Source organism: Actinoplanes sp. NPDC049548 (assembly GCF_040676695.1).
Taxonomy (GTDB): Bacteria; Actinomycetota; Actinomycetes; order Mycobacteriales; family Micromonosporaceae; genus Actinoplanes.
The window spans coordinates 56,317-112,873 of sequence record NZ_JBFAPM010000024.1; the positions used below are offsets into that span (position 1 = coordinate 56,317).

The 56,557-nt window shown below is 71.3% G+C and carries 51 protein-coding genes and 2 tRNA genes (2 of these 53 running past the window's edge); 22 read left to right on the forward strand and 31 right to left on the reverse strand.

Going from position 1 to position 56,557, the window contains the following annotated elements:
• The 3 genes from AB0J80_RS33325 to AB0J80_RS33335 all read right to left on the reverse strand — a co-directional run.
• Window positions 1–124: the 5' end (the start) of a hypothetical protein gene (locus AB0J80_RS33325; RefSeq protein ID WP_364713114.1), read on the reverse strand. 470 nt of this gene lie to the left of the window's left edge; 124 of the gene's 594 nt are visible here — the first part of the coding sequence; it begins with the start codon at window positions 122–124; the stop codon falls past the left edge of the window.
• A 60-nt stretch (window positions 125–184) separates the two neighbouring features.
• Window positions 185–784 carry a hypothetical protein gene (locus AB0J80_RS33330; protein WP_364713116.1) on the reverse strand — a complete coding sequence of 200 codons (600 nt, stop codon included), beginning with the start codon at window positions 782–784 and terminating at the stop codon, window positions 185–187.
• A gap of 96 nt (window positions 785–880) precedes the next feature.
• Window positions 881–3,817 (reverse strand): glycine--tRNA ligase, encoded by a 2,937-nt coding sequence (locus AB0J80_RS33335; RefSeq protein ID WP_364713119.1) that lies wholly within the window; start codon window positions 3,815–3,817, stop codon window positions 881–883.
• 45 nt (window positions 3,818–3,862) lie between these two features.
• On the opposite strand from AB0J80_RS33335, the gene AB0J80_RS33340 reads away from it, so the two are divergent.
• Together AB0J80_RS33340 and AB0J80_RS33345 are read left to right on the forward strand one after the other, a co-directional pair.
• A complete protein-coding gene (locus AB0J80_RS33340) occupies window positions 3,863–5,014 on the forward strand; it encodes an acyl-CoA dehydrogenase family protein (RefSeq protein WP_364713121.1) in 1,152 nt (383 codons plus the stop codon).
• Window positions 5,015–5,152: 138 nt separating this feature from the next.
• Complete coding sequence (locus tag AB0J80_RS33345) at window positions 5,153–5,563, forward strand: SSI family serine proteinase inhibitor (RefSeq protein ID WP_364713123.1); 411 nt, start codon at window positions 5,153–5,155, stop codon at window positions 5,561–5,563.
• A gap of 51 nt (window positions 5,564–5,614) precedes the next feature.
• On the opposite strand, the gene AB0J80_RS33350 is transcribed toward AB0J80_RS33345, so the two are convergent.
• Complete coding sequence (locus AB0J80_RS33350; RefSeq protein WP_364713125.1) at window positions 5,615–6,454, reverse strand: formate/nitrite transporter family protein; 840 nt, start codon at window positions 6,452–6,454, stop codon at window positions 5,615–5,617.
• A gap of 186 nt (window positions 6,455–6,640) precedes the next feature.
• On the opposite strand from AB0J80_RS33350, the gene AB0J80_RS33355 reads away from it, so the two are divergent.
• Window positions 6,641–7,513, forward strand: coding sequence for a hypothetical protein (locus AB0J80_RS33355; protein ID WP_364713128.1), 873 nt, complete (start codon window positions 6,641–6,643; stop codon window positions 7,511–7,513).
• 3 nt (window positions 7,514–7,516) lie between these two features.
• Here the strand turns inward: AB0J80_RS33355 and glpK (AB0J80_RS33360) are convergent, their stop codons facing one another.
• Both glpK (AB0J80_RS33360) and AB0J80_RS33365 read right to left on the reverse strand, forming a co-directional pair.
• Entirely contained in the window at window positions 7,517–9,010 is a 1,494-nt protein-coding gene (gene glpK / locus AB0J80_RS33360; RefSeq protein WP_364713130.1) for a glycerol kinase GlpK, read from the reverse strand.
• Between the two features lie 19 nt (window positions 9,011–9,029).
• Window positions 9,030–9,785, reverse strand: a complete 756-nt coding sequence (locus AB0J80_RS33365; RefSeq protein WP_364713133.1) for an IclR family transcriptional regulator — start codon at window positions 9,783–9,785, stop codon at window positions 9,030–9,032.
• 138 nt (window positions 9,786–9,923) lie between these two features.
• Here AB0J80_RS33365 and AB0J80_RS33370 point away from each other — a divergent pair, with 138 nt between their 5' ends.
• The 4 genes from AB0J80_RS33370 to AB0J80_RS33385 all read left to right on the forward strand — a co-directional run bounded on the left by AB0J80_RS33370 (window position 9,924) and on the right by AB0J80_RS33385 (window position 15,162).
• Window positions 9,924–10,766: an MIP/aquaporin family protein gene (locus AB0J80_RS33370; protein ID WP_364713136.1), complete on the forward strand. Its 843-nt coding sequence runs from the start codon at window positions 9,924–9,926 to the stop codon at window positions 10,764–10,766.
• The gene (glpK, locus tag AB0J80_RS33375; protein WP_364713139.1) at window positions 10,759–12,276 is read left to right on the forward strand and encodes a glycerol kinase GlpK; all 1,518 of its coding nucleotides are present in this window, start codon (window positions 10,759–10,761) and stop codon (window positions 12,274–12,276) included. The genes AB0J80_RS33370 and glpK (AB0J80_RS33375) overlap by 8 nt, the downstream gene beginning before the upstream one ends.
• Before the next feature lie 46 nt (window positions 12,277–12,322).
• Window positions 12,323–13,978, forward strand: a complete 1,656-nt coding sequence (locus AB0J80_RS33380; protein WP_364713254.1) for a glycerol-3-phosphate dehydrogenase/oxidase — start codon at window positions 12,323–12,325, stop codon at window positions 13,976–13,978.
• Window positions 13,979–14,625: 647 nt separating this feature from the next.
• Window positions 14,626–15,162 (forward strand): potassium channel family protein, encoded by a 537-nt coding sequence (locus AB0J80_RS33385; RefSeq protein WP_364713142.1) that lies wholly within the window; start codon window positions 14,626–14,628, stop codon window positions 15,160–15,162.
• A 201-nt stretch (window positions 15,163–15,363) separates the two neighbouring features.
• Here the strand turns inward: AB0J80_RS33385 and AB0J80_RS33390 are convergent, their stop codons facing one another.
• Entirely contained in the window at window positions 15,364–15,621 is a 258-nt protein-coding gene (locus tag AB0J80_RS33390) for a hypothetical protein (RefSeq protein ID WP_364713145.1), read from the reverse strand.
• A 34-nt stretch (window positions 15,622–15,655) separates the two neighbouring features.
• On the reverse strand, window positions 15,656–16,435 hold the full coding sequence (locus AB0J80_RS33395; RefSeq protein WP_364713148.1) for a Sir2 family NAD-dependent protein deacetylase: 780 nt from the start codon (window positions 16,433–16,435) through the stop codon (window positions 15,656–15,658).
• A gap of 91 nt (window positions 16,436–16,526) precedes the next feature.
• On the opposite strand from AB0J80_RS33395, the gene AB0J80_RS33400 reads away from it, so the two are divergent.
• From AB0J80_RS33400 to AB0J80_RS33415, 4 genes are all read left to right on the forward strand, one after another.
• Window positions 16,527–16,599: transfer RNA gene (locus tag AB0J80_RS33400), tRNA-Glu, on the forward strand.
• 12 nt (window positions 16,600–16,611) lie between these two features.
• Window positions 16,612–16,684: transfer RNA gene (locus AB0J80_RS33405), tRNA-Cys, on the forward strand.
• 25 nt (window positions 16,685–16,709) lie between these two features.
• A complete protein-coding gene (locus AB0J80_RS33410) occupies window positions 16,710–18,050 on the forward strand; it encodes an SDR family NAD(P)-dependent oxidoreductase (RefSeq protein WP_364713150.1) in 1,341 nt (446 codons plus the stop codon).
• Entirely contained in the window at window positions 18,044–18,583 is a 540-nt protein-coding gene (locus AB0J80_RS33415; RefSeq protein ID WP_364713152.1) for a Uma2 family endonuclease, read from the forward strand. Before AB0J80_RS33410 ends, AB0J80_RS33415 begins: the two co-directional genes overlap by 7 nt.
• Before the next feature lie 37 nt (window positions 18,584–18,620).
• Here AB0J80_RS33415 and AB0J80_RS33420 read toward each other — a convergent pair whose 3' ends face one another.
• The 3 genes from AB0J80_RS33420 to AB0J80_RS33430 all read right to left on the reverse strand — a co-directional run bounded on the left by AB0J80_RS33420 (window position 18,621) and on the right by AB0J80_RS33430 (window position 21,039).
• Window positions 18,621–19,382, reverse strand: a complete 762-nt coding sequence (locus AB0J80_RS33420) for a hypothetical protein (protein ID WP_364713154.1) — start codon at window positions 19,380–19,382, stop codon at window positions 18,621–18,623.
• A 64-nt stretch (window positions 19,383–19,446) separates the two neighbouring features.
• A complete protein-coding gene (locus AB0J80_RS33425) occupies window positions 19,447–19,866 on the reverse strand; it encodes a DUF1801 domain-containing protein (protein WP_364713157.1) in 420 nt (139 codons plus the stop codon).
• 3 nt (window positions 19,867–19,869) lie between these two features.
• Entirely contained in the window at window positions 19,870–21,039 is a 1,170-nt protein-coding gene (locus AB0J80_RS33430; RefSeq protein ID WP_364713160.1) for a hypothetical protein, read from the reverse strand.
• A gap of 106 nt (window positions 21,040–21,145) precedes the next feature.
• Between AB0J80_RS33430 and AB0J80_RS33435 the strand changes: the two genes are divergently transcribed.
• Window positions 21,146–22,921 (forward strand): NAD(P)/FAD-dependent oxidoreductase, encoded by a 1,776-nt coding sequence (locus AB0J80_RS33435; RefSeq protein WP_364713163.1) that lies wholly within the window; start codon window positions 21,146–21,148, stop codon window positions 22,919–22,921.
• 9 nt (window positions 22,922–22,930) lie between these two features.
• Here AB0J80_RS33435 and AB0J80_RS33440 read toward each other — a convergent pair whose 3' ends face one another.
• From AB0J80_RS33440 to AB0J80_RS33460, 5 genes are all read right to left on the reverse strand, one after another.
• Window positions 22,931–23,248 carry a DUF3349 domain-containing protein gene (locus AB0J80_RS33440; protein WP_364713166.1) on the reverse strand — a complete coding sequence of 106 codons (318 nt, stop codon included), beginning with the start codon at window positions 23,246–23,248 and terminating at the stop codon, window positions 22,931–22,933.
• Window positions 23,245–23,529, reverse strand: a complete 285-nt coding sequence (locus AB0J80_RS33445; protein WP_364713168.1) for a hypothetical protein — start codon at window positions 23,527–23,529, stop codon at window positions 23,245–23,247. Before AB0J80_RS33445 ends, AB0J80_RS33440 begins: the two co-directional genes overlap by 4 nt.
• A gap of 12 nt (window positions 23,530–23,541) precedes the next feature.
• Window positions 23,542–24,765, reverse strand: coding sequence for an inorganic phosphate transporter (locus AB0J80_RS33450; protein ID WP_364713171.1), 1,224 nt, complete (start codon window positions 24,763–24,765; stop codon window positions 23,542–23,544).
• A gap of 304 nt (window positions 24,766–25,069) precedes the next feature.
• Window positions 25,070–26,371, reverse strand: a complete 1,302-nt coding sequence (locus AB0J80_RS33455) for an aspartate aminotransferase family protein (protein WP_364713174.1) — start codon at window positions 26,369–26,371, stop codon at window positions 25,070–25,072.
• Window positions 26,372–26,385: 14 nt separating this feature from the next.
• Entirely contained in the window at window positions 26,386–27,795 is a 1,410-nt protein-coding gene (locus AB0J80_RS33460; protein ID WP_364713176.1) for an aminotransferase class I/II-fold pyridoxal phosphate-dependent enzyme, read from the reverse strand.
• 148 nt (window positions 27,796–27,943) lie between these two features.
• On the opposite strand from AB0J80_RS33460, the gene AB0J80_RS33465 reads away from it, so the two are divergent.
• Genes AB0J80_RS33465 through AB0J80_RS33500 form a run of 8 tightly spaced genes read left to right on the forward strand, consistent with a single transcriptional unit; the run spans window position 27,944 to window position 36,167 of the window.
• The gene (locus tag AB0J80_RS33465) at window positions 27,944–28,783 is read left to right on the forward strand and encodes a nitrilase-related carbon-nitrogen hydrolase (RefSeq protein ID WP_364713177.1); all 840 of its coding nucleotides are present in this window, start codon (window positions 27,944–27,946) and stop codon (window positions 28,781–28,783) included.
• Complete coding sequence (hydA, locus tag AB0J80_RS33470) at window positions 28,780–30,180, forward strand: dihydropyrimidinase (protein WP_364713180.1); 1,401 nt, start codon at window positions 28,780–28,782, stop codon at window positions 30,178–30,180. Before AB0J80_RS33465 ends, hydA begins: the two co-directional genes overlap by 4 nt.
• A gap of 8 nt (window positions 30,181–30,188) precedes the next feature.
• Window positions 30,189–31,673, forward strand: coding sequence for a CoA-acylating methylmalonate-semialdehyde dehydrogenase (locus tag AB0J80_RS33475; RefSeq protein ID WP_364713183.1), 1,485 nt, complete (start codon window positions 30,189–30,191; stop codon window positions 31,671–31,673).
• Window positions 31,674–31,679: 6 nt separating this feature from the next.
• Complete coding sequence (locus AB0J80_RS33480; RefSeq protein ID WP_364713185.1) at window positions 31,680–32,675, forward strand: TIGR03842 family LLM class F420-dependent oxidoreductase; 996 nt, start codon at window positions 31,680–31,682, stop codon at window positions 32,673–32,675.
• On the forward strand, window positions 32,672–33,532 hold the full coding sequence (locus AB0J80_RS33485; RefSeq protein WP_364713188.1) for an ABC transporter permease subunit: 861 nt from the start codon (window positions 32,672–32,674) through the stop codon (window positions 33,530–33,532). Before AB0J80_RS33480 ends, AB0J80_RS33485 begins: the two co-directional genes overlap by 4 nt.
• A complete protein-coding gene (locus tag AB0J80_RS33490; protein ID WP_364713190.1) occupies window positions 33,529–34,293 on the forward strand; it encodes an ABC transporter ATP-binding protein in 765 nt (254 codons plus the stop codon). The genes AB0J80_RS33485 and AB0J80_RS33490 overlap by 4 nt, the downstream gene beginning before the upstream one ends.
• Complete coding sequence (locus tag AB0J80_RS33495) at window positions 34,290–35,039, forward strand: ABC transporter permease (protein ID WP_364713193.1); 750 nt, start codon at window positions 34,290–34,292, stop codon at window positions 35,037–35,039. Before AB0J80_RS33490 ends, AB0J80_RS33495 begins: the two co-directional genes overlap by 4 nt.
• A gap of 9 nt (window positions 35,040–35,048) precedes the next feature.
• Window positions 35,049–36,167 carry an ABC transporter substrate-binding protein gene (locus AB0J80_RS33500; RefSeq protein ID WP_364713196.1) on the forward strand — a complete coding sequence of 373 codons (1,119 nt, stop codon included), beginning with the start codon at window positions 35,049–35,051 and terminating at the stop codon, window positions 36,165–36,167.
• 7 nt (window positions 36,168–36,174) lie between these two features.
• On the opposite strand, the gene AB0J80_RS33505 is transcribed toward AB0J80_RS33500, so the two are convergent.
• The 6 genes from AB0J80_RS33505 to AB0J80_RS33530 all read right to left on the reverse strand — a co-directional run bounded on the left by AB0J80_RS33505 (window position 36,175) and on the right by AB0J80_RS33530 (window position 44,354).
• Window positions 36,175–37,152, reverse strand: coding sequence for an AraC family transcriptional regulator (locus AB0J80_RS33505; protein WP_364713199.1), 978 nt, complete (start codon window positions 37,150–37,152; stop codon window positions 36,175–36,177).
• Between the two features lie 69 nt (window positions 37,153–37,221).
• Complete coding sequence (locus AB0J80_RS33510) at window positions 37,222–37,791, reverse strand: GAF domain-containing protein (protein WP_364713201.1); 570 nt, start codon at window positions 37,789–37,791, stop codon at window positions 37,222–37,224.
• Between the two features lie 118 nt (window positions 37,792–37,909).
• Window positions 37,910–38,677 (reverse strand): hypothetical protein, encoded by a 768-nt coding sequence (locus tag AB0J80_RS33515; protein WP_364713203.1) that lies wholly within the window; start codon window positions 38,675–38,677, stop codon window positions 37,910–37,912.
• A 101-nt stretch (window positions 38,678–38,778) separates the two neighbouring features.
• Window positions 38,779–40,860 carry a PQQ-dependent sugar dehydrogenase gene (locus tag AB0J80_RS33520; protein WP_364713204.1) on the reverse strand — a complete coding sequence of 694 codons (2,082 nt, stop codon included), beginning with the start codon at window positions 40,858–40,860 and terminating at the stop codon, window positions 38,779–38,781.
• 10 nt (window positions 40,861–40,870) lie between these two features.
• On the reverse strand, window positions 40,871–41,794 hold the full coding sequence (locus tag AB0J80_RS33525) for a sugar phosphate isomerase/epimerase (protein WP_364713206.1): 924 nt from the start codon (window positions 41,792–41,794) through the stop codon (window positions 40,871–40,873).
• Window positions 41,795–42,050: 256 nt separating this feature from the next.
• Window positions 42,051–44,354 carry an EAL domain-containing protein gene (locus tag AB0J80_RS33530; protein ID WP_364713208.1) on the reverse strand — a complete coding sequence of 768 codons (2,304 nt, stop codon included), beginning with the start codon at window positions 44,352–44,354 and terminating at the stop codon, window positions 42,051–42,053.
• Window positions 44,355–44,529: 175 nt separating this feature from the next.
• On the opposite strand from AB0J80_RS33530, the gene AB0J80_RS33535 reads away from it, so the two are divergent.
• A complete protein-coding gene (locus tag AB0J80_RS33535; protein WP_364713211.1) occupies window positions 44,530–45,156 on the forward strand; it encodes a hypothetical protein in 627 nt (208 codons plus the stop codon).
• Here the strand turns inward: AB0J80_RS33535 and AB0J80_RS33540 are convergent.
• The 9 genes from AB0J80_RS33540 to AB0J80_RS33580 all read right to left on the reverse strand — a co-directional run bounded on the left by AB0J80_RS33540 (window position 45,122) and on the right by AB0J80_RS33580 (window position 55,298).
• Window positions 45,122–45,529 carry a hypothetical protein gene (locus AB0J80_RS33540; protein WP_364713214.1) on the reverse strand — a complete coding sequence of 136 codons (408 nt, stop codon included), beginning with the start codon at window positions 45,527–45,529 and terminating at the stop codon, window positions 45,122–45,124. The two genes, AB0J80_RS33535 and AB0J80_RS33540, sit on opposite strands and share 35 nt — an antisense overlap.
• Before the next feature lie 50 nt (window positions 45,530–45,579).
• Window positions 45,580–46,806: an ROK family transcriptional regulator gene (locus AB0J80_RS33545; RefSeq protein ID WP_364713215.1), complete on the reverse strand. Its 1,227-nt coding sequence runs from the start codon at window positions 46,804–46,806 to the stop codon at window positions 45,580–45,582.
• Between the two features lie 80 nt (window positions 46,807–46,886).
• Window positions 46,887–47,993, reverse strand: a complete 1,107-nt coding sequence (locus AB0J80_RS33550) for a sugar-binding protein (protein ID WP_364713218.1) — start codon at window positions 47,991–47,993, stop codon at window positions 46,887–46,889.
• Window positions 47,994–48,052: 59 nt separating this feature from the next.
• Window positions 48,053–49,378 (reverse strand): multiple monosaccharide ABC transporter permease, encoded by a 1,326-nt coding sequence (mmsB, locus tag AB0J80_RS33555; protein WP_364713221.1) that lies wholly within the window; start codon window positions 49,376–49,378, stop codon window positions 48,053–48,055.
• Window positions 49,375–50,925 carry a multiple monosaccharide ABC transporter ATP-binding protein gene (gene mmsA / locus AB0J80_RS33560; RefSeq protein ID WP_364713223.1) on the reverse strand — a complete coding sequence of 517 codons (1,551 nt, stop codon included), beginning with the start codon at window positions 50,923–50,925 and terminating at the stop codon, window positions 49,375–49,377. The genes mmsB and mmsA overlap by 4 nt, the downstream gene beginning before the upstream one ends.
• Window positions 50,926–51,110: 185 nt before the next feature.
• The gene (locus AB0J80_RS33565; RefSeq protein ID WP_364713226.1) at window positions 51,111–53,285 is read right to left on the reverse strand and encodes an MMPL family transporter; all 2,175 of its coding nucleotides are present in this window, start codon (window positions 53,283–53,285) and stop codon (window positions 51,111–51,113) included.
• 1 nt (window position 53,286) lies between these two features.
• A complete protein-coding gene (locus tag AB0J80_RS33570) occupies window positions 53,287–53,835 on the reverse strand; it encodes a helix-turn-helix domain-containing protein (RefSeq protein ID WP_364713228.1) in 549 nt (182 codons plus the stop codon).
• A gap of 74 nt (window positions 53,836–53,909) precedes the next feature.
• Window positions 53,910–54,734 carry a phosphatase PAP2 family protein gene (locus tag AB0J80_RS33575; protein ID WP_364713231.1) on the reverse strand — a complete coding sequence of 275 codons (825 nt, stop codon included), beginning with the start codon at window positions 54,732–54,734 and terminating at the stop codon, window positions 53,910–53,912.
• A 156-nt stretch (window positions 54,735–54,890) separates the two neighbouring features.
• A complete protein-coding gene (locus tag AB0J80_RS33580; RefSeq protein WP_364713234.1) occupies window positions 54,891–55,298 on the reverse strand; it encodes a MarR family transcriptional regulator in 408 nt (135 codons plus the stop codon).
• A gap of 77 nt (window positions 55,299–55,375) precedes the next feature.
• On the opposite strand from AB0J80_RS33580, the gene AB0J80_RS33585 reads away from it, so the two are divergent.
• Window positions 55,376–56,557: the 5' portion of an ABC transporter ATP-binding protein gene (locus AB0J80_RS33585; protein WP_364713236.1), read on the forward strand. It continues 570 nt past the right edge of the window; the window shows 1,182 of its 1,752 coding nt (coding positions 1–1,182); the start codon lies at window positions 55,376–55,378; the stop codon falls past the right edge of the window.

Here is a 56,557-nt window from a genome sequence, read left to right on the forward strand (position 1 = left end):
CGAGCAGGTAGTCGTGCCTCGCCTCCATGGTGTTGGACTGTTCGAGCATGTCCTCGATGTAGCGCAGCTGCTCCTGGACCTTGGGCAGAGCCCGCTCGGTTCGTTGGACGTCGTACCCCGTCATGGCCTCGGAGTCGGCGAGGCTCAGCAGGTAGACGAAGACCGAATAGATCGACCTGACCAGTTAGGACCGTCGTCGAGCTCGGCACCGCAGCGCCTGGAGATAGATCCGCTTGCAGTCCCAGATCGCCGCTTCAAGGGCCGGATCGGTGGTGCGAGCGGCTTCCGGCAGGTACGAGAGGTCGATCTGGTCCAGATACCGCCCTTGGAAGGTGATCAACGATGCGAGCCTGGCGTACAGACCCGGCCGACGCACGATCTTGATGGCGACACCGGCCGGTATGTATCGACAGAGATAGTTGTCGAGCACGTAGCCGGAACCGTACCGCCCATATTCGAGCTGCAGATTCTGCAGGGCCTCGGCCAACCGCTGGTAAGCCTCATCCGAGATGTCGGTGCTATGAGCCTGGAGCTTGTAACGCGTCGCGACGATCTGGTCGAGTGTCACCGCGCCGATGTAGACCACGTCGAGGTCGGCAGGGCCACGGAAAGCCTTGCGCTTTCCGGGCGGCCGGTCATCGTGGCCGGCACGCTTCTCGTCGGCCTGCAGTTCCTCGATCTTGCCCTCGATCAGGCTCTGCATGTGTTCCGTCGCGACCGAGGCCTCCGCCGGAGTGTGCCCGTCGGCTGAGTCCCTGAGGTCCCGCCCGTCCTTGTCGGTCATGATGTCCCTCGCCATCGGCCCGCTGCGGCGCCATGGGCAAAGACCTAGCGTGCCAGCCGGCGAGGGCTTCCACTGTCTCGGAGCCGACGCACATCCTCAGAGCCGCAGCTCGCGCCAGTCGAGCAGCCCCTCCCCCAGGTCGCGCACCGTGGCCAGCAACCCGAGCCGTGCCGCCCGCAGCTCCGCATCGTCCGCCATCACGAACACCTCGTCGAAGAAGCGGCCCACAGGCGCCGTCAGTGGCGCCGCCGCAGCGGTGAAGCGTCCCAGATCCGCCGTGCCGTCGTAGGCGTCGCGTACCGACGTCACCGCCTCGTGCAGCGCCACCTCCGCCGGTTCCTTGAGCTGCGCCGGGTCGTAGTCCGCCGCCGTACCCGGAGGAACGATCCGGCGGGCCCTCTGCATGACCGCGGCCAGGGAGCGGAAGTTCTCCTCCGCCACCAGCCGGCCGAGCTGAGCCAGCAGCCGGTCCACCAGCGCCGGCCGCCCGGCGTGCGGGAGCGCGGCCCGGACCCGGTCGACCGGGTGTCCTTCCTCGGTGAGGACCTGCTCGAGACGCCGGGTGAGGAACTCGCGCGCGTCGGCGAGCACCACCTCGTCCACCGCGACCGGTTGCAGCGACGCCGCCCAGCCCAGCGCGGTGAACAGGTCGATGCCCGACAGGTCCGGGTGCTCGCGGTGCACCGCGAGGAGACCCAGGACGGCTCGGCGGATTGCGAACGGGTCGCTGCTGCCGGTGGGCAGGCCGACCGTCGCGGCCAGGCCCGCGAGCAGGTCCAGGCGGTCGGCCAGCGACAGCAGCGCGCCGGGTACGGATGCCGGCAGCTCGTCGCCGGTGTGCCGGGGCAGTTCCGCCTCGTACACGGCCTGGGCCACGGCCGGCGGCTCGCCCGCGTGCAGGGCGTAGTCGCGGGCCATGGTGCCGGCGAGGCTGGTCATCTCGGTGACGAGCTGGGAGCCGAGGTCGAGCTTGACGAGCTCGGCGGCGCGGTCGGCGACCTCCTCGTCGTCCGGGGTGACGCCGGCCGCCGGGGCGAGCAGGGCGGTGAGGGCGTCGATGCGGCCCGCGCGGTCGGCCATGCTGCCGAGCTTGTCGGTGAAAGTGAGACGGTGGAGCCGTTCGCGCATCTCGGGGAGCGGCGTCGAACGGTCGGCGCGGTAGAAGAACGCCGCGTCCTCGTAGCGGGCGCGCAGGACCGCCTCGTTGCCGGCCCGGACGAGGTCGACGTCGACCGGGCCGTTGGCGACGGTGACGAACATCGGGAGCAGGGCACCGTCGTCGTCGCGTACGGGAAGGTAGCGCTGGTGTCGGCGCATCACCGTGGTCAGCACCGGGTCCGGCAGGTCCAGGTAGCGTTCGTCGAAGCGGCCGAGCAGCGGGGTGGGTTGTTCGACGAGGTGGACGAGCTGGTCGACGAGGGAGCCGAAGTCCACGCGGCCCTCGCCGTACACCAGGTCCTGGGCGCCGGTGACGATCAGCTCGCGCCGGTCGTCGGGGTCGGCGAGGATGCCGTTGACCGAGATGGTCTCCATGAAGGTCTCGGCCGACGCGATCCGCAGCACCGGCGTCTGTGCGGTCCGCAGCAGCCGGGTCTCGCGGCCCGCCTCGAGCGCGCCGACGGTGACCGGCACGACGGTGTCGCCCCAGAGGGCCAGCAGCCAGCGGATCGGGCGGGTGAACGCGAGGCGGGGGTCGTTCCAGCGCATGTTCTTCGCCGAGCGCAGGCCGGCGACGACCTTCGCGAGCACGCCGGTCAGCACGGCGGGTGCCGCGCCGCCCGCCACGTGCCGGCGGACCACATAGTTCAGGTCCGTGGTTTCCAGCGCTTCCACGGGTACGCCCTGAGCACGCGCGAAGCCTTCCCGAGCCTGCACGGGCGCGGTGGTGCGCGGTCCCTTGACCGTCAGCGTGTGGTCGTCCTCGCGCGCGGCCACGTCGCCGACGACCGCGATCAGGCGGCGCGGGGTGGCGTACACGCGGATGTCGCCGTGGGCGAGGCGGGTCTGGGCGAGGTGGTCGGTGAGGGTGCGCCGCAGCTGGTCGCGGGCGGCGTACGCCTCGGCCGGCGGCATCTCTTCGGTGCCGATCTCGAACACCAGGGTCCGGGGCTCGTCGCCGTGCGCGGCGGCCGCGACCGGGACGGCGATCTCCGGCAGCGGGCCGGCCACGCCGAGCGGGTGCCCGAGCTCCTCGCGGCGGGCCACCCAGAGCCGGGCGACGTCGCCGGCGAGGCGGCGCATGCGGGCGAACTCGGCCGCCCGGTCCGCGGTGGAGACGGCGCCGCGGGCGTCGAGCACGTTGAACGCCTGGGAGCACTTGAGGACGAACGTGTGGGCGGGGACCGGCAGGCCCTCGTCGACGAGCCGCTGCGCCTCGGTCGCGTACAGGTCGAGCAGCTGCCGGGTCGCGGCCACGTCGGCGTCGTCGAGGTAGTAGCGCGACATCTCGTACTCGGCCTGGCCGAAGACCTCGCCGTAGCTGACGCCCGGGGCGTACTCGATGTCCTTGAAGTGGGTGACGCCCTGCAGGGCCATGATGATGCGCTCGAGACCGTACGTGATCTCCACGGAGACCGGGTCGAGGTCGAGGCCGCCGGCCTGCTGGAAGTAGGTGAACTGGGTGATCTCGAGCCCGTCGAGCCAGACCTCCCAGCCCAGCCCCCACGCGCCGAGGGCGGGCGACGCCCAGTTGTCCTCGACGAACCGCACGTCGTGCGCGGCGACGTCGATGCCGAGCGCGGTGAGGCTGCCCAGGTACAGCTCCTGCGGGTTGCCCGGGTCGGGCTTGAGGATCACCTGGAGCTGGGTGTGGGTCTGCAGCCGGTTGGGGTTCTCGCCGTAGCGCGCGTCGTCCGGCCGCACCGACGGCTCGGGATACACGACCCGCCACGGCTCCGGCCCCAGCACCCGCAGGAAGGTGGCGGGGTTGAGGGTGCCCGCACCCACCTCGGTGTTCATCGGCTGGACGACCAGACACCCCTGGTCACTCCAGTACGCGGTGAGCCGGGCGAGCGCCTCCTGCATGGTGAGCATGACCTCGAAGTCTAGTGAGCATGTCATCTGGGTATGTGGCCCCGCATGTCGGAGCTGCTCACGGGTGACCTCTACCGTTTCCAGGACCTGCTGACGCCCGAGGACGCGGAGATCGTCAGCCGGGTCCGGGCCTTCCTCGAGGCGGAGGTGGTGCCGATCGCCAACGATCACTGGGCCCGGGCGGAGTTCCCTTTCCCGCTCGTCAAGGGCTTCGCCGGCCTGGGCATCGCGGGCGCGAAGCACTCGAACCTGCTGTCCGGCTGGCTGGCGCTGGAGATGGCACACGCGGACGCCTCGATGGCCACGTTCTTCGGCGTCCACTCGGGCCTGGCGATGGGGAGCATCGAGACGTGCGGCTCGCCCGAGCAGCAGGAGCGCTGGCTGCCGGCGATGCGGGACTTCGACGCGATCGGCGCCTTCGCGCTGACCGAACCGACCGGAGGCTCCGATGTGGCGGCCGGCCTGCGGACCACCGCCCGCCGCGACGGTGACCGGTGGGTCCTCAACGGGCAGAAGCGCTGGATCGGCAACGCCACCTTCGCCGATCTGATCGTGGTCTGGGCCCGGGACCTCGAGGACGACCAGGTCAAGGGTTTTGTGGTGACGAAGGACAACCCGGGGTTCGCGGCCACGAAGATCGAGAACAAGATCGCGCTGCGGATCGTGCAGAACGCCGACATCACGCTGACCGACTGCGTGGTCCCGGAGGCCGACCGGCTGCAGAACGCCCGCTCCTTCAAGGACACCGCGAAGATCCTGCGCCAGACCCGCAGCGGCGTGGCGTGGGAGGCGGTGGGGGTGATGCTGGCGGCGTATGAGATCGCCCTGGCGTACGCGAAGGAGCGCGAGCAGTTCGGTCGCCCGATCGGCAAGTTCCAGCTGGTCCAGGACCTGCTGGTGCGGATGCTGGGCAACGTGACCGGGTCGCTGGGGCTGTGTGTGCGCCTGGCGCAGCTGCAGGACGCGGGCGAGTTCCGCGACGAGCACTCCGCGCTGGCGAAGGCGTACACGACGACCCGCATGCGCGAGGTGGTCGGGTGGGCCCGGGAGCTGCTCGCCGGCAACGGCATCGTGCTCGACTACGACATCGGCCGCTTCGTGGCGGACGCCGAGGCGCTGTACTCGTACGAGGGCACCCGGGAGATCAACACGATGATCGTGGGGCGTGCGGTGACCGGCCTCAGCGCCTTCGTGTGAGCCTTTTCTCACCGCTCCCGAATGCAACAAGCTGTTTTAGAGGAAGACCAATTCTCTCCTTAGGCTCACCGTTGGCCCGGCCACACGACGGCCGGACGACGACGACCCGCACAACGGGTCGGAGCCCCTGGAGGAAATATGACGTCAGTGAAGCGCGCCGCCGTCAGCCTGTTCGCTTTCTGCGCCGCCGGTGCCGGCATTCTCGCCGCGGCCACCCCCGCTGCCGCAACGACCGCCGACACGTCCCGCTCCACCCTGGCGCTGATGGTGCAGGGCCCGAACTCCCAGCAGGCGAGGATCACCCTGCTCACCTGCGGACCGGCCGCCGGGACCCACCCCCGGTCGGCCGACGCCTGCGCCACGGTCGCGACCGTCGACGGCGACCTCGCAGCGCTCGACGTGCAGCCCGACGGCTTCTGCACCCGCGAATACCAGCCGGTGACGGCCACCGCGACCGGCTTCTGGCAGGGCCGGCCGGTGCTGTACGGCGAGACCTTCCCGAACCGCTGCGAGATGCTCCGCGAGACGGGCGCCCTCTTCGACTTCTGATCCGCCGGGGACCGCGAAGGTGGTGTCCGGACACCACCTTCGCCCGGTCGCTCAGGTCAGCTCGCGCGGTTTCTCCTTCGACGGCTCGTCGCGCAGATACATGTACCAATAGGACGTGGCCACGAACACCACCGCGCCCACGAGATTTCCCAGGAATGCGAACACCCAATTGCGCAGGGTGTCGTCCCAGCCGATGTCGGGCACCCCGGCGAAAATGGCGGCCGGCAGGAAGAACATGTTCGCGATGACGTGGTCGAACCCCATCGCGACGAATGCCATGATGGGGAAGAAGATCGCCAGGATCTTGCCCGAGACGGAATCGGCCGCGAGCGACAACCAGACCGCCAGGCAGACCAGCCAGTTGCAGCCGACCGCGCGCAGGAAGATCTGCCATTCGGTCTCGTGCAGCCCCTTGGCGCCCGCGATCGCGGCGAGCCGGTCGTACGTCATCGCGCCCGACGTCCCGGCGTCGCTGCCGACGTGCCCGATGACACCGGTCTGGACCGCGAGGAAGAACGCGACGAACAGGGCGCCGGCGAGGTTGCCGACGAGCACCAGGGTGAAGTTCTTCAGCACGTCGCCCCAGCCGAGCCGGCCCTGCATGGCCCCGATCGGCACCAGCAGCATGTTGCCGGTCAGCAGGTGCGACCCGGCTATCAGCACCAGCACGAGTCCGAGGGTGAAGGCCGCACCCGTGAACAGGGTGGGCAGGCTCCCCCACGTGCGCGGGTCGAGCCCGGACGACACGGTGATGGCGACCAGCCCCCCGAAGGCGATGTACGCCCCGGCAAGGAACGACCCCACCAGGGTTTTGTCCCATCGCAGCTCGGCCTTCTTGACGCCCGTCGCCACCGCCGCGTGAGCGATCTCCGCCGGTTCCTTGGTCGCCACCGCACGCCCTCCCGCCTGCCGTACGGCCCCGGGCCGTAGCGTCCCTGCGGAGATACCCGTAAATGCGCCGCCTACTCGGAGACCAGTCCCTGCGGCAATCCTCCGGCCGTGGTCGCCCGACCGTCCCACCTGTACTCCATAAACCGGCCGCGCCATCGCAGCCCCCTACCATCGGCGACTGCGTCGATGGCAAAGGAGCTGATGGTGCAGCGGCAGGGTTCCTCCGGGTTCGGGTGCTTCGCGTTCCTCTTCGTGTTCCCGATCGTGGCGGGGTTCGCGATCGGGATCCCCGGCTTCATCCTCGCCTCCCCGGCGATCGTGGCGTACCTGCTGGTGGAGAACCCGGGTCAGGTGGCCGCGTACCCGTCGTGGTGGATCGGCGTGGCGCTGGCGCCGGTGGTGGCCTACCTGCTGGTCCGGCACGCCGGACGCGGCAAGGAGCCCCGGCCGCAGAAGCTGCACCTGGTCCGGGCCGGCACCGTGGCCGCCCTGTGTGCCGTCGCAGCGCTGACGGCGATGATCGCCGACCGGCACTACCTCGGTGGCGCGGCGACCGAAACGGGCGGGCGCCTGCGGGAGACGGCGTTCGCGCTGCCCATGGTCGCCCCGTTGATCGCCGTCGTCACCGCGCTGGTCTGCTATGCCGTCATCCGGTTCCTGGATCGCAAGCTCCCGAACCGCATCGTCCGCCGCCCGAGCACCGCCGGGTCGTACACCCCGCCCGACCCGCAGCCGGGGGAGATCTGGTGGGGCGAGGTCGAGTTCCGCGAGGGCGACGGGGCCAAGGACCGCCCGTTCGTCATCCTCCGGGCGCTGCCGGAGCACCTGGAGATCCTCCAGATCACCTCCCAGGACAAGTCGCACCGCGACGACCACATGCGCTTCTGGACCGACAGCGACGACCCGTACGCCGTCACCGGCGGGTACCTCGAGCTCCGCGTACGGCAGCTGCACCGGTACGACCTGCGCCGTCAGGACTCCGCGGTCTGCCCTGACGCCATCTGGAACCGGGTGCACTCCCTGCAGGCCGCCCAGCCCCGGCGCCGACGGGCCGCGTAGGCGTCAGGCCGGCTGGATCCAGTCGAAGGTGCGCTCCACCGCCCGCCGCCAGTTCTGGTACTCGGAGTCGCGGCGGCCCGGGTCCATCGCCGGGAGCCACTGGGCCGCCCGGTGCCAGTTGTGGCGCAGGTCCTCCAGGTCCGGCCAGTAACCCACCGCCAGCCCGGCGCCGTACGCCGCACCCAGCGAGACCGTCTCCGCGGCGAGCGGCCGCACCACCGGCACGTCCAGGACGTCGGCGATGTACTGCATGAGCAGGTTGTCCGCGGTCATCCCGCCGTCGACCTTCAGCGTCTTCAGGGTCAGCCCCGAGTCGGCGTTCATCGCGTCGACCACCTCGCGGGTCTGCCACGCCGTCGCCTCGAGGACCGCGCGCGCCAGGTGACCCTTGGTGATGTACGACGTCAGCCCCACGATCACGCCGCGGGCCTCGGAACGCCAGTGCGGCGCGTACAGGCCGGAGAAGGCCGGGACGATGTAGCAGCCGCCGTTGTCGGCCACCGTGCGGGCCAGCGTCTCGATCTCCGGGGCGCTGGTGATGAGCTCGAGCTGGTCGCGGAACCACTGGACCAGCGAGCCGGTGATCGCGATCGAGCCCTCCAGCGCGTAGTGGGCCGGGGCGTCACCGATCTGGTACGCGACCGTGCTGAGCAGCCCGTTGTCCGAGCGGACGAGCTCCGTGCCGGTGTTCAGCAGCAGGAAGCTGCCCGTACCGTAGGTGCACTTCGCCTCGCCGGGGGTGAAGCACGTCTGGCCGAACAGGGCCGCCTGCTGGTCGCCGAGCGCGGCTCCGATGCGTACCCCCGGAAAAGCCGCCGCCGCGGTCCCGAAGACCGCCACCGACGGTCTGACCTCGGGCAGCATGGCGCGGGGGATGCCGAAGAACTCGAGCGACTCCGACGACCAGTCGAGGGTGTGCACGTCGAGCAGGTTGGTGCGGCTGGCGTTGGTCACGTCGGTGACGTGCAGGCCGCCGGTGAGGTTCCAGATCAGCCAGGTCTCCATCGTGCCGAAGAGCACCTCGCCGCGTTCGGCGCGCTGCTGCAGGCCCGGGGTGTGGTCGAGCATCCAGCGCAGCCGCGGCCCGGAGAAGTACGTGGCCAGCGGCAGGGCCGAACGCTGCTGGACCCCGTCGGCGCCCGGCTCGGTCAGCAGGCGGTTCACCAGCGAGTCGGTGCGGGTGTCCTGCCACACCAGGGCGCGGCCGACCGGCACCCCCGTACGCCGGTCCCAGACCACCGTGGTCTCCCGCTGGTTGGCGATGCCGACCGCGGCGACCTGGTCCAGGGTGATCCCGGCCCGGCGCAGCGCATGCGGGGCGAGCCGCTCGACGTTGCGCCAGATCTCCGCGGCGTCGTGCTCGACCCAGCCCGGCTTGGGAAAGTACTGCTTGTGTTCCTGCTGGGCGAGGGACACGAGCTGGCCGCGCCGGTCGAACACGATGCACCGCGTCGACGTGGTTCCCTGGTCGATCGCGACCACGTAGCGCTCGGTCATGAGGTCCCTCCCCTGCGTTTCAGTGCCGGGCGGCTCCCAGGTCGCGGGAGACCGCGCGGGCGGCGTCGCGGACGTAGCCGACCAGCCGCGGGTGCGGACGGTACCGGCTGTCGCAGATGCGCTCCACGAGGCCGGAGACGCCGATCGCCCCGACGACGAGGCCGCCGTAGCCGCGGATGGGTGCCGCGACGGCCGCCTGGCCGACGGTGTACTCCTCGATCTCGGCGCCCCACCCGACCTCACGGACCTTCTCGAGGTCCGCCGCGATGTCCTTCGCCGCGACGAGCGTGCGGTGCGTGAAGCGGTCCAGCGGCGCCGCCGGGCGGGCGGCCCGGTACGCCAGCAGCACCTTGCCGAGCGCGGTGGCGTGCAGCGGCAGGAGCGTACCGATGTCGAGGGTCTGGAAGGTGTCGTCGGGACGGAAGACGTGGTGCACGACCAGCACGCGCCCTTCGAGGACCGTGCCGATCCGGACGGCCTCGCCGGAGCGCGCCGCCAGCGGGTCCGCCCAGTTGATCGAGCGGGACCGCAGCTCGTTGATGTCGAGGTAGCTCGTGCCCAGGTGCAGCAGGGCGGCGCCCAGCTGGTACTGCCCCGATGCCCGGTCCTGCTCCACGAAGCCGACGTGCTGCAGCGTCCGCAGGATCCCGTGCACCGTCGGCTTCGCCAGGTCGAGCGAGCGAGCTATCTCGGCGAGCCCGAGCCGCCCCGAGCCGCCGGCCAGCATCCGCAGGATCGCGGCGGCTCGCTCGATCGACTGGACCGTTCCGGGCACGCTTCGGACTCTATGCCACGACGAGACCCCGGCCCATCGTTCGGCGTTCGACAATGTCGAACGGGACCCGCGGGATTCGTTCGGCAATGTCGAACGGCGTTCATTGCCCGCGTGTGACGCCGTTCATAGCTTCGGCACATGGCAGCACGATTGAAGATTCCGGGACTCGCCGGCGAGCTCGCCGCTGAGTTCGCCGGAACGATGATCCTCATCCTCTTCGGGGTCGGTGTCGTCGCCCAGGTGGTCGGCGGCGGCATCGGCGACCACGACAGCATCGCCTGGGCCTGGGGCCTGGGCGTGATGCTCGGCGTCTACGTCGCCGGCCGCATCAGCGGAGCCCATCTCAACCCCGCCGTCACCATCGCGCTCGCGGCCTTCAAGGGCTTCGAGTGGCGCAAGGTGGCTCCCTACTGCGGCGCCCAGTTCCTCGGCGCGTTTGTCGCCGCGCTGCTGGTGCGCTGGAACTACACCGAGGTCCTGCACCACGCGGACCCCAACCTCACCATCAAGACCCAGGGCGTTTTTTCCACTCTGCCGGGGAACGGGACACTTCCCGTCGGTGAGTGGGGCGCCTTCCGCGACCAGATCATCGGTACGGCCATCCTGCTCTTCCTCATCCTGGCCATCACCGACGCCGCGGGTACTCCCCCGGGGGCCAACCTCGCCCCGTTCATCATCGGCCTGCTCGTCGTCGGCATCGGCATGGCCTGGGGCACCGACGCCGGCTACGCCATCAACCCGGCCCGTGACTTCGGTCCCCGCCTGGCGAGCTACTTCACCGGCTACGGCGGGGCGTTCCGCGACCAGACCGGATACCTGTATTTCTGGATACCGATCGTGGCACCGATCCTCGGCGGCCTCCTCGGCGCCGGGCTGTACCAGGTCCTGGTCGGGCGCTTCCTGCCGTCGGCGGAACCGCCGGAACCGGGCCGCCTTCCCACCCCAGAGACCCCCGAGACCGTGGAGGCACGACGTGGCTGACTTCGTCGGCGCAGTGGATCAGGGCACCACCAGCACCCGTTTCATGATCTTCGATCACGGCGGCAACGAGGTGGCCCGCCACCAGCTCGAGCACGAGCAGATCCTGCCGCAGGCCGGCTGGGTCGAGCACAACCCGATCGAGATCTGGGAACGCACCATCTCGGTCGTGCGCACCGCGATGCAGAAGGCGAACCTGCAGGCGAGCGACCTGGCGGCACTGGGCGTCACGAACCAGCGCGAGACCACGGTGGTGTGGGACCGGCGCAGCGGGCGGCCCTACTACAACGCGATCGTCTGGCAGGACACCCGCACCGACCGGATCGCCTCGGCGCTGGACCGCGACGGCCGTGGCGATGTCATCCGGCGCAAGGCGGGCCTGCCGCCGGCCACGTACTTCTCCGGCGGCAAGATCCAGTGGATCCTGGAGAACGTCGACGGAGTGCGCGAGGCCGCCGAGCGTGGCGACGCCATCTTCGGCAACACCGACAGCTGGGTGCTGTGGAACATGACCGGCGGCGTCGACGGCGGCAACCACGTCACCGACGTGACCAATGCCAGCCGCACGATGCTGATGAACCTCGAGACCCTCGACTGGGACGACGAGCTGCTCGGCTTCTTCGGCATCCCGCGGCAGATGCTGCCGGAGATCCGCCCGTCGTCGGATCCGAACACCTACGGCGTGGCCCGCTGGCCGGGCACGCTGGGCGGGGAGGTCCCGATCACCGGCGACCTCGGCGACCAGCAGGCCGCCACGGTCGGCCAGGTGTGCTTCAACGTCGGCGAGGCCAAGAACACCTACGGTACGGGCAACTTCATGCTGCTCAACACCGGCACAGACCTCGTACGGTCGGAGAACGGCCTGCTCACGACGGTCTGCTACAAGTTCGGTGACGCCGCACCGGTCTACGCCCTCGAAGGCTCGATCGCGGTCACCGGATCGGCGGTGCAGTGGCTGCGGGACCAGCTGCACATCATCAAGGACGCGGCGCAGAGCGAGTCCCTCGCGTCGCAGGTCCCGGACACCGGCGGCGTCTACTTCGTCCCGGCGTTCTCGGGCCTGTTCGCGCCGTACTGGCGCTCCGACGCGCGCGGCGCGATCGTGGGGCTCTCCCGCTTCAACACCGACGCGCACCTGGCCCGGGCCACCCTCGAGTCGATCTGCTACCAGACCCGCGACGTGGTCGAGGCGATGGCGCAGGACTCCGGCGTGACCCTGGACGTGCTCAAGGTCGACGGCGGCATCACCGTCAACAACCTCTGCATGCAGATTCAGGCCGACGTGCTCGGCGTCGCGGTCAGCCGGCCGGTGGTGGCCGAGACGACCGCGCTCGGCGCCGCGTACGCGGCCGGGCTCGCGGTCGGCTTCTGGAAGTCGACCGACGAGCTCCGCGAGAACTGGAACGAATCGCAGCGCTGGCAGCCGCAGTGGTCCGCCGAGCAACGCGAGGACGGATACGGCCGCTGGAAGAAGGCCGTCCAGCGCACTCTCGATTGGGTAGACGTTGACTGAGAACACAGCTCTCTCCCCCACCGGTCGTGAGGCGGCCCTGACCGCCATGGCCGAGGGCGAGCTGGACGTGCTGGTCGTGGGCGGCGGTGTCGTGGGTGCGGGCAGCGCCCTCGACGCCGTCACCCGCGGCCTGAACGTCGGGCTCGTCGAGGCCCGCGACTTCGCCTCGGGCACCTCCAGCCGCTCCAGCAAGCTGATCCACGGCGGGCTGCGCTACCTGGAGATGCTCGACTTCGCCCTGGTCCGCGAGGCCCTGCGGGAACGGGGGCTGATCCTGCAGCGCCTCGCACCGCACCTGACCCGCCCGGTGCCGTTCCTCTACCCGCTGCAACACCGGGTCTGGGAACGGCTGTACGCGGGCACCGGCGTCCAGCTCTACGACCTGATGGCCACCACCCACGGCGGCCTCCCCCGCCACCGCAACCTGTCGCGCCGCGGCGCGCTGCGAGCCTGCCCGGCGCTCAAGAAGGACGCGTTGGTCGGCGCCCTGCAGTACTACGACGCGCAGATCGACGACGCCCGCCACACGATGTTCCTGGCCCGCACGGCGGCCGCGTACGGCGCCCACGTCGCCTCCCGTGCGGAGGTGGTCGGCTTCCTGCGCGAGGGCGAGCGCGTCACCGGCGTACGCGTCCACGACCTCGAGCACGACCGCACCTTCGAGATCCGCGCCCAGCAGGTGGTCAACGCGACCGGGGTGTGGACCGACGACACCCAGGCGCTGGTCGGCGAGCGCGGGCAGTTCCACGTCCGCGCGAGCAAGGGCATCCATCTGGTGGTGCCGCGCGACCGGATCCAGTCCTCCACGGGCCTGATCACCCGTACGCCCAGCAGCGTGCTCTTCGTGATCCCCTGGGGCCGGCACTGGATCATCGGCACCACCGACACCGACTGGACCCTGGACAAGTCGCACCCGGCGGCGTCCAGCACCGACATCGACTACCTGCTCAACCAGGTCAACCAGGTGCTGGCGACACCGCTGGACCGCACCGACGTGCAGGGCGTCTACGCCGGCCTGCGCCCGCTGCTGTCCGGCGAGTCGGAGTCGACGTCGAAGCTGTCCCGCGAGCACACGGTGGCCAGCCCGACGCCGGGGCTGGTGGTCGTGGCGGGCGGCAAATACACGACGTACCGGGTGATGGCCAAGGACGCCATCGACGCGGCGGTCCACGGCCTCGGTCGCTCGGTGCCGCGGTCGTGCACGGAGCGCGTACCGCTGCTGGGCGCCGAGGGCTACACGGCCCTGTGGAACCGCCGCCGTGTCCTGGCCGAGGAGTCGGGCCTGCACGTGGCCCGCGTCGAACACCTCCTCAAGCGCTACGGCTCCCTGGTCCACGAGGTGCTCGACCTGGTCCGCGACGACCCGTCCCTGGGCAAGCCCCTCGACGGCGCCGACGACCACCTGCGGGCCGAGATCACGTACGCGGCCGGCCACGAGGGCGCCCGCCACCTCGAGGACGCCCTCACCCGCCGTACCCGGATCTCCATCGAGACGTTCGACCGGGGGGTGACCGCGGCCCCCATGGCCGCCGACCTGATGGGCGACGTCCTCGGCTGGACCAAGGAACAGCGGGCCCGCGAGGTGGAGAACTACCGGCTGCGCGTGGAGGCGGAACGAGCGTCCCAGGAACAACCGGACGACGAGACCGCGGACGCCGCGCGCCTCGGCGCCCCGGACGTCGTACCCCTGCAGCTGCAGTGACCAGTACGGCGCGGCGCCCCTGTGCCGGGGGCGCCGCGCCGGGCCCGGGGCACCAGCGCCACGACGGTCACCGCCGTCGGGGCCACCGGGACGGCGGAAGCGATGCGGTCCGCCCCCGCCGCGTCCAGCAGGTGGGTGACCGCCGGCGCCCGCGACGCAGCTCTCCGGGCGACCGCCTCCCCTGCCATCGCGGGTGCCGGAAATCCGGCCTCGTCGTCCGGAGCGGGTGCAGCCCGGAGGCGCGGTGGGTCCCGTCGGGCGGAGCCTGCCATGCGGGATGAGCGGCCGTGCGCGGCCCGAACCTCGCGCGCATGCCCGCCTCCGTCAGCACCGCCAGCCGCGTCATGCCGTCCGTCCACCCCATGTCCATGGTGGCCGAGCGTAGGAGCAGCTGACGCCGCAGGCGACCGGATTATCGTTCCGTCAGCCGACCTGGCTCATCCCCTCGGGATGACCCGGCCCGCTGCTCCCATGCTCGCGGTCGTGCCCCACCACTTCCGCCCTACGGGGGTCAGGTCTCTCGTCCTGTCCGGGTGAGGGCTCAGTGCCCCCGTCGCACCGATGATGGCGGCATGTGGACGCGGCGAGCCCGTGGTGCCGGCGAGCCGGAGCCCGGGCAACGACATCCGGCGGCCGCGGTGTCCCCGGTGACCAGGCGACGCCGCCTCGTCGCGGCAGGTCTGACCCGCGCGCTGGCGACAACCGTGGTGCTTGTCGCGCTCTACTACCTGCTTCCGCTGGACCGCTTGTCGCACGTGCCCTCCGGCGAGGTCTTCGCTGGCGGCCTGCTGCTGCTACTCGCGACGGCTGGATGGCAGGTACGTGCGGTCATCACCTCCGCCAACCCCGCCATCCGGGCCATCGAGGGCGCGGCGGCCACCGCCCCGCTGTTCGTCCTGCTGTTCGCCGCGACCTATTACGTCCTAGCGCTCGCGCATCCAGGTTCCTTCAACGTCCCGGCGCTGAGCCGCACCGACACGCTGTACTTCGCGGTGACCGTGTTCTCCACGGTGGGGTTCGGCGACATCACCGCGACAAGCCCGCTCACCCGGAGCGTCGTCACCTTGCAGATGGTTCTCGACCTGGTGGTCCTGGGCCTGGGTGTGCGTGTCTTCGTCGGGGCGGTCCGCCTGGGCCGCGGCCGCAACGCCGAGAGACCGGGAGGCGCGCCGGGCGACGACTGACCCGCCCGGCGCACACCGCGGAGCGCGTCAGTGGTGGAAGCCGGACGCGGCCGGGCCCCGTCGACGTGCACCGGTACGTCGACGCCGGTGCGGGCCTGGAAAGCGTCGCAGACCTTGACGGCTCCTCCGCGGAGAGGTGCGGCCGGTCGCCGTCCATCGGCACCAGGCGCGTGCCATCCGCCGTGGCCGGCGACGAGCCACCTAGGCGAGTCCGCTCACCGGTGCGGCGGCCGTTCCGTTGCGCCAGGCCCCGGCGCCGGCGGTCGCTGCGGTGCGCGCCCGGCGCCACTGCCGACGCGCCAGCTCAGCAGGCGGAACCTCCATCCGCCCGATTCGGCGGCGGGCTGCACCGGCCGCCGCGACTGCGGTCACCGTCGCACCGGCGAGGCCGACCAGACCGCCCACCGCGGCGAGGGCGATGCCGGTGATGAGGAGCTTGGAGGTCGTCGGGCTGCTCATCGCGTACCTCTTTCTCTGCGATCTCGGTGTCCCACTATCGCCCGGGCAGGCCGGGGACAGCCTCATTCGCGCTGGATGAGCCGCCCCCGCCGGACAGCGCCGCGCAGATCCGGGGCACGACGGTGCCGATCGGTTCCCGGACCACCGCGGTCGCGAGGCTGTCGTACGGCGTCGGGTCCCGGTTGACGATGACCAGCCGGTTCCCGCCGTTGACGGCCACCGCGCACAGCGACGCCACCGGCTCCACCTGCAGCGAGCTGCCGACGACGAGCATCAGCTCGCTGTGCGACGCGATCCGCTCGGCCAGACCGACCGTGTCCGGGTCGAGGTGCTCGCCGAACATCACCACGCCGAGCTTGAGGATCCCTCCGCACGCGGCGCACCTCCGGTCCCCGTCCGCCCCGTCGATCGCCGTGGGGGTCCGCGCGCCGCAGCCGGTGCAGACCGTCTCCCGGATCGAGCCGTGCAGCTCCAGCACCTTGCGCGGGCTCGAGCCGGCCTTCTGGTGCAGCCCGTCGACGTTCTGCGTGAGGACGCGCACCGCGAACCCGCCGCGCTCGAGGTCGGCGAGCGCACGGTGGGCGGCATTCGGCCGGGCGGTCCAGGCGGGGTGGCCGGCGTACGTACGCCAGAATCTCGCCCGCACGTCGGCATCGGCCATGAAGGACTGGTAGGTGAACGCGTCGACCAGCGACGGGTCGCGCGTCCAGACGCCGTCGGGGCCGCGGTAGTCGGGGATGCCGGAGTCGGTGGAGATGCCGGCCCCCGTCAGCACCGCCACCCGTGTCACGCCGTCCGCCCAGCTCATGTCCATGGCGGCCGAGCGTAGGAGCCGGTGACGGTCCGCGGCGACCGCTTTTCTGATGGCGCCGCGTTGATCAACGTGGTTACGATGCCGCCAGGTGGGACCTGTAGCGCAGGGGTAGTCGCGCCGCCCTTTCAAGGCGGAGGATGCCGGTTCGAGTCCGGTCGGGTCCCACCGCCGCGGGGTGGGTGGTAGCGCAGTGGTCGACGCGCCGCCCTGCAAAGGCGGAGGACGCCGGTTCGAATCCGGCCCACCCACACCCTGCACGGCGGGAAGGGACACGATGGACGCCGACGAGCTCGAGCTGGCCTTGCGGGTGCTCGACGAGATCCGCGCCCGGCCGATGGACGACCCGGACCGCCGCCGGGTGCAACGCGCGGTCGACGGCCTGCTGAAGGACGCCCAGCGGCAGCGCCGTGCCGACCGCCGCCGCGCCACCGCAGCCGCCGACCGTGCCACCGTCGCGGGTACGGCCACCGGCGCGGCGTCCCGGGCGGAGGGCGTGCCGGTCGCTCCCGCGGCCCAGCCGGGTGGCGGGAACACGCGGCGGGAGCGCCGGTGCCACACGTGCCGGGGCCGGTTCCGTACGGTCGACACCTTCTACCACGCGCTCTGCCCCGACTGCGCCGAGCTCCACCGGGCCCAGCGGGACGCCCGGACCGACCTGCGCGGGAGGCGGGCGGTGGTGACCGGCGGCCGCGTCAAGATCGGGTACCAGGTCGCGCTCAAGCTGCTGCGCGACGGCGCCGCCGTCACCGTGGTGACCCGGTTCCCCGCGGACGCGGCGCGCCGGTACGCCGCCGAGCCGGACGCCGCCGAGTGGCTGCCGTCGCTACGCGTGATCGGCGCCGACCTGCGCGACCCGCGTCAGGTGCTGGCGCTGGCGGACCGGCTGGCCGAGGGCGGCACGCGGCTCGACGTCCTCGTGAACAACGCGGCTCAGACAGTACGGCGGCCGGCGTGGGCGTACCAGCCGCTGGTGGCGGCCGAGGTCCTGGCCGCCGCGGAGGGCCGGGCCGTGGAGTCGGTGCCGGGCTACCGGCCGGGCGCGGCACCACCGGAGTGGAGCGCCGCCCTCGACCACGTAGGGCACGAGCCGGCGGCACTGACCGACGCCACCGGCGCGCTGGTCGTGCCCGGCTCCCACAACTCCTGGACCGCGCGGATCGGCGAGGTCGACCCGGTGGAGCTCCTGGAGGTGCAGCTGGTCAACGTCGTCGCGCCGTTCCTGCTCCTCGACCGGCTGCGGCCGGTCCTGACCGGGCCGGGGACGGGCAACCGCTACGTGGTGAACGTGACCGGCCGGGAGGGCTGGTTCGGCGGCGGGATGGCACCGGAGCGGCACCCCCACACGTCGGTGAGCAAGGCGGCGCTGAACATGCTGACCCGGGTGGCGGCGCCCGACCTGGCCCGCGACGGCGTCTTCATGTGCGGGGTCGACACCGGCTGGATCACCGACGAGAACCCCCCGGAACGCAAGGCCCGCCGGGCGGCGGCCGGCTGGCGTCCGCCGCTGGACGTGGTGGACGCCGCGGCGCGCATCTACCACCCGGTCGTCGCCGGGGAGGCGGGCGCTCCGCTGCACGGCGTCCTGCTGAAGAACTACGCCGTGGTGCCGTGGTAGTCACAGAGGACGAGTATTTCGCGCTGGGCGAGACTCCTCATCGGACCGAATTGATCGACGGAACGGTGAGGGTGCTCCCACCCCTCGGTAAGCGCCATCAGCACATCGTGTTCCTGCTCGCCATGGGCCTCTACGAGGCGGCCGAGCGCGCCGGACTGCTGGTGCTTCAGGACGTCAACCTTCGCCTCGCAGGCGGACGGGTGGTGCAGCCCGACATCGTCGTGGCAGATACCGACGACGTAGGCACGACCGTCGAGGCCGCCGAGACGAAGCTCGTGGTCGAAGTGGTCTCACCCAGCAACGCCGGAACGGACCGACTCCTCAAACCGCAGTTGTACGCAGCGGCCGGGATCGACTGGTACATGCGAGTGGAGCAGCCGCAGGATTCGGTGGAGATGCACCTCCAGAGGCTGACCGGCGATCGCTACGTTTCCACCGTGGTCGCGGGTCCCGGCCAGGCGCTCACTGCCGAGGAGCCATTCTCTTTCCGGCTCGAGGTGGCGCCTCAGCTCAGGCGTCGTCGCGGCGACTGAGCGGGAGCGCTGCCGAGTCGGCAGCGCTCCCGTCGGGTCAGTTGTTCAGGCCGCAGGGTGCGAACCGCTCGAGCCCCTCGGGCTTGGCCGCATGCCGCCCGATGGCGGTCTCGATGCGGTTGAGCGTGGCGACGCGCTTGTCCTCCAGCGGCCCGAGGATGGCGTTCTGGATGAAGTTCGGCCCGCCCTCCCCCGCACTCGTCGCCAGCCGCCGGTTCGCCTCGGCGATCTGCGTGTCCAGCAGCTCCAGGTTCCGCGCCACCTCGTCGCGGGCCTGCGCCGGGATGGACGGCAGCCCGGTGACCGCCGGACAGGACACCGTCGGCGCCGAGCCGGCGGCCGGCGCGGCCGGCGCGGTGGTCCGGGCTGCGGTGGGGGCCGCGGTCGCGCCGCCGCGTTTCAAGGTGCAGGTGGCGAGCCCCTGGACGTCGAGGTTCGGCCTGGGTGCGCTGCGGCCGATCGCCGTCGCCATGCGGTTGATCGTCGCCACGCGCTTGTCCTTCAGCGGGCCCAGGATGGCGTTCTGGATGAAGTTGGGGCCACCCTCGCCCGCGCTCGATGCCAGGCGCTTGTTCGCCTCACCGATCTGCGTGTCGAGGAGGGTCAGGTTGCGGTCGATCTCGGCCTGAGCGCGGGCCGGGACCGCGCCGAGCGCGCCGGCGACGGCGGGGCAGGTCACCGTGGGGGCGGCGGTTTCGCCGGCCGAGGCCACGCCGAGGCCGACACCCGTCAGGGCCACGGCCACCGCGGCGACGCCGGCGATCTGCCAGCGGCGGGCGGAACTACGGGGGATGTGCATCTTCGCCTGAGCCTTCCTTGTCAGAGGACCTCGGCGAGCAGTACGGGAGCGCTCCCAGAACGGATCAATCCGCGGTGAGGGTCTTTCCGTCGAGTTTGCGGAAGCCGCTGGCGACGAGGGCTCGCAGCACGTCCGGGTCGATGTCGGCGAGGCGCCGGACGTGCAGGCAGGAGCGGCCGGCCCGGTGCGGGCCGAGCTTCGTGAGGAGGTGCTCGTCGTACCCCGCGGACAGGTAGACGGTCAGCGCGGTCTTGCGCGGGGACAGGCCCACCGGCGGCCAGTCGCCTTCCTGGCCGGAGGCGTACCGGTAGTGGTAGCAGCCGAAGCCGATGATGGTGTCGCCCCACATCTCGGGAGCCGCGCCGGTCGCCTCCGCCATGAGGGCGACCAGGGTCTGCGCGTCGGCGCGACGCTTCGGGTCCGGCACGGCGGCAAGGAAGTCCCCCACGCTGGCGCCGGTGCGGACGGTCCTGGGCCCGGCCATCGCTCAGCCCGCCATCTCGAGGACGACACCGTCGGCCAGGCGGTAGGGGTTCGTGGCGACGAGGGCCCCGATGGCGCGCCGCAGCCGGGAGATCTCCGCGCGCACGGTCACCACGTGCTCGTCGTCGCCGTACAGGGCGCGGCTCAGCGTTCCGGCGGTCAGGCCGGACCGGCCGGCGGCGTGCAGCAGGGTCAGGATCTCGGCGTGCCGGCGGGTCAGCGGCGCTCGCCACGGTTCGCCCTCCCCGGTCACCGACAGCACCGGCGTACCGGAAAGGTCGAGGGTGGCCCGCATGCCCCGGGCCCGTCCCGCCGGCCGCACCAGCCAGCCCTCGGCGAGGCGTTCCGGAAGACACAACCCCATTCCGGGTACGGCCAGAGCAGTCCCGGCACGGGGCGCGGCAATCCGGTCCCGGGCGGCGACGCCGGAGTTGTGGGCCACCCAGCCCTGGTCGTCGACGACGAGCAGCGGGCCCGACGCCGTGCCGACGACGTGCTCCGCCGAGCGCCGCAACCGGTCGAGCCGGGCCGCGTGGTGCCGCCAGAGCCGCGACTCGGCGAGGCGTACGCCGGCCTCCACCAGCGCCGCGATCGCGGGATGCAGGGTGAGCGCCGGGCCGCTGACGTCGACGATGCCGAGCAGCTCGCCGGTGCGCGGGTCGTGCACGGGATGCGCGGCGCAATACCAGGCGTGCTGCACCTGCTCGAAATGCTCGGCGGAGAACAGCTGCACGGGCGCGGCCTCGACCAGCGCGGTGCCGATCGCGTTGGTGCCGACCACGGACTCCGTCCACACCGCACCCTCGCGGAAACCCAGCCCGTCGGCGCGGCGCAGGGTGGCCGGGGCGCCGTCGCGCCAGAGGATCATGCCGTCGGCGTCGGTGACGACCATGAGCGCGACGTCGTGGATGACGTGGGCCAGCTCGTCGATGACGACGTGCAGCGGGGACTCGCGGCGGCGGCGTTCCACCTCGTCCGGCCGGTGCGGGTCGCGCGCGTTGGTGCGGTCCGGGTCGAGACCGGCGCGCAGCACCCGCGTCCAGGACCGTTCGACGACGGCTCGGGGGCGCAGCGGCGTACGGCTGCCGCTGAGCACGGCATGGTGGACGCGCCTCAGGTCGCGGGCATGCCGTGAGAGGTCCGTGCCCGGCAGGATGGCGTTGAAGTCACCCATGACCAGGCGACTGTAACCCGCTGATTGTGATCGCCGCCACAGGCAGGCGCGTGCAACACGGTGCAACCCTTTTGCGCGTACGGTGTCCGGCCGTGTGCTGAGAGACATGACGCAGACACGAGAGCGGGTGGAGGCGTGGCTCGGCGAGTTCGAGTCCGCGCTGCGTGACCGGGACGGGGAACGGGCCGCAGGGCTGTTCGCCGTCGAGAGCTTCTGGCGCGACCTGGTCGCGTTCACCTGGAACATCACCACGGTCGAGGGCCGGTCGGGCGTCGCGGCCCTGCTCGCGGCCCTGCTGGACGACGTGGACCCGTCCGGGTTCGCGCTCACCGAGGAACCGTCCGAGTCGGACGGGGTCACCGAGGCGTGGCTGCGCTTCGAGACCCGCGTCGGGCGCGGCACCGCCCACCTGCGGCTGCGCGACGGCCGGGCCTGGACCCTGCTGACCACGCTGCGCGAGCTCAAGGGCCACGAGGAGACCCGGCCGCAGGGCGTCGAGCACGAGCTGCGCAAGGGCCGCCGCTCCTGGAAGGAGGAGCGGGAGCGGGAACAGGACGCCCTGGGCCGCACCGAGCAGCCGTACGTCGTGGTGATCGGCGGCGGCCAGGGCGGGATCGCGCTCGGCGCCCGGCTGCGGCGGCTCGGCGTACCGTCGCTGGTGCTGGACCGGCACGACCGCCCGGGCGACCAGTGGCGCAAGCGCTACAAGAGCCTGTGCCTGCACGACCCGGTCTGGTACGACCACCTGCCCTACCTGCCGTTCCCCGCCAACTGGCCGGTGTTCGCGCCCAAGGACAAGATCGGCGACTGGCTGGAGATGTACACCCGGGTGATGGAGGTCCCGTACTGGTCGCGCGCGGAGGTCCGGTCCGCGGCCTTCGACGAGGACGCCGGCACCTGGCGGGTGGTGGTGGACCACGACGGCGAGTCCGTCGAGCTGCGCCCGGCCCACGTCGTCTTCGCCACCGGCATGTCCGGCAAGCCGAACCGCCCGCACCTGCCCGGCCAGGACGTGTTCCGCGGCGAGCAGCACCACTCCAGCGAGCATCCCGGGCCGGAGGCGTACCGGGGCAAGCGGGTCGTGGTGGTCGGGTCCAACAACTCGGCGTTCGACATCTGCGGCGCGCTGTGGGAGCACGACGCCGACGTCACCATGGTGCAGCGCTCCTCCACGCACATCGTGAAGTCGGCGTCGCTGATGGACATCGGTCTCGGCGACCTCTACTCGGAGCGCGCCGTCGCGAACGGCGTCACCACCGACCGCGCGGACATGATCTTCGCCTCGCTGCCGTACCGGATCATGCACGAGTTCCAGATCCCGCTGTACCAGCGGATGGCCGAGCGCGACGCCGACTTCTACGCCCGCCTCGAGAAGGCCGGCTTCCGGCACGACTGGGGCGACGACGGCTCCGGCCTGTTCATGAAGTACCTGCGGCGCGGCTCCGGCTACTACATCGACGTGGGTGCCGCCGATCTCGTCGCGGACGGCCGGATCAAGCTCGCCCAGGGCCAGGTCGACCACCTCACCGAGGACGCGGTGGTCCTCGACGACGGCACCACGCTGCCGGCCGACCTCGTCGTCTACGCCACCGGGTACGGCTCGATGAACGGCTGGGTCGCCGACATCGTCGACCGGGCCACCGCCGACCGGGTGGGCAAGGTGTGGGGCCTCGGCTCGGACACCACCAAGGACCCGGGCCCCTGGGAGGGCGAGCAGCGCAACATGTGGAAGCCCACGCAGCAGCGGAACCTGTGGTTCCACGGCGGCAACCTGCACCAGTCGCGGCACTACTCGCTCTACCTGGCGCTGCAGCTCAAGGCCCGCTACGAGGGCATACCGACCCCGGTCTACCGGCTGCAGGAGGTGCACCACACGAGCTGAGCGCCCGCCTCACTCCGCCGGCGGGTCGGCCAGGGGCCAGCCGCCGGCGGCGAGGTGCGCCGACACCCGCACCACGTCCTCCGGCGACGCCTCCTGCAGCATCGACGAGCTGATCATCTCCTCGATGTCCTCGGTGGTGATCGGGTCGGCGCCGTCCGGGACCCATCGGTCCGCGAGCTCGATGGCGATCTGGCGGACCTCGTCCTCGGTGAGCTTGCGGCGCAGCACCCCCAGCAGTGTGACGTAGTCCTGCCGCGGCACCCCGGACGGGTACCCGGCCCGCAGCCATTCGACCGCGCGGATCAGGAAGTTCGCCCGCTCGCTCACTTGTCCACCAGGGTCGGGAAGACGTGGGCGAAGCTGAGCGCCTTGCCGAAGCCGCTCGCCACGATGAACGTGATACCCAGCGCCACACCCAGCAGCACGATCGCGAACAGCACCCAGCCGAGCACGATGCCGGCCGGGGAGCCCTTCCCGGCATCACCACCGGCACCGTACGCGAGCGCGCGGATGCCCAGGCCGAACAGTGCCGGCAGGCCGGCGCCGAGAACCAGCCCCGCCGCCAGGACCTTCCAGGCACCCTCGAGCGCGAATCCCAGGTTGTGCATCTCGTACGCCTCTCAGCTCGCCGTGCCGGCCGGGACGCGCTCGACCGGGCGGGCGTCCTCCCACTCGTCGTTGACGTTCTCGTGGTCGACCGGCATCCGCCGCGACCGCAGGAAGATGAGGGATGCGGCGACCACCAGGATGACGAAGACGGCCAGCGCGCCCGCCAGTCCCCCGCCGAGCAGATGCCCGATCCACCAGGTGAACGCCCCGACCACCGCGGCAGCGGGCAACGTGATGAGCCAGGCCGCGACCATGCGGCCGGCGACCCGCCAGCGGACCCGCGCCCCGGACCTGCCGACGCCCGAGCCGAGGATGGAACCGGTCGCGACATGGGTGGTGGACAGCGCGAAGCCGAGGTGACTGGAGGCCAGGATGACGACGGCCGAGGAGGACTGGGCGGCCATGCCCTGCGCCGGGGCGATCTCGACCAGGCCCTTGCCGAGGGTACGGATGATCCGCCAGCCTCCGAGGTACGTGCCGAGCGCGATGGCCACGGCACAGGACGCCTTCACCCAGAACGGGATGGTTCCCGTGTCGGTCCACCTCCCGGCGGCGATCAGGGCGAGGGTGATGACGCCCATGGTCTTCTGCGCGTCGTTGGTGCCGTGCGCGAGCGAGATCAGTGACGCGCTGCCGATCTGGCCCCAGCGGAACCCGTTGTCGGTGAAGCGCTGGGCGACCCCGACGGTGACCCGGTAGATGAGCCAGGTGCCGGCCGCGGCGACCACGCCGGCGATGACCGGCGACATGACCGCGGGCAGCATCACCTTGCCGACCACCCCGTCGAGCTTGCTGCCGTCGCCGGTCCAGTTCACCCCCGCCCAGCCGAGGCCCGCGATCGTGGCACCCACGAGGCCGCCGAAGAGCGCGTGCGAGGAGCTGGAGGGCAGGCCGATCAGCCAGGTCAGCAGGTTCCACACGATCCCGCCGACCAGGCCGGCGAGCACGATCAGCAGCAGGGCCGAGCCGCCGTCCGCGAGCAGCTCGGGCTTCGGCGTACCGTTGGAGTTCTGGATCTTGACGACGGCGTTGGTCACGGTCAGGGCGACCTCGACGGAGAGGAACGCGCCGACGAGGTTGAGGACGCCCGAGAGGGCGACGGCGACCTTCGGCCGGAGCGCCCCGGTGGCGATGGACGTGGCCATCGCGTTGGCGGTGTCGTGAAAACCGTTGGTGAAGTCGAAACCCAGAGCGGCAACGACGACGAGGGCCAGGATGACCGAGGTGTCTGTCACACGCCGATGATGGCGTTGCGGAGCCACTCGCAGAAGACCCCGGGCCCGGCGAACTGAGAATTCTGCACCGCCGCACCGATGCAGTCACTCTCCGCATGCACTGGGTGACCATACTCGCAGGTCGGGGAGGTCCGCCGAACGGCCGGTCTGCAGTGGACGAACGTCGCCCCTCCACCAGGTCAGCGGCGGTCGGCGCATCTTCGCCGCACCTTGGCACGGTTCCGAGCTGCCCACGGCGCGGCGGCTCACAGAAAGTAGTGACCGGCTCCGGCGCCCTGGCGGGGGTGCCGGAGCCCCGCCGTGCTCACAACGCCTCGGCGTCGACCGTGCGGATCGCGTCGACCAGGATGGCCAGCCCTTGCCGGGCCTCGTCGTCGGTGAGGGTCAGCGGTGGCCCCATCCGGATCACGTTGCCGTACAGGCCGCCCTTGCCGACCAGCAGGCCGCCGCGGCGGCACTCGTCGAACACCCGCAGGGTCGCCGCCGGATCCGGTTCGGTGGTGCCCGGGCGGACGAACTCCACGGCGAGCATCAGGCCGCGGCCGCGTACCTCGCCGACGATGCCCGCCTCGCCGGCCGCGGAGCGCAGGCCGTCGAGGAGGATGGCGCCGACGTGCTTGGCGTGGTGCTGCAGGTCGTGTTCGAGGACGTAGTCCAGCACCGCGTTGCCGGCCGCCGTGGAGATCGGGTTGCCGCCGAACGTGGAGAAGCTCGTCGCCGGGACGGCGTTGACCAGGTCGGCGCGGCCCACGACGCCGGCCAGCGCGAAGCCGTTGCCGATTCCCTTGGCGAAGGTGATGAGGTCCGGCTGCACGTCGTGCGCCTGGTACCCCCAGAAATGGTCACCGGTACGCCCCCAGCCGGTCTGCACCTCGTCGGCGATGAGCAGGATGCCGTGGTTGTCGAGCTCCTTCTTCAGCGCGCCGAGCAGCCCGTCGGGCGCGTGCACGAAACCGCCGACGCCCTGGATCGGCTCGGCGATGAGCGCCGCCACGTCGCCGGCCGTGGTCGTGGCGAGCACCTCGCGCAGGTCCTCGACGGCGGCGTCGATGTGTTCGGCGTCGGACAGGCCCGCCATCCGGCCGCGCAGCCGGTCGCCGGAGTGCAGCCAGCTGACCTGCAGGGGGCTCAGCCCGCTCGCCGACCAGCTGCGGTGCCCGGTGATCGCCATCGCCCCGAACGAGCGGCCGTGGTAGCTGTTGCGGATCGCCAGGATCTGGTTGGTGCGGCGGTGGTTGGTGGCGAACAGCAGCGCGGCCTCGTTGGCCTCGGTGCCGGAGTTGGCGAAGAACACCCGGGCGTCCGGGATGCCGGAGAGCCGGGCGATCTTCTCCGCCAGCTCGACCTGCTGCCGGATCAGGTAGAGCGTGGAGCTGTGCACGATGCCGGTGGCGAGCTGCTTCTCCACCGCCTCGCGGACCTCGGCGATGTCGTAGCCGAGCATGGTGGTGAGCACGCCGCCGAAGAAGTCGAGGTAGGTCCGGCCGGCGCTGTCGGTCACCCGGCGTCCCGAGCCGGAGACCAGCTCGATCGCCTCGTCGCCGTAGTAGGTGGTCACCCAGGAGGGCAGCACGGCCCTGTGCCGGGCGAGCAGGTCATCGGTCATGGTGCCTCCCTGGGTCAGCGCCAGCCGCGCGGGTGCGGGCGGCTACGGGGTCCGCTGCCGCGGGCACCGGCCCGGGCAGCGGCGGCGAGGATGTCGGCGAGCTCGGCGTGACCGTCGCGGATCAGGCCGACGGTGACCCGGACGTGGTCCGCCCCGAGCGGCGTCACGGCGAACGGCGTGCCAGGGGCGACGGCGATGCCGTGTGCGGCCAGCGCGAGCATCGCCATCTGCTGGTCCTCGACGGTCATCCAGAGGTTGATGCCGTCGGCCGCGGTCGCGGTGACGTCCCGCGCCGCCAGCTCGGCGAGCATCGTGGCGCGCCGCCGTGCGTAGACCTCGCGGGCGGCGGCCACCTGCGCCTCGGCGTCGGGCGAGGTCAGCAGGTCCAGGAGGACGGCTTGCAGCAGCCGGCTGGACCAGCCCGGCCCGAGCAGGCGCCGATCCGTGACCGCGGTGATCACCTCGGCCGGTCCGCCGAGCGCGGCCAGCCGCAGGTCCGGGCCGTGGCTCTTGGAGAACCCGGCGACATGCACGGTCCGGTCCGGCAGGTGGGCGCCGAGGCTGACCGGCGGCGCGGTGGCGATGTCGCCGGCATGGTCGTCCTCGACGAGGGTGACCTCCGGGTACGCGGCCAGCTCGGCGGCCAGCTCGGCGACCCGCCGCGCACTGAGGCCGGCCCCGGTCGGGTTCTGCGCGCGCGGCTGCAGCACGACCGCCACCGGTTCGTACGCCTTGAGCGCCGCCCCCAGCGCCTCGGGCCGCATGCCGTGCTCGTCCATCGGCACCCCCACCACGGTGGCGCCGACGGCGTCGAGCAGGTCGAGCACCGGTGGGAAGGCGGGGTTCTCGACCAGCACGTGGTCGCCGAACCGCACGAGCGTCGCGACGACCCGGTCCAGCGCGTCCATGGCGCCGTCGACGACGGTCACCTGCTCCGGCGGGTACGGCCACCGCTGCCGCAGCACGGTCTCCAGCGGCGGCAGCACGGGCGCCTCGAGGTAGCTGGTGGTGAGCCGGGCGTCGCCGATCCGCGCCAGGGAGTCGGTGATGCTGGGCAGCAGGTCGTAGTCCGGGACGCCGGTGGAGTAGTCGTGCGTGACGGGGCCGAGGCCGGCGCCGAGCTGCGCGTACCGCAGGCGACCGCGCGGCACCGCGGGCGTCGCGACGAACGAGCCGGACCGGCCACGGGTCTGGATCGCCCCCGCGCGGGCCAGGCTGCGCCACGCCTCGCTCACCGTGGTGGGGCTGACGCCCAGCTCCCGGGCGACGTCGCGCACGGTCGGCAGCCGCGCCCCGGTCGGCAGCTCCCCCGCCGTCACGAGCCGGCTGACGGCAGCCGCGATCCCCCGCGCACTGCGGTCGTCAACCGCCCCAGCAATTAGCCCTAACAACGACCCGCTCCGGAATATTAAGTAACAGAACAACCATTGTTCGCCTTCATCTGTGTCGTTAGTGTCTCCCTCGTTGGGCCCTCGATGTCAAGCCGGGTGCTGGGACGATGACACGGGGTGGAGAGGCGATCACAATCGATGGGGTGACCTAGGCCACCGCTGACCGAGAGGGGTAGCTGGCATGAACGATGTTGTCCGTGCCGCCCTCGTCCAGACCACCTGGACGGGCGACAAGGAATCGATGATCAAGGCGCACGAAGACTACGCCCGCGACGCCGCCGCCCAGGGCGCCAAGGTGATCTGCTTCCAGGAGCTCTTCTACGGCCCCTACTTCTGCCAGGTCCAGGACGCCGCCTACTACGAGTACGCGGAGTCGGTCCCCGGCCCCACCACCGAGCGCTTCCAGGCGCTGGCCGCCGAGCTGGGCATGGTGATGGTCCTGCCGATGTACGAGCAGGAGCAGCCCGGCGTCCTCTACAACACCGCCGCGGTGGTCGACGCCGACGGCTCGTACCTGGGCAAGTACCGCAAGCACCACATCCCGCAGGTGAACGGCTTCTGGGAGAAGTTCTACTTCCGTCCCGGCAACCTCGGCTACCCGGTGTTCGACACCGCGGTCGGCAAGGTCGGGGTCTACATCTGCTACGACCGGCACTTCCCCGAGGGCTGGCGCGCGCTGGGCCTCAACGGGGCGCAGATCGTCTTCAACCCGTCGGCCACCAGCCGCGGCCTGTCGGGCTACCTGTGGCAGCTCGAGCAGCCGGCCAGCGCGGTCGCCAACGAGTACTTCATCGGCGCGATCAACCGGGTGGGCTTCGAGCCGCTGGGCGACAACGACTTCTACGGCCAGTCGTACTTCGTGGACCCGGAGGGCAAGTTCGTCGGCGAGGTCGGCGACACCCACGAGCCGGAGCTGATCATCCGGGACCTCGACCTCAGCCTGCTCGAGACGGTCCGCAACCGGTGGCAGTTCTACCGCGACCGCCGCCCCGACAGCTACGAGGGGCTGGTGCAGCCGTGAGCTTCCTGATCAAAGGCGGCACGGTCGTCGGGCCGGCCGGGCCCACCCCCGCCGACGTGCTGGTCGACGGCGAGACGATCGCCGCCGTGTTCGCACCGGACCGGGGCCCCGAGGACGTCGAGACGATCGACGCCACCGGCAAGTACGTCATCCCGGGCGCCATCGACGCGCACACCCACATGCAGATGCCGTTCGGCGGCACCGAGGCCAGCGACACCTTCGCCACCGGTACGCGCGCCGCGGCCTTCGGCGGCACCACCACGATCGTCGACTTCGCCATCCAGCGCTACGGCGAGGTGGTGCAGGACGGCCTCGCCGCGTGGCATGCCAAGACGGCCGGGAACTGCCACATCGACTACGGCTTCCACATGATCCTGGGCGGGGTCGACGACGAGTCGCTCAAGGCCATGGACCAGCTCGTGGCCGACGAGGGCATCACCAGCTTCAAGCTGTTCATGGCGTACCCGGGCGTGTTCTACAGCGACGACGGGCAGATCCTGCGGGCGATGCAGAAGGCGCGGGACAACGGCGCCATGATCATGATGCACGCGGAGAACGGGCCGGCCATCGACGTCCTCGTCAAGCAGGCCCTGGAACGCGGCGAGACCGACCCCTACTACCACGGCGTGACCCGGCCGCAGGAGCTGGAGGCGGAGGCGACGAGCCGGGCGATCTGGCTGGCGAGCGTGGCCGCCGACTGCCCGCTCTACATCGTGCACCTGTCCGCCTCCAAGGCCCTGGAGCAGGTGGCGGCGGCCCGCGACGCCGGACGCAACGTGTTCGCCGAGACCTGCCCGCAGTACCTCTACCTGACGCTGGAGGACCAGCTCGGTGCTCCCGGCTTCGAGGGCGCCAAGTGGGTCTGCTCCACACCGCTGCGCAGCAAGCACGAGAGCCACCGCGCGGATCTGTGGCGCGGGCTGCGTACCAATGATCTCGCTGTCGTCTCCACCGACCACTGTCCCTTCTGCATGAAGGACCAGAAGGAGATGGGCGTCGGCGACTTCTCCAAGATCCCCAACGGCATCGGCGGGGTCGAGCACCGCGTCGACCTGCTCTACCAGGGCGTGGTCGACGGCAAGCTGTCGCTGGGCCGCTGGGTCGAGACGATCGCGACGACGCCGGCGCGGATGTTCGGCATGTATCCGCGCAAGGGCGTCATCGCGCCCGGATCCGACGCCGACATCGTGCTCTACGACCCGGCCGGGCGGACCCGCATCGGCGTCGAGACGCACCACATGAACATGGACTACTCGGCGTGGGAGGGCTGGGAGATCGCCGGCAAGGTCGACACCGTCATCTCCCGCGGCGCGGTGCTCGTGCAGGGCGACGAGTACAAGGGTCGCGCCGGCCACGGCCGCTACGTCCCCCGTGGTCTGTCCGAATACTTGGTTTAGGAGGCCGCGTGCGCGAGATCAGACACTGGATCGACGGTACGGCGACAGACGGCACGAGTGGCCGCCGGCTGCCGGTCTGGGATCCGGCGACCGGTGAGCAACAGGCCTACGTGGTGGCAGCGACCGCCGCCGAGACCGAACGGGCGGTGGCATCGGCGAAGCGGGCATTCCCCGGCTGGCGGGCGGCGTCGCTGTCGCGCCGGGCCGAGGTGATGTTCCGCTTCCGCGAGCTGGTCGACGCCAACCGCAAGGAGATCGCGTCGCTGGTCAGCGCCGAGCACGGCAAGACCGTGGCGGACGCGGCCGGCGAGCTGGCCCGCGGGCTGGAGAACGTCGAGTTCGCCGCGGGCGCGCCGCACCTGCTCAAGGGCGGCTACAGCGAGCAGGCCTCCACCGGCGTGGACGTCTACTCGATCCGCCAGCCGCTCGGGGTGGTCGCCGGCATCACGCCGTTCAACTTCCCGGCCATGGTCCCGATGTGGATTTTCTGCAACGCGCTGGTCTGCGGCAACACCTTCGTGCTGAAGCCCAGCGAGAAGGACCCGTCGGCGTCGCTCATGCTCGCCGACCTGCTGCGCCAGGCCGGGCTGCCGGACGGCGCCTTCAACGTCGTGCAGGGTGACCGCGAGGCCGTGGAGGTGCTGCTCGGGCACCCGGACATCGAGGCCGTGTCGTTCGTCGGCTCGACGCCGGTCGCGCGCAGCATCTACCGGACCGCCACCGAGAACGGCAAGCGGGTGCAGGCGCTCGGCGGCGCCAAGAACCACATGGTGGTGCTGCCGGACGCGGACATCGGTGCCGCGGCCGACGCCGCGGTCAGCGCCGGGTACGGCTCCGCGGGCGAGCGCTGCATGGCGGTCTCGGTGGTGGTGGCCGTCGGCGCGAGCGCGGACCCGTTGGTCGAGGCGATCAAGGAGCGGGTCGGCCGGATCGCGGTCGGCCCCGCCACCGACCCGTCCGCCGAGATGGGCCCGCTGATCAGCCGCGAGCACCGCGACCGGGTGGCCGGCTACCTCGCCGACCCGGGCGCGGCCGAGGTGGTCGTCGACGGCCGGGACGCCCCGGTCAGCGACGGGCCCGGGTTCTTCCTCGGGGCCTCGCTGGTGGACCGGGTGCCGACCGACTCACCGCTCTACACCGACGAGATCTTCGGGCCGGTGCTGTCGGTGGTGCGGGTGGACACCTACGAGGAGGCGCTCGAGCTGGTCAACGCCAACGAGTACGGCAACGGGACCGCCATCTTCACCCGCGACGGCGGCGCGGCCCGGCAGTTCCAGTACGACGTCGTCTGCGGGATGGTGGGCGTGAACGTGCCGGTGCCCGTACCGGTCGCGTACTACAGCTTCGGCGGCTGGAAGTCCTCGCTCTTCGGCGACCTGCACATGTACGGCCCGGAAGGGCTGCAGTTCTACACCCGCAGCAAGGTCGTCACCTCGCGCTGGCCCGACCCGGCCGGCTCCGAGGTCGACCTCGGCTTCCCGAAGGTGCGGTGAGGCGCGATGGACATCGGTGTGGTCCTGCAGTGCGACCCGCCGTCGAGCGAGGTCGTGGAGCTGGCGAAGCGCGCCGAGGAGCTCGGCTACAGCCACGTGTGGACGTTCGACTCGCACGTGCTGTGGCAGGAGCCGTTCGTCATCTACAGCAAGATCCTCAGCGAGACCGGCCGCGTGACGGTCGGGCCCATGGTGACCAACCCCGGCACCCGGGACTGGACGGTGATCGCGTCGCAGTTCGCCACCCTCAACGAGATGTACGGCAACCGCACCATCTGCGGCATCGGCCGCGGCGACTCCGCGCTGCGGGTCCTCGGCCTGCAGCCCAACACGCTCGCCCAGCTGCGGATGAGCATCGGCGTCATCCGGGGCCTGGCCAACGGCGAGACGGTCACCCTGCGGGACCGCGAGCTGCGGTTCGCCTGGGCACCGCACAGCCGGCTGGACGTGTGGGTGGCCGCGTACGGTCCGAAGGCCCTGGCCCTGACCGGCGAGGTGGGTGACGGCTACATCCTGCAGCTCGCCGACCCGGACATCGCGGCCTGGATGATCAAGGCGGTCCGGACCGCAGCGGAGCGGGCCGGCCGCGACCCGGCCGCCCTGAAGTTCTGCGTGGCGGCCCCCGCCTACGTCGGCGACGACCTCGCCCACCAGCGGGACCAGACCCGGTGGTTCGGCGGGATGGTCGGCAACCACGTCGCGGACATCGTCGCCCGCTACGGCGCGGACGGCGCGGTGCCGCAGGTGCTGACCGACTACATCAAGGACCGGCGCGGCTACGACTACGCCGAGCACGGACGGGCCGGCAACTCGCACGCCACGTTCGTGCCGGACGAGGTCGTGGACCGCTTCTGCATCCTCGGGCCGGTCGAGAACCACCTCGCCCGCCTCGAGGAGCTCCGGGCGCTCGGCGTCGACCAGTTCGCCGTCTACCTGCAGCACGACGACAAGGAGGGCACGCTCGAGGCGTACGGGAAGAGCATCATCCCGGCCCTGTCATGAGACGCGTCCTGAGCCCCCTCGTGGCGGTCGTCGTCTTCGTGGCGGTGTGGGAGGGCTACAAGGCGGTCGGGAACCCGGACGGGACGGTGCTGTTCGGCACGCGGGTCCTGCCCCGCGCCGACGACCTCTCCATGCCGCACGTGTGGGACATGCTGCGCCGGCTCGCCCGCCCGGAGCTCACCGGTGGCCGGCCGGTGTGGCAGGTGGTGCTCGGCGCGGCGGCGTTCACGCTGGGCATCACGGCCGCCGGGTTCGCCGTCGGCACGGTCGTGGGGCTGCTGCTGGCGGTGGCGATGCAACGCTTCCGGCTCGTCGAGCGGGGCCTGCTGCCGTACGTGATCCTCTCGCAGACCGTGCCCCTGGTCGCGCTGGCGCCGCTGGTGGCGGGCTGGAGCGGCAATTTGTCCCTGGGACCGTATCCCTGGGCGGATTGGATGACGGTCGCGGTGATCGCCGCGTACCTGAGCTTCTTCCCGGTCGCGGTGGGCATGCTGCGCGGCCTGCAGTCGCCGCAGGCGAGCGGCGTGGAGCTGATGCGCAGCTACGCCGCCGGCTGGTGGCGCACCCTGGTCAAGCTCCGCCTGCCGGCGTCGCTGCCCTACCTGTTCCCGGCGCTGCGGCTCGCGGGCGCGGCCGCCGTCGTGGGCGCGGTCGTCGGTGAGATCTCCACGGGTACGCGGGGAGGCATCGGCCGCCTGGTCATCGAGTACTCGCGGGAGGCGACCAGCGACCCCGCCAAGGTCTACACCGCGATGCTCGGCGCGGCCCTGCTCGGCCTCGTCGTCGCCGGGTCGGTGAGCCTCCTGGAACTGCCGCTCATGCGGCACCGGCGCCGAGTCCCGGTGGTGACGATGTGACCGCGGTATCCGTCTCCGGTGTCACCAAGGTCTTCAACCAGGGCCGCCCCGACGAGGTCACCGCCCTGTCCGACGTGGACCTCGCCGTCCGCGCGGGTGAGTTCGTGTCGCTCATCGGCCCGTCGGGCTGCGGCAAGAGCACGCTGCTGCGGCTGATCGCCGACCTGATCTCCCCGACCGCCGGCACCGTCACGGTCGCCGGCAAACCGGCCCGCCAGGCCCGGCTCGACCAGGCCTACGGGATCGCGTTCCAGCAGGCCGGGCTCTTCGAGTGGCGTACGGTACGCCGCAACGTGGAACTGCCGCTCGAGCTGCGCGGACAGTCCCGCGCCGCACGGCAGGCCCGCGCGTCGGAGATGCTGGCCCTGGTGGGGCTGAGCGACTTCGCCGACCACTACCCCGCCCAGTTGTCCGGCGGCATGCAGCAGCGCGTCGCGATCGCCCGGGCGCTGGCCGTCCAGCCGCCGCTGCTGCTGATGGACGAGCCGTTCGGCGCCCTCGACGAGATGACCCGCGAGCGGCTGCAGACCGAGCTGCTGGGCATCTGCGCCCAGACCGGCACCAGCACCATCTTCGTCACCCACTCCATACCGGAGGCGGTGTTCCTGTCCGACCGCGTGGTGGTCATGTCGCCACGCCCGGGCCGGATCACCGGAACCGTCGCCATCGACCTGCCGTCCCGCGACGAGACGGTCCGCCAGTCCCCCGACTTCTTCTCGTTCGTCACCCTGGTCCGCAAGACCCTGCGCGGCTCGCCATGAGACGCGTCCTGCCCCCGGTGCTGCTCGGCATCGGCGCCCTCGTCGCCTGGGAACTGGTCGTCTCCCTGGGCCGGATCGCGCCGTACATCCTGCCGGCGCCGTCCGCGATCTGGCACGAGCTGCTCCAGCAACGCGGCGCCATCCTCACCGCGGCGGCGGCCAGCGGCCTCAACGCCCTGATCGGACTGCTCTGGGGCGCGGCGGCCGGCATCCTCAGCGCCATGGCGGCGAGCCGCTTCCGCCTGCTGTCCGACGTGTCCCTGCCCGTGGCGGCGGTGCTCAACGCACTGCCGATCATCGCGCTCGCCCCGATCCTCAACAACATGTTCGAGTCGACCTCCAGCGTGCCCCGCCGGCTGGTCGCCGGGATCATCGTGTTCTTCCCGGTCTTCATCAACACCCTGCGCGGGCTGCGCGAGGTCGACCCCACCCACCGCGACCTCATGACCAGCTACGCGGCGACGGGCTGGACGTTCACCCGCCTCGTCCGGCTGCCCGGCGCCCTCCCCTTCGTCTTCACCGGCCTGCGACAGGCGTCCTCGCTGGCCGTCATCGCCGCGGTGGTCGCCGAGTACTTCGGCGGCCTGCAGAACGGGCTCGGCTCGCGGATCACCTCCGCCGCCGCGTTCACCGCGTACCCCCGTGCCTGGGCCTTCGTGGTCGGCGCCTGCCTGCTCGGACTGGTCTTCTACCTCACCACGCTCCTGCTGGAGCGGCTCGCGATGCCCTGGAAAACCATCTTCTGAGGAGCCCGCATGCGACGTCTGCTGCTCGCCTCTGTCACCTCCACGGCCCTCCTGCTCACCGCCTGCGGTACCGCCGACACCCCCACCACCCCGACCGGCGGCACCACCGTCAAGCTGCAACTGCAGTGGTTCTACCAGGCCCAGTTCGCCGGCTACATCGCCGCGGTCGACCGCGGCTTCTACACCGAACAGGGCCTCGACGTCCAGCTCCTGGAAGGCGGCGTCGACATCGTCCCCCAGACGGTGCTCGCCCAGGGCAAGGCCGACTACGCCGTCGCCTGGGTACCCAAGGCCCTGGCCTCCCGCGAACAGGGCGCCACCATCACCGACGTCGCCCAGATCTTCGCCCGCTCCGGCACCTACCAGGTGGCGTGGAAGGACAGCGGGATAACAGGTCCGGCCGACTTCAAGGGCAAGAAGGTCGGCAACTGGGGTTTCGGCAACGAGTTCGAGCTCTTCGCCGGCATGACCAAGGCCGGCCTCGACCCGGGCAAGGACGTCACCCTCGTCCAGCAGCAGTTCGACATGCAGGCCCTCCTGAAGAAGGAGATCGACGCCGCCCAGGCCATGAGCTACAACGAGTACGCCCAGCTCCTCGAGGCGAAGAACCCGGCCACGGGCAAGCTCTACACGTCCGCCGACTTCACCGTCATCGACTGGAAGACGAACGGCTCCGCGATGCTGCAGGACGCGGTGTGGGCCAACACCGGCCGGCTCAGCGACCCGGCGTACCAGCAGCAGACGGTGAAGTTCCTGACCGCGACGATCAAGGGCTGGGCGTACTGCCGCGACAACCCCCAGCCGTGCCGCGACATGGTGGTGGCCAAGGGCTCCAAGCTCGGCAAGAGCCACCAGCTCTGGCAGATGAACGAGGTCAACAAGCTCATCTGGCCGTCGGCCGGCGGGATCGGCCTCGTCGACGAGGCGGACTGGAAGCAGACCGTCGACCTCTCGATGACCACCAGGAACCAGACGGGAGACACGATCCTCACGAGACAGCCGGAGGGCACGGCGTACACCAACGACTACATCCGCCAGGCCCTGCAACAGGCCCGGGCCGCGGGAGTCGACGTGACGGGCGCCGGCTTCACCCCGAAGGCGGTGACGCTGAACGCGGGCGGCGCCTGACCGCCGTTCAAGGCTCCTGCAGCGTCTGCGACGGCGCGACGTGGTACCGGGCCCGGTAGGCGGCCGCGAACCGGCCCATGTGCGCGAACCCCCATCGCTGGGCCACGGCGGTGACGGTGGTGAGTCCCGGGTCGGCGTCGCTCAGCTCGTCGTGGACGCGAGACAGCCGCACGTCGCGCACGTACGCCATCGGGGTGCAGCCGAGATAGCGCCGGAACGCGGCCTGCAGGGTGCGGACGCTCACCCCGGCGGCGTCGGCCAGGCCTTCGACGGTGAACGGATGCTCGGGACGCGCCTCGACGGCCTCGACAGCCCGCCGCACCGGCGGTGGCCGGTACGCCACCGCCGGCCGGGCCAGGGCCTCACGGTGGGGATGGCGCGCGGCCAGCAGCAGCCCGACGGTCAGCGTCTCGATCAGGCGCCCGGTGATCAGCGGCTGCTCGAGCATCCCCGTCGCCGTCCGGAACTCGCCGGCGACCAGGCGCACCAGGGCCGCCCAGCCCCGGCCCGGACCGGCACCGACGTCGAGGTCACCGGACAGCTCGAGGGGGCTCTGCACCGTCGCGCCGAGCCGGCTCTGCAGCTGGTTCTCGAGGTAGCCCTGCTCGATCTTGACGACGAGTTGGTGGCAGTCCGCCGGCCACCGGTCGATGATCATGTCCTCGCCGACCCGGGAGACCGCCGCGCGGTTACCTGCGCTGACCAGGGCGCGGTCCCGCTGATGCGCCTCCAGGCTGCCCGCCTGGGGCACACCGACCTGGTACGCGTCGGGACAGTCGTACCCCAGGGTCACATCGGCGCCGTACCGCGCATCGCACAGGGTGATCGGCCCCAGGCGCATGAGATGGAAACGCGCGGCGAGACGTCCGGACCGGCCCAGCGGCTGCAGGAACTTCCGGGGGAAGAAGTGCTCCGTCCCGAACGCACGCACCTGCTCCACATCGTCGGAGCGCAGGGAGAAACGCTGCACGATCAGGCGATCCACCGGGTCCCCCGTTCCCTCCACCCTCGACGGAGCGTTGCCGCGACGCGACTCTTCGAACATAGCTCGGCGTCAAGCCTCGGTGACCCGCGCATTCCTCTGCCGCGGCCACGTGCCGGCCGGCGCCTGAAAGAGAACACCGGCGCAGAGATCGGCGACAGCGCTCACGAAGGTCCGCTCGACGTCCGTGAAATGGTGACCGGTGGTGTCGTGGATGAGGCCGATCGCACCGATCGCGGCGCCCCCGGCCAGCAACGGAACCCCCGCGAAGGCGCGCCCCCACAGCGCGCCGCCGGTGGGATAGGCGGCCCGCACCTCCGGCGGTGACGCCAGCCAGATCGGCTTCGCCCGTACGATCACGTCGGTGAGCGGATACTGCGGGCTCACCGCAAGAGCGCCGGCGTCGTGCACCGGGCCGCCGGCGGCCGACAGCATCGAGACGTCTACGACGTCGCGGTCGTTCACCGTGCCGAGCACCGCGCTGTCGGCCCCGGTCGCCGCGGCGGCCTGGATCATCGCCAGCTTCAGCACGGACGTGTCGCCCGGTGCCGAGGCCACCGCCAGGTGCAGCAGCATGTGCAGCCGGCACAGCAAACCCGAAGCGCCGAGGTCGTCGTCCGGCACCCTGTCATGCCTGTCCATGAAATCCCCTCCGGCGCGAATGGTGCCCGCCGCGAACGGCGGATCGCCACCGCTCACCGTCGCGTCGGCTCGCGGAGCGCAACCGGAGGTCCGAAACGCAAGCTGAGAGTCCGCGGCGCTACATGGAGGTCAGCCGGGCGGCCAGGGCTACCGCGGTCAGGTCGCCCTCGCGGAGGCGGGCCGCGGCCTGCGCCTCACCGAGGCCGGCCAGCCGCTCGGCCGCCGTGCTGATCAGGCGCTCGTCGCCGCTGAGGAGCTTGCGGGCCAGGTTGGCCTGGATCGGGCTGAGCGCCGCGTACGCGCACTTGTCCAGTGCCGCGATGGTCTCCTCGTCGAGGGTGCCGGCCAGGGCCCGTTCCGTCACGATGCGCAGGAGCCAGGAGGGCCACCAGCTGTAGCGGCCGATCAGGTGGCCGGAGCGTACGGCCTCCCGGGGCGTCTGGCCGCCCTCCAGCAGGCGCAGGGTGAGCGGGATGTCGAAGCGTTCGAGGCGCAGCGCCGTGACGAAGAGCCGCTGCAGCTTGCTCGCGCCGACCAGGGGCGCCGCCGCGGCTGCCGCCTCACCGTAGTCGCCGCGCAGCGCCAGCAGGATGATGTTCGCCTCGTCGGTGGAGATCGCCGAGCCGGTCGAGCGGTCCTCGATGCGGCTCAGGGTGTGGTGCAGCCGCTCGGTCGCGTCGCGGGCGTAGTCCTGCCGGTCCTCGCTCGTGGGGCGCTCCAGGTAGCGCACGACGTTGTCGATCGCGATCTGGACCTCGCGGCGCAGCAGGGGCGCCTTGATGTGCGGCAGGACGAGGTCGCCGAGGCCCTCGACCAGGAGGGCGCGGTCGAAACGGTCCGATTCTTGCAGGAATCCCGCCCACCACGACGCCTCGTGCCGCTCCACCCTTCCAGGGTGACCGACCGGCGGCGCCTGTGCGGCGCAAACGCCCGAGGTCACCCGGCCGGGCCCGCCATGCGAGCCCGGCCGGGTGTGACGGACAGTGATCAGTCCTCCGACGGGGTCAGGACGACGGTCGCCGAGCCGCTCTGCGGCGGGGTCCCGGTGTCCGTGTACTCCGCCACGAAGACGGCGGTCAGGTTGTCCGCTCCCGCGTGGCCTCCGTCGATGAAGGTGGTGATCGAGCCGGTGCAGCCGGACGCCGTGGAGAGCGGATGCCCGTGCTGGTCGTGCCCGAGGATGTAGGTCACCGTCACCCGGGAGCAGTCGACCGGCTGGTCGTCGACGACGTTCACCTGGAACGTGACCGTGTCGCCGAACTCGAACGGCTGGTCCTCGGTCGGGGTGACGAAGCTGACCTGCGGGGCCAGGGTGCCGACCGGGAGGATCACCTCGGCCGAGGCCCAGCGGCCTGTCGGGTCGGTCACCTTCAGCGTCGGGCGGTAGTTGCCGTTCTCGGTGAAGGTGTGGACGGCGTTCGGCTGCCGGGAGTCGACGATGCCGTCGGCGTCGAAGTCCCAGGCGTAGCGCAGCGTGTCGCCGTCGGGGTCGGTGGTGCCGGCGCTGGAGAAGGTCACCGTCAGCGGCGCCTCACCGCGCGTGGGGGTCGCTGTGATCTTCGGGATGGGGGTGCGGTTGCCGCGGACGTAGTCGATGCGGGCGAGCTGCGCCTCCGGGTTCTCCGCGAAGTAGCCGTCGCCGTACTCGAGGACGTAGAGCGCGCCGTCCGGGCCGAACTCGAGGTCCATCGGGTTGTCGAAGACGATCGACGGCAGCACGGGCTTGATCGAGGTGACCTCGTTGGCCGGGCCGAGGGTGAACTCCTTGACGTAGTCGCGGGTCCACTCGTAGAACAGCGGCTTGCCGTCGTAGTACTCCGGCCACTTGGTCGCCGACCTGTTCCTCGCGTCGTAGTCGTACGCCGGGCCGCCCATCGGTCCGATGCCGCCGGTGCCGAGCTCGGGGAACTCGGTGCTGGCGCCGTACGTGTAGATGACCTCGGCCTTCTCCACCGGGGGCAGCCGGCGCTTGCCGGTGTTGTGCGGCGAGTCGTTCACCGGCGCGGCGCAGTTGAACGGCGCTCCGGAGGTGTGGGTGGCGAAGTCGTAGTCGACGTAGGGCATGTCCGGTGCCACGCAGTACGGCCAGCCGTAGTTGGCGGGCTTGTCGATGGCCGCCCAGCGCCCGTGCCCGGCGGGTCCCCGCTCCGGGTTGGGGGTACGGGCGTCGGGCGAGTAGTCGCCGACGTAGATGATCCCGGTGCGCTTGTCGACGGCGAAGCGGAACGGGTTGCGCAGGCCCATCGCGTAGATCTCGGGCCGGGTGTACGCCGTACCCGGCTTGAAGAGGTTGCCCCGCGGGATGCGGTAACCGCCGTTGCCGGTGACCTTGATGCGCAGGATCTTGCCGCGCAGGTCGTTGGTGTTGGCGGCGGTGCGCTGGGCGTCGAAGGCCGGGTTGCGGTCGGGCCGTTCGTCCAGCGGCACGTAGCCGTCGGAGGCGAACGGGTTGGTGTCGTCGCCGGTGGACAGGTAGAGGTTGCCGGCGGCGTCGAAGTCGATCTTTCCGCCGACGTGGCAGCAGATGCCGCGGTCGGTGGGGACGTCGAGGATCCTCTGCTCGGTGCTCAGCGCCAGTGTGTTGCCGTTGAGCTTGAAGCGTGACAGCCGCATGACGCCCTTGAACGGCGCGAAGTCCGCGGCGGTGCCCTGCTCGGGCGCGTCGCCCTCGTTCACCGCCGGCGTGGCCGGGTTGTCGACCGGGGTGTTCAGCCGCGGCGAGTAGTAGAGGTAGACCCACTTGTTGGCCGGGAAGTGGGGGTCGATCGCGACGCCCTGCACGCCCTCCTCGTCGTGCTGGTAGACGGGGATCGTGGCGGCGAGGACGTTGCGGCCGCTGCGGGGGTCGTTGATGCGTACCTCACCCTTGCGGGAGGTGTGCAGCACGCGCTTGTCCGGCAGGACGGCCAGGGCGATCGGCTCGCCCGGGAAGTCGTCGAGGGTGACCTTCTGGAAGTCGGAGTCCGGCGGCGGCGCGGCCGCCGGGGCGGCCGCGGCCGGGTGGGACGGTGCCATCAGAGCGGTCGCGACGAGCGCGAGCGCGGGTACGGCGGTGAGAACCCGCTTCATGGTTCTCCCCTCAGAACCGCAGGTTGGCGAGGTAGTCGTAGCCGACCTCCGCGGTGATCAGCGCGTCGGCCGGGGTCCGGGGTGGGCTGCCGGCGTCGTCGCGCTCCACGATGTACTCCACGAGCCCGGCCTCGCGGGAGTGCTCGAAGATGCGGGCGAAGTCGATGAGCCCGGTGCCGGGGTCGGCGAAGCTGCCGGAGGGCGCGAGGTCCTTGACGTGCACCTGGCGGATCCGGCCCCGGTTCTCGTGGATCAGGTCGACCGGGTCGTGCGCCCCGCGGAACGCCCAGAAGAGGTCCACCTCCAGGTGCACCAGGCCGGGGTCGGTCTCGCTGGTCAGGACGTCGTATCCCGTACGGGTGCCGCCGTCCTGACGGGCGAACTCGTTGTGGTGGTTGTGGTAGCCGAAGCTGAGCCCGTGCTTGCGGGCCAGCGCGCCCGCTTTGTTGAGGTCCCGGGCGAAGGCCTTGTAGACCGCGCTGTCGCGGATCGGCTGGCCGTCGGCTCCGGCGCCGAAGTACGGGTGGACGATGTACCTGTTGCCGACGATCGCCGCGTCCTCGAGCGCCCGCTCCCAGGTGGCCGCGTCGAACGGTTGCGGGATCCCGACGTGCCCGGAGGTGGCGCGCAGTCCGGCGTGGTCCAGCGCGGCGCGGAACTCGGCGGCCGTACGCCCGACGAAGCCGGCGTGCTCGATCCGGGTGTAGCCGATCTCGGCCAGCTCGGCGAGGGTGCCGTCGAGGTCGATGGCGAGCTGGTTGCGCAGCGTGTAGAGCTGCACGCTGATCCTGTCGCGCGGGACCCGGGACGGACGGCCGCCCCGGCCGCTGGCCTCGGCGGGCGACGCGGCGACGGCGCCGGTGCTGATCGCGGCGGCACCCGCGGCGGCCGCTCCGAGTAGGTGTCGGCGGCTGACGGTGGACTCGTTCTGCATCGCTGCACTGCCTCCCGGTAGGTGGTGCCGGTGGACGTGGGCACGCGGAAGCGCCCGGATCGGGCATGTGCCACGCCGGAGTACTTGTCTTGCATCGAAGTCGTTCGAAGACTGATGGTAATCAAAGGTTTCGCTCTAGTGGCGAAAAGAATCTTCGAAAAATACAAAAGTTTCGACGGGATCATACCGAAGTCCCGTCAAAGCCTTCGAGACCGACTAAGTGGATAGGTCGGACACACGCCTGAAGAGAGCGCGTTCAGGCTGCCGGGAGGGCCTGCCGCTGCGCCGCCAGCAGAGCTGTCAGGTTCTCCGCGGACATCGGCCGCGCGAGGTGGTACCCCTGACCGAGCGTGTAACCGAGGGCGTGCAGCCGCTCGGCCTGCGCCTCGTTCTCGATTCCCTCGGCCACGGAGTCCAGGCGCAGGGCGCCGGCGAGCTGGATCACCGCGCGGGCCACCGCCTGCCGCGCGTCCCGGCTCTCCGGGTCCACGTCGTCGATCTCCAGGCCGTCCACGAACGACTTGTCGAGCTTCACGATCGCCGCCGGGAACGCCCGCAGCAGGCTCAGCGACGACTCGCCGGTGCCGAAGTCGTCGAGCGCCAGGCGGACACCCGCCGCGTCCAGCTCGTGCAGGCTCTGCGAGATCTGGCTGCCCCGCAGCACCGCCGACTCGGTGAGCTCCAGCACCAGGTGATCGGGCGCCAGGCCGGACTCGTCGAGCGCGGCGAGCACGTCGGCGACGAAGTCCGGGTCGTGCAGCTGCCGCGCCGACACGTTGACGCCCGCCTTGACCGGCGCGTCCGGGCCGAACTCGCCCAGCCACGCCGCGATCTGCCGGCACGACTCGCGCAGGACGAACCGCCCGACCTGCACGATCAGGCCGGTACGCTCGGCCGCCGGGATGAACTCGCCCGGCATCACCAGGCCCCGGTCCGGGTGGTTCCAGCGCACCAGCGACTCGACGCCCACCAGTTTCCGGGTGTCCAACGCCATGATCGGCTGGTAGAACACCTCCAGCTCGCCCTCGTCGACGGCGCGGCGCAGCTCCCCACCGAGCCGCATGTGCGCCACGACCGGCTCGGCCATCCCGGGCAGGAAACGCACGTACGCGGCCTTGCCCCGCTGCTTCGCGGCGTACATGGCGACGTCGGCCTCCCGCAGCACGCGGTCGACGGAGGCACCCGGCTCTGCGGTGGCGATCCCGATGCTCGCCTGCACCAGCAGCGTGTGCTCGCTGATCGGCTCGGTCAGGGCGTCCAGGATCCGCTGGGCGACGGTCTCCCCCACGGTCGTACCCCCGACCAGCAGCACGGCGAACTCGTCGCCGCCGATCCGCACCGGCAGGCCGTCGCCGGCCTGCTCCCGCAGCATGGCGGCGAGCGAGACGAGCAACTGGTCGCCGACGTCGTGGCCGAGCGAGTCGTTGACGGTCTTGAAGTCGTCGAGGTCGACCAGGAGCACGGTGGCGCTCTCGCCCGCCGCGAGCGCCGCCTGCAGCCGGCCCCGGAACATCGCCCGGTTCGCCAGGCCGGTCAGCCCGTCGTGGCTGACCTCGTGCTGCAGGCGCTCCTCCTGCGCCCGGATGTCCCGCAGCAACCGGGCGTTGTCCCGGAACGCCACGAACTGCCGGACGATCACGAACACACTGACCACCACGGCCGCCACCAGCACCAGCCGGTCGGTCCAGCGCAGCTCCCGCACGGCGATGCCGAGCAGCGGCAGGTCCACCGAGGCGACCGCCAGGTACGGCAGCAGCGGCGAGGACCGGCGCGACACCCGCCCGCGGCCGAGGGCGGCCTTCCACTGCGCCCGTACGGCCAGCACCAGCACCAGAGGCGCCAGCGGCAGCACGACGGCCTGCGACGGCGGCCCGCCGGCGTCCCCATAGGTGGTGGCCAGCACGGCGACCCCGGCGGCAGTGAGGCCCATGGTCGCCACCAGCCGCAGCGCCGTCCGGTCGACCGGCCCGTCACCGAGGTACGCCACCTTCGTGATACCGCCGACTGACATGAGGAATGCGAGCCCGATGAGCACCAGCGTCTGCGGGCTCCACCGGTCGTCGGCGGTGAGCATCGGAGCCAGCCCGAAGTACCAGAGCGGCGTCGAACACCCCAGGAACGCGATGGTCCGGTCGAGGTTCATCCGCCGGCGCTCGCCGGGGCCGCCCGCCTCCACCGGCACCCGCGCGACGGCCCACATGGCCAACCCGAAACCGAGCGCGACACAGGCGGCCGAGGTGATCGTCATGTCCGGCGGGTCGTCACCCACGGTGTTGCGAACGGCGTTCACCGCCATCAGCCCGTAACCGACGGTCATGAAGCCGGTTCCGGCCAGCAGGCTCCGCCAGAACCTCCGGGCCACCGCGTCCGGCCGCACGATGCGCCCCAGCCTGTGCACCGCCACGATCGCGACCGCCCCGCCCAGCGGCATGGTCAGGTACGCGATCCAGACCGGCCCCGCCCCGACGGTGCTCCAGACCGCGAACCACAGCGAGCTGACGAGCGCCAGGCCGGCGACGATCCACACGTAGCGCAGGGGCGCGCGCCTGTCCTCGGCCATGACCGGTCGATCGGCTGTCGCGCTCGACGGGTTAGGAAAACCGGGCCACGCGCAGGGGGTCGGCCGAAAGACAGAGGGGTGAGGGGCAAGGCCGGTCCCCGGTCGGATGTGCCACCGGTACGCCTGCGGCGATGCTGGCTGCACCGTGCCGGCCGAAGCTCTCAGGGGGAAAACGATGACGTCCGGGCCGTACTCCACCGACACCGCGCCGCTGGCGCACACGGACGCGCTCGTCCTCGACTACCTGGCGGCACTCTGGGCCGCCACCGACGACCTCGAGCCGGAGCTGCGGGACGAGCTGATGACCACGGTCGCCGACTACATCGCCCTGCGGCGGTCCGTGAGCGGCGGCCCGGTCGAGGATCCCGCGCAGATCCTGCGCCGGCTGGGGTCGCCCGAGTCGCTGGCCGCCGCGGCCCGGCGTGGGCGGGTGCCCGCTCACCTGCGGCGGCCGGTTCCCGCTCCGGCCGTGCCGGCGGCGCCCTCCTCCGGAGCCGAGTACGCCGGCCTGGCGCTGCTGACCGCCGGGGCCGTGGTGCTGCCCGTGCTCGGCCCGTTCGCCGGGATGTTGTTGATCTCGGGGTCGCCGCGGTGGAGCGCTGCGCACAAGACGGCGGCGTGGGTGCTCGCGGCCGGCCCCGCCCTGCTCGGGTTCGCGCTGGTGGTGCTCGCGGTCATGCTCGGTGGGGGGCCGGACACGCTCGTGGTGGCGTACCTGATGACGCTCGCGGGCGGTTTCGTCGCCGCGCTGTGCCTGCTGCCGGGTCTCAGCGCCCGGCGGCACTACCCTCCGGGCTACTGAGGGCGCCGCGCGCCAGCATGGCGACCGACAGGGCCGCGTGGGCGGTCAGGAGGCCGAGCAACGGGTACGAGCCGGCGAGGAATCCCGCGGCGAGCGCCGCCACGACCCCGGCCGTCACCGCGAGCCCGCCGCCGACCAGCGCCTGGGTCACTCCGCGGACGCCGCGGACCGTCGCGGCGAACCCGGCCACCGCCGCCAGGAAGGCCACGAGCAGCGCGGCCTGACTGCCCGGGGTGCCGAAGACGGCTTCCCGGCCGACGGGCGCGAGGCTCGAGCAGAGGGCCGCGACCACGGGAATCTCGACCACGGGGGGCAGCAGCCAGGGCAGCTGGGCGGTCCAGCGCCGGTCCGCCGTGCCCGAGTACTGCGCCATGCTCGCCTCCGTCGTCTCGCCGTGCCCAGTCTCCTCCTACCCGGCAACACCTACCCCGCGACCACTCCGTTCAACGGGTCCGTGAGCAGGTTCTCGAAGGCGATCTCCGCCGCTCCGATCAGGGGCGCGTCCGCCCCGAGCGCGCCGGCGCGCAGCTGGAGGTGTTCGCGGGAGGCGGGCAGCGCCATCGTGTCGAGGCGGCGGCGGACGGTCGCCGCGCCCGCGGCGTACACCTCGCGCAGGTTGCCGCCGAAGACCACGACGTCCGGGTTGAAGACGTTGACCAGGTTGGCCACGCCGAAGCCCAGCCAGTCGGCGACGCCGTACAGGGCATCGCGGGCCGCGGTGCCGCCGAGCGCCGCCGCCCGCACGACCGCGAGCGGGCTGGTGCCGGCCGGGGCGCCCGCGCGGCGCAGCAGGGCCGTCGTTCCGGCCTCGGTGTCCCAGCAGCCCCGGGAGCCGCAGACGCACCGATGGCCGTGCGGGTTGACCACCATGTGACCGACCTTGCCGCTGTGCCCGTCGTGACCGGTGATCAGGCGGCCGCCGGTGACGATGCCGGCGCTGATGCCGACGTCGCCGTACAGGTAGAGGAGGTCGGCGATGCCGGCCGCGACGCCGCGGGTGTGCTCGGCCAGCGCGGCGAGGTCGGCCATGTCGCCGGCGACGAAGCCGGGGCGGTCCGGTTCCGCCGTGCCGAGAGCGGCGTCCAGCGCCGCCGGGACCGCCCCGTCCTCGTCGCGGGCGGTGTCCGCCACCGCCACGGCCCCGCCGGCGCAGACGGTGTCGGCACCGGGGTCGTGCGGCATGGCCCGCAGGAGCGCGACCAGGTCGTCGATCGTGTCGAGCAGCGCGGTGCCGGGCGCGCGGGGCGACTCGCGCAGGTGCAGGATGTGGCCGCCCAGGCCGACGCGTGCGGCGCGGAGCCGGTGTGGCTCGATGCTCACCGCGTGGGCGTAGACCCGCTCGGATCGGGGGGTGACCACGAGCGAGGGCCGCCCGGCCCGCCGGGCGGTGGTCGGGACGTCCTCGGAGACCAGGCCGGAGGCGACGAGGTCGGCGGCGAGCGTGCCGATGGTGCTGCGGTTCAGGCCCAGCCGGCTGGTCAGCTCGGCGCGGGAGGTCGGCCCGTGCACGTGGACGTAGCGCAGGACGGCGCCGAGGTTCTGGCGGCGGATCTCCTCCTGGCCGGCGGCCGCGGGCGGCGGGGCGGGCGGGTTCTGGTCGGGTGGGGTGGCTGGTCCGGCGCGCAGGCCGCGCCGCAACGGTGCGACCACGACAGGGCTCCTCTGGGGTACGGGCGCAGACGGCAAAGGGTCCCCGGAGGCGCGCTCCGGGGACCCAAGGCCTTGCGGGATTACTTGGTGAGCGGCGCGAGCTTCGGGTCGTTCGCGTACGCCTCCGCGGCGTTGTCCTTCGTCACGGCGACCGGCGGGAGCAGGTACGTCGGGACGACCTTGGTGCCGTTGTTGTACGACTTGGTGTCGTTGATCTGCGGCTCGTTACCCGCCTGAAGGGCCTTGACCATGTTGATGGTCTCCTTCACCAGGTTGCGGGTGTCCTTGTTGATCGTCATGTACTGCTCGCCGGCCATGATCGACTTGACCGACTCGACCTCGGAGTCCTGACCGGTGACGACCGGGACGGGCTTGTTCCGGCTCTTGATCGACTGGATGATCGCGCGGGCCAGCGTGTCGTTCGGCGACAGCACGCCGTCGAGCTCCTTGCTGCCGTAGGTCGAGGTCAGCAGCTGGTCCATGCGGGCCTGCGCACCCTCGGCCTTCCAGCCCTGGATGGCGGTCTGCTTGACGTCGGTCTGGCCGGAGCCGACCACGATGTTCTTCTTGTCGATCTCGGGCTGGAGCACGTCCATGGCGCCCTTGAAGAACACACCGGCGTTGTTGTCGTCCGGCGAACCGGAGAACAGCTCGATGGTCCAGGGGCCCTTGGCCTTCTTCTTCTTGAGGCCGTCGAGCAGGGCCTGGCCCTGGAGCTGGCCGACCTTGAAGTTGTCGAACGCGACGTAGTAGTCGAGGTCCGGCGTGTTCAGGATCAGGCGGTCGTACGCGATGACCTTGGCACCGGCCTTGTGGGCCGCCGCGATCTGGGTCGACAGCTGAGCGGCGTCGGTCGCGCCGACGACGATCACCTTGGCGCCCTTGGTGGTCATGGCGGTGATCTGGGCCTGCTGGTCGGCGACCGTGGTCGACGCGCCGGCGTACTGCACGTCGGCCGTGAAACCGGCCTCCTTCAGACCGTTGGTGAACAGGTCACCGGCGAGGACCCAGTTCTCCGAGGTCTTCGCGGGAAGCGCCACACCGATGAGGGAGTTGGCCGCGAAGCCCTTCTCCGACCCACCGTTGGAGCCGGGCTTGGTCTCGTCGTCGCGGCCGGAGCCACAGGCCGTCAGGGCCAGCATCGCGATGGCACCCACGGCCACCGACTTGCCGAAGAAGTTACGCATGGGGGGTTGTTGCCCTTCTTTTGGAGGTGTTGCGGGGTGAGAGGGGGGTCGGTGGACCGTCAGCCGGCCACCGTCGTCTTGGCGGGCTGGCTGCCCGCTCCGGACGATGAAGCCGGTACGGCGGGTGCCTCCCGGCGGAACGGGCGCATGATGCTCCCGATGATCGAGAAGCGGCCCTGGCTCTTGTTGTAGACGTCCAGGGCGACGGCGAGCAGCAGGACCAGGCCCTTGATGATCTGGACCCGGTCGGTGCCGACGCCGAGCAGCTGCAGGCCGTTGTTGAGCACGGCCATGACCAGACCACCGACGATGGAGCCGGAGATCGTGCCGATACCGCCGGACACGGCCGCGCCACCGATGAAGACGGCCGCGATCGCGTCGAGCTCCCAGTTCAGACCGTCCTGCGGGCCGGAGGCCCCGGAGCGGGCCACGAAGATCATGCCGGCCAGCGCCGCCAGGATCGACATGTTCATCATGACGAAGAAGTTGACCCGCCGGAGCTTCACGCCGGAGAGCTCCGCGGCGCGGGAGTTGCCGCCGACCGCGTAGATGTGCCGGCCGCCCGCGGTGTTGCGGGTGTAGAAGCCGTACACGATCACCAGCACGACCAGGATCAGGCCCGAGATGGGGAAGCTGGTGCCGACCCGGCCGCCCGCGAACCGCAGGGTGAGGAAGATCAGGACGCCGACCATGATGGCCATCCGGATGACCGAGACCCACATCGGCGCCGGCTCGGCGTTCATCTCCTTGCGGGTACGCCGGGCCTGCATCTCCCGCCACACCACGGCGGCGCAGGCAGCGAGGCCGAGCAACAGGGTCAGGTTGTTGTAGCCGGTGTCCGGGCCGATCTCCGGCAGGAAGCCGCCGCCCATGTCCTGGAAGCCCTCGGGCACCGGGATCGTGTCGGCGTTGCCGACGAACTGGTTGGCGCCGCGGAACAGCAGCATGCCGGCCAGCGTGACGATGAACGCCGGGACGCCGACGTAGGCCACCCAGAAACCCTGCCAGGCACCGATGAGCGCGCCGATGCCGAGGCCGAAGAGAATCGCCACCGGCCAGGGCAGCGACCAGTCCGCCATGGACTTGGCGACCAGGATGCCGACGAAGGCGGCGACCGAGCCGACCGACAGGTCGATGTGCCCGGCCACGATCACCATCAGCATGCCGATGGCCAGGATCAGGATGTAGGAGTTCTGCTGGAACAGCGCGATCAGGTTGTCCGGCCGCAGGGTGAGACCCTCGCTGAAGGGCACCCCGAGGTCGCGCGCGGTGAGGAACTGGAACAGCAGGACGATCGCCACCAGGGTGAAGATCATCCCGAACTGGCGGGCGTTGGAGGTGGTGCCTCCGAACAGGTTCTTCTGAAGGTCCTTGAATCGGCTCATCGGGTCTGCATCTTCTTCGTCGAGGTCATCTGCTTCATGAGGGTCTCCGGGTCCGCGTCCTGGCGGGCGATGTCGCCCGTGATCTGGCCTTCGAACACGGTGTAGATGCGGTCGCAGAGCCCGATCAGCTCGGGCAGCTCCGAGGAGATGACGATGACGCCCTTACCCTGGTCGGCGAGCCGCTGGATGATGCCGTAGATCTCGTACTTCGCGCCCACGTCGATGCCCCGCGTGGGCTCGTCGAGGATCAGCAGGTCGGGGTCGGTGAACATCCACTTCGCCAGGACGACCTTCTGCTGGTTGCCGCCGGAGAGCTTGGAGACGCCCTCGTCCACGGTGGGCGCCTTGGTCCGCAGATCCTTGCGGTAGGCCTCCGCGGCCTTGTACTCGGCGACCTCGTCGATCACACCGCGCTTGGTGATCTTCGAGAGCTTGGCGGCGACCGTCGACGTCTTGATGTCGTCGAGCAGGTTGAGCCCGATCGCCTTGCGGTCCTCGCTCACGTACGCCAGGCCGTGGTGGATCGCGTCGGCGACGGACTTGAGCTGGATCTCCTTGCCGTCCTTGATGATCTGCCCGCCGAGGTAGACCCCGTACGACCGGCCGAAGATGCTCATCGCCAGCTCGGTGCGGCCGGCGCCCATGAGGCCCGCGAAGCCGACGATCTCGCCGCGGCGGACGTGGAAGTTGGATCCCTTGCAGACCAGCCGCTCGGTGGAGATCGGGTGCCGGACGGTCCAGTCGCGCACCTCGAAGAAGGTCTCGCCGATCTTCGGGGTGTGGTCGGGGAACCGGCTGCCGAGCTCGCGGCCGACCATGCCACGCACGATGCGGTCCTCGTCGACGCCGTCCCGCTTGATGTTCAGCGTCTCGACCGTCTTGCCGTCCCGCAGGATGGTGATCTCGTCGGAGATCGCCTCGATCTCGTTCAGCTTGTGCGAGATCATGATCGAGGTGACCCCGCGCTCGCGGAAGCCGCGCAGCAGGTCGAGCAGGTGCTGCGAGTCGGCCTCGTTCAGCGCCGCGGTGGGCTCGTCGAGGATGAGCAGCTTGACGTCCTTGGCGAACGCCTTGGCGATCTCCACCAGCTGCTGCTTGCCGACGCCGATGTCCTTGATCAGGGTGTCGGGGTCCTCGCTGAGGCCGACCCGGGCCATCAGGTCCAGTGCCTGGCGCTGCGCGGACTTCCAGTCGATCGCACCGCGCTTGCGCGGCTCGTTGCCGAGGAAGATGTTCTCGGTGATCGACATGTCCGGGATGAGGGCGAGCTCCTGGTGGATGATCACGATGCCCGCGTGCTCGCTCTGCCGGATGTCCGAGAACCGGACCTCCTGGCCCTGGTAGACGATCTGACCCGAGTAGCTGCCGTACGGGTAGACGCCGCTGAGCACCTTCATCAGCGTGGACTTGCCGGCGCCGTTCTCCCCGCAGATGGCGTGGATCTCTCCGGCCCGGACCACCAGGTTGACGTCGGAGAGCGCCTTGACGCCGGGGAACTCCTTGGTGATGGAACGCATCTCCAGGAGGATGGGGGCGGATGTCGTCATCGCACGCACCACCTCGCGAACGTCATGGATGCCTCCGGGAGGGGTCGAGTTAACGCTGAGTTTTGTTGCCGACGGCAACCTATTCCTCCGCGAAGAAACCTCGCAAGTCTCGAGATCCACCGGCTAGGTAACAATCCGGCAATGAAAGAGCGGGCTGCCGTAACGACAGCCCGCTCCTACTCGGTTCAGACAGTGACCGGAACCTTGTCGGATGCCTGGTCAAGCTGCATGCGGAGCTTTTCTCCCTCGATGTCGACGTTGGGCAGCAGCCGCTGCAGCCATCGCGGCAGCCACCACGCTGAGCGACCGAGCAGGGAGATCACCGCGGGCACGATCGTCATCCGAACGATGAACGCGTCGATCGCCACGCCGATGGCGAGCGCGAAGCCCATCGACTTGATGACCGGGTCGTCCAGCAGGACGAAACCGGCGAAGACGGACGTCATGATGAGCGCGGCAGCCGTGACGACCCGGGCGCCGTGGCCCATGCCGCTGATCGTGGCCTCCTGCGGGCCCGCGCCGTGCACGAAGTCCTCGCGCATCCGCGACACGAGGAACACCTCGTAGTCCATCGCGAGGCCGAACAGGATGCCGATGAGCAGGATCGGCAGGAAGCTGATCAGCGGTCCCGGGGTGGAGAGCCCGACGAGGTCCGCCAGGTGCCCCTCCTGGAAGACCAGCACGGTGACGCCGAAGGTCGCCCCCACGGTGAGCAGGAAGCCGAGCGCCGCCTTGAGCGGGACCAGCACCGAGCGGAAGACGAGCATCAGCAGCAGCACCGAGAGCCCGACGACCAGCAGCAGGTAGACGGGCATGGCGTCGGACAGCTTCGCGGACACGTCGATGCCGATGGCGGTCTGCCCGGTCAGCGCGATGTCGGCGCCGTTCAGGCCGCGGGTGCGCGCGCGGACCGTCTCGACGAGCTTCTCGGTGGCCTCGTCCGTGGGGCCGGCGGTCGGGATGACGCCGAGCAGGGCGGTGCGCTTGTCCCCGCTGAGGTTCGGCGGGGTGACCGCGAGCAGGTTCGGCGTACCCTGCAGGACCTGGTTCACCTCGGTGACGGCGGTGGCGGTCTGCTGCGGCGAGTCGCTGGAGACGACGAGGGCGAGGCGGCCGTTGAAGCCGGGCCCGAAGCCCGCGGTGATGAGGTCGGCGGCCTCGCGCGCCGGCGTGCCTTCGGCGCTCGCGCTCGCGTCCGGCAGCGCGACCCGCATGCCGGTGGCGGGCAGCGCCAGCGCGCCCAGGCCGAGGATTCCGACCAGGATCACGGGTACGCGCAACCGCGTCACGATCCGCGCCCAGCGGAAGCCGAAGCCCTCCTTCAGCGTGGCGTGGCCCGCCCGGCCCGCGCGCAACCGCCGGGGCAGCACCTTCGCACCCGCGAAGCCGAGCAGCGCGGGCAGCAGGGTCACGGCGACCAGCACCGCCACCGCCACCGTGCCCGCCGCGGCCAGGCCCATGACGGTGAGGAACGGGATGTCGACGACGGCCAGGCCGGCCAGGGCGATGATCACCGTGATACCGGCGAAGACGACGGCCGAACCGGCGGTACCGACCGCCCGCGCGGCGGCTTCCTCCGGCTCGATGCCCTCCACCAGGTGCTGACGGTGACGGGACGTGATGAACAGCGAGTAGTCGATACCGACCGCGAGGCCGAGCATGAGCGCCAGCACGGGAGCCGTGCTGGTGAGCGAGACGACGCTGCTGAGGGCGTACAGGCCGGCCATGCCCGCGCCGACGCCGATGAGCGCGTTGAGCATGGTCATCCCGGCCGCGACCAGCGAGCCGAAGGTGACCACCAGGACCACGAGCGCGATGACCACGCCGATGGCCTCGGTGCCGCCGACCTCGGGCTCGGCGTTCATGACCTCACCGCCGTGCTCGACGCGCAGCCCGGCGGCCTCGGCGGACGCCCCACTGTGCTCGTACGCTTCCCGCTGGTCCTTGGTGACCGCGTCGGCGCGCTCGGCGAACTGGACCTGGACCAGCGCGTAGCGGCCGTCCTGGGACAGCGCCCGGGCCTGGAAGGGGTCGACCGCGCCCACCACGCCGGGCAGGGTGGCGGCCTCCTTGACCAGGCCCTGCACCGCGTTCGTGAGCTGCGGCTCCGTCAGCGCCCGGCCCTGTGGCGCCGCCACCACGATGGTGCCGGTGGCGCCGCTCGCCTGCGGGAATTCCTGCCGGAGCGCGTCGATCGCGCGCTGCGACTCGGTGCCGGGCATGGTGAAGTCGCTCGAGGTCGGCCCCTGGAAGGCGAACGCCGCGCCGCCGAGGGCGCCGAGCAGGACCAGCCAGAGGACCACGACGAGCCTGCGGTGGCGGAAGGAGACCCGGCCGAGCCGGTAGAGCAGGGTTGCCATGTCAGTCCTTGTCGTCGGGTCGGGTGAGAAGGGCGCGCCGGGCCACGCCGACGAGGGCGGCCCGCAGCTCGGCGGGCTCGCGCTCCTCGTCGATGACGACGGTGACGATCCCGGAGAGCACCACCTCGGCCGCGATGCACGCGGCCGGTTCGGTGGAGCGCCCGGCGAACGCGGCGCAGAGGGCGTCGGTGAGCGGCAGCAGGTCGGCGAAGGCGGGCTCCTGCAGGAACTGCGGGATGCCGCCATAGATGACCTTGGCCTCCCGGCGGTGCCGCAGCACCAGGTCCACGAAGCCCTCGATGGCGGCGGCCTGCACGGCCGTGTCGTCCAGCGGCGCCAGCCGGGCCACCAGGTCGGCCAGCTCGCGGGCGGCGGGTGCGGTGAGCTCGGCGAGGATCGCGTCCTTGCCGGCGAAGTGGTAGAGCAGGGTGGCCTTGGAACATCCGACCTCGGCCGCGATGTCCTGCAGGGAGGTGCCCTTGTAGCCGAAATGGGCGAACTGCTCGGCGGCGACGCGGAGAATCTCGTCGCGGGTACTGACGCGTGCCATGGCTCTGAGCATGCCTGACCGATCGGTCAGAGACTGGCCGATCGGTCAGGAAAGTGGCACACGCAACAGAAAGATCAGGGGCGCCCGACGGGCTCCCGCGGCTGCTCGGGGACCCACGAGCCCGGAGTGCGCGGGTGCGGAACGGTCGCCGCCGGCGGGACGATCTCCGGCGCCGGAGGCGTGACGAGCGCCGGGCGGGGCAGCACCAGCAGCACCATGGTGAGCAGCGCCACCGCGACGATCGCGTCCAGCCAGTAGTGGTTCCCGGTCGCCACGACCACGAGCAGGGTGATCAGCGGATGGGCCAGCCACAGCCAGCGCAGGCGGCCGGTGCCCGCGGTGATGAGGACGATCGCGACGGCGAGAGCCCACCCGACGTGCAGCGAGGGCATGGCCGCGTACTGGTTGCTGACCGTGTCGGTGGCGGGTGAGCCGTAGACCGCCGGCCCGTAGAGGTGGCCGGTGTCGAGGAGGCCGGCGACGGCGGCCATCCGCGGCGGCGCCAGCGGCACGACGAGGTGGACCACGAGGGCGATCGCGGTGAGGCAGGCCAGCGTCCGGCGCATCCACCGGTAGAGGGCCGGGCGGCGGACGTACATCCAGATCAGCGCGAGCGCGGTGGCCGGGAAGTGCACGTACGCGTAGTAGCAGTTCGCCAGCCGCACCAGGAACCGATGGTCGATGATCGCGCCCTGCACCGCCGACTCCGAGGGCAGGTGCAGCGCCCGCTCGAAGTCCCACACGTGCGTCGCGTTGGCCATCGCCTCGGTCACGTGCCCGGTCGCCAGCATGCGGCCGGCCTCGTACGCCAGGAACAGCGCCGCGACCAGCAGGAGCTCGCGCACCGCGGCCCGCACCGCCACCCGGCGGCGAGCGCCGGTGTCCTCCGCCACCGTCATGGTGGCCCCCCGTTCTGGCGCCGGCTGATCCCCTCGACGCCCGCGACGACGGGCGGCACCGAGGGTAGATCTTGGCCCCTGAGCCACCCGGGCGTCACGCCCCGGACGCCCGGATGTGACCAGTCGCTCACCGGCAGCGGCGTCGCCGCCGGGCCGTCAGTCGCGAAGTTCGCGCAGGATGCGGGCCAGTTCGGCGCGATCCGCCGCGCTCAGCGCACCGAAGAACCGCTCGGTCTCCGCGTGCCGCGCCGCCTTGATGCGCTCGCCGGTCGCCCTTCCCGCGTCGGTCAGCGCCACGAGCGTCGCCCGCCGGTCGGCCGGGTCGGGCTCACGCCGCACCAGGCCCCGGCCCTCCAGGTCGTCCACCACCTCGGTCGCCGACCGGGCCGCGATGCGCAGGTGGCCGGCCAGCGCCCCCGGCCGGATCGGGCCGTGGCGCATCAGCACCGCGAGCGCGCGGCCCTGCGACGGGGAGACGGTGAGCGGCTCGAGGGTCTCGCGGCTGAGGTGGCGCAGGCGCCGGGCGACGGCCCAGAAGAGCTCGGAGAGGGTGCTGTCCTCCACGGGAATACCGTACCAGCGATTGCGGTTGTTCCCTCATGTTGAGGTAACCTCAGCAAATCTCAGAGAGAAGGTCGCACTTGGAACCCAACGAGAAGGCTCAGGCGCGGGAGGTCTCCCTGCGCCGCATCGGGCGCCTGTTCACCCCGCATCGAGGGCAGCTCGCCCTCGTCGTCGCCATCATCGTGGCCTCGTCCGCGATCTCGATGGCGTCGCCGTTCCTGCTGCGCGCGGTCATCGACGTCGCGCTCCCCCACCAGAACCTCACGCTGCTCGTCCAGCTGGTCACCGGCATGGTCGCCGTCGCCGCGCTGACCTCCGCGCTCGGCGTGGTCCAGACCTGGATCTCCACCACCGTCGGCCAGCGGGTCATGCACCGGCTGCGCACCGACGTGTTCCGGCACCTGCACCGGCAGTCGGTCGCGTTCTTCACGCGTACGCGCACCGGCGAGGTCCAGTCGCGCATCACCAACGACATCGGCGGCATGCAGTCCGTCGTCACCTCGACCGCAACCTCGGTCGCCTCGAACCTCACCACCGTGGTCGCCACCGCGGTGGCCATGGCCGCCCTCTCCTGGCAGCTCTCTCTCGTGTCCCTGGTCGTGCTGCCGCCGGCGATCCACCTCACCCGCCGCGTCGCGCGCATGCGCCGCGCGATCACCGCGCAGCGCCAGCGCGAGCTCGCCGACCTCAACGTCACCGTCGAGGAGGGACTGTCCATCAGCGGCGTGCAGCTGAGCAAGACCATGGGTACGGGACCCGCCCTCGTCGAGCGCTTCACGGCCTCCTCCGCCCGGCTGATCGACCTCGAGCTGCGCTCGGAGCTCGCCGGCCGGTGGCGGATGGCCTCGATGAGCATCCTGTTCGCCGTGATCCCCGCGGTCCTCTACCTCAGCGCCGGCCTGCCGTTCACCCGCGGCACCCTCAGCATCGGCACCCTGGTCGCGTTCACCGCACTGCAGGCGGGGCTGTTCCGCCCGATCATGGGCCTGCTCGGCGTCGGCGTCTCGCTGACCAGCTCGCTGGCCCTGTTCGCGCGCATCTTCGAATACCTCGACCTGCCCGTCGAGGTGGCCGACCCGGAGCACCCGGCCGACGTCGACCCGGCGCGGGTCCGCGGGCACCTGCGCTTCGAGGACGTCACGTACGCGTACCCGGGCAGCGAGACCGCCGCGGTCGCCGGAGTGAACCTCGACGTGCCGGCCGGGACGTCCCTGGCGCTGGTGGGCGAGACCGGCTCGGGCAAGAGCACGCTGGCCGGC

Bases quoted from the DNA above. Each gene is read 5' to 3' on its own strand.
- AB0J80_RS33330 (WP_364713116.1), bottom strand. From the start codon at position 784: ATGACCGACAAGGACGGGCGGGACCTCAGGGACTCAGCCGACGGGCAC.
- AB0J80_RS33335 (WP_364713119.1), bottom strand. From the start codon at position 3,817: ATGCTCACCATGCAGGAGGCGCTCGCCCGGCTCACCGCGTACTGGAGT.
- AB0J80_RS33340 (WP_364713121.1), top strand. From the start codon at position 3,863: ATGTCGGAGCTGCTCACGGGTGACCTCTACCGTTTCCAGGACCTGCTG.
- AB0J80_RS33345 (WP_364713123.1), top strand. From the start codon at position 5,153: ATGACGTCAGTGAAGCGCGCCGCCGTCAGCCTGTTCGCTTTCTGCGCC.
- AB0J80_RS33355 (WP_364713128.1), top strand. From the start codon at position 6,641: ATGGCAAAGGAGCTGATGGTGCAGCGGCAGGGTTCCTCCGGGTTCGGG.
- glpK (WP_364713130.1), bottom strand. From the start codon at position 9,010: ATGACCGAGCGCTACGTGGTCGCGATCGACCAGGGAACCACGTCGACG.
- AB0J80_RS33370 (WP_364713136.1), top strand. From the start codon at position 9,924: ATGGCAGCACGATTGAAGATTCCGGGACTCGCCGGCGAGCTCGCCGCT.
- AB0J80_RS33380 (WP_364713254.1), top strand. From the start codon at position 12,323: ATGGCCGAGGGCGAGCTGGACGTGCTGGTCGTGGGCGGCGGTGTCGTG.
- AB0J80_RS33390 (WP_364713145.1), bottom strand. From the start codon at position 15,621: ATGAGCAGCCCGACGACCTCCAAGCTCCTCATCACCGGCATCGCCCTC.
- AB0J80_RS33395 (WP_364713148.1), bottom strand. From the start codon at position 16,435: ATGGACATGAGCTGGGCGGACGGCGTGACACGGGTGGCGGTGCTGACG.
- AB0J80_RS33410 (WP_364713150.1), top strand. From the start codon at position 16,710: ATGGACGCCGACGAGCTCGAGCTGGCCTTGCGGGTGCTCGACGAGATC.
- AB0J80_RS33420 (WP_364713154.1), bottom strand. From the start codon at position 19,382: ATGCACATCCCCCGTAGTTCCGCCCGCCGCTGGCAGATCGCCGGCGTC.
- AB0J80_RS33425 (WP_364713157.1), bottom strand. From the start codon at position 19,866: ATGGCCGGGCCCAGGACCGTCCGCACCGGCGCCAGCGTGGGGGACTTC.
- AB0J80_RS33430 (WP_364713160.1), bottom strand. From the start codon at position 21,039: ATGGGTGACTTCAACGCCATCCTGCCGGGCACGGACCTCTCACGGCAT.
- AB0J80_RS33435 (WP_364713163.1), top strand. From the start codon at position 21,146: ATGACGCAGACACGAGAGCGGGTGGAGGCGTGGCTCGGCGAGTTCGAG.
- AB0J80_RS33445 (WP_364713168.1), bottom strand. From the start codon at position 23,529: ATGCACAACCTGGGATTCGCGCTCGAGGGTGCCTGGAAGGTCCTGGCG.
- AB0J80_RS33455 (WP_364713174.1), bottom strand. From the start codon at position 26,371: ATGACCGATGACCTGCTCGCCCGGCACAGGGCCGTGCTGCCCTCCTGG.
- AB0J80_RS33465 (WP_364713177.1), top strand. From the start codon at position 27,944: ATGAACGATGTTGTCCGTGCCGCCCTCGTCCAGACCACCTGGACGGGC.
- AB0J80_RS33480 (WP_364713185.1), top strand. From the start codon at position 31,680: ATGGACATCGGTGTGGTCCTGCAGTGCGACCCGCCGTCGAGCGAGGTC.
- AB0J80_RS33485 (WP_364713188.1), top strand. From the start codon at position 32,672: ATGAGACGCGTCCTGAGCCCCCTCGTGGCGGTCGTCGTCTTCGTGGCG.
- AB0J80_RS33495 (WP_364713193.1), top strand. From the start codon at position 34,290: ATGAGACGCGTCCTGCCCCCGGTGCTGCTCGGCATCGGCGCCCTCGTC.
- AB0J80_RS33500 (WP_364713196.1), top strand. From the start codon at position 35,049: ATGCGACGTCTGCTGCTCGCCTCTGTCACCTCCACGGCCCTCCTGCTC.
- AB0J80_RS33510 (WP_364713201.1), bottom strand. From the start codon at position 37,791: ATGGACAGGCATGACAGGGTGCCGGACGACGACCTCGGCGCTTCGGGT.
- AB0J80_RS33520 (WP_364713204.1), bottom strand. From the start codon at position 40,860: ATGAAGCGGGTTCTCACCGCCGTACCCGCGCTCGCGCTCGTCGCGACC.
- AB0J80_RS33525 (WP_364713206.1), bottom strand. From the start codon at position 41,794: ATGCAGAACGAGTCCACCGTCAGCCGCCGACACCTACTCGGAGCGGCC.
- AB0J80_RS33530 (WP_364713208.1), bottom strand. From the start codon at position 44,354: ATGGCCGAGGACAGGCGCGCGCCCCTGCGCTACGTGTGGATCGTCGCC.
- AB0J80_RS33535 (WP_364713211.1), top strand. From the start codon at position 44,530: ATGACGTCCGGGCCGTACTCCACCGACACCGCGCCGCTGGCGCACACG.
- AB0J80_RS33540 (WP_364713214.1), bottom strand. From the start codon at position 45,529: ATGGCGCAGTACTCGGGCACGGCGGACCGGCGCTGGACCGCCCAGCTG.
- AB0J80_RS33550 (WP_364713218.1), bottom strand. From the start codon at position 47,993: ATGCGTAACTTCTTCGGCAAGTCGGTGGCCGTGGGTGCCATCGCGATG.
- mmsB (WP_364713221.1), bottom strand. From the start codon at position 49,378: ATGAGCCGATTCAAGGACCTTCAGAAGAACCTGTTCGGAGGCACCACC.
- mmsA (WP_364713223.1), bottom strand. From the start codon at position 50,925: ATGACGACATCCGCCCCCATCCTCCTGGAGATGCGTTCCATCACCAAG.
- AB0J80_RS33565 (WP_364713226.1), bottom strand. From the start codon at position 53,285: ATGGCAACCCTGCTCTACCGGCTCGGCCGGGTCTCCTTCCGCCACCGC.
- AB0J80_RS33570 (WP_364713228.1), bottom strand. From the start codon at position 53,835: ATGGCACGCGTCAGTACCCGCGACGAGATTCTCCGCGTCGCCGCCGAG.
- AB0J80_RS33575 (WP_364713231.1), bottom strand. From the start codon at position 54,734: ATGACGGTGGCGGAGGACACCGGCGCTCGCCGCCGGGTGGCGGTGCGG.